Consider the following 54023-nt stretch of genomic DNA (forward strand, 5'->3'; position numbering starts at 1 on the left):
GGACAGCGATCTGATTCTGTATCTGTTCGGTACGCCGGGTCAGCACCGGTTCTGGTTCATGTGGGACGACCTGGTCCGCGGCGCGATCGGCGCGGTGGTGCTGGTCGACACCCGCAGGCTGGCGGACGCGTTCGCTTCCATCGACTTCTTCGAGGACCGCGGGCTCCCGTACATCGTGGCGCTGAACTGCTTCGATCGCGTGCTGCACCACCGCATCGACGACGTCCGGGACGCGCTGACGATCGAGCAGTCGGTGCCGATCGTGACGTGCGACGCCCGCGATCGCGAGTCCACCAAGGAAACGCTGATCACGTTGGTGGAACACGCGATGCGCCAGCGGATGAGCGCACGAGCAGGCTGACCGAGCGGCCCCGGCGCGCTTGCCGGGGCCTCGTTCAGAACGTGGCGATCGGGTTGACCGGACTGCCGGACGTACCGGCGAACCGGACCGGCGCGACCGCGAGCTGGAAGTCCCACTGCCCGAGCTCGGCGGCGGTCGCCGCGCACGCCTCCAGGTCGCAGTTGTCGAGCAGCCACAACCCCATCGCGACGAGGCCCACGGCGTGCACCGGCATCAGCACGTCGTCGTAGCCGGAGGGCTGCACGTCCTGAGGGGTGTCAGCACCGATGAGCGCGACGTCCCGTTCGTGCAACCACGGCAGGCACGCCGCGTGCCAGCCGGACTGCGTGAACCCGGTGGCCGCACCGGTCTCGTGGCGGGCACGGCCGTAGCCGGTCCGCAGGAGCACCGCGTCGCCGGGCCGCACCCGCACACCCTGCCTGCGCTCGGCCGCCTCGAGATCCTCGGGAAACACCCCCTCGCCGGGCTCCAACCACGGCACGTCCCGGACCCCCGCGACGTCCAGCAGAACACCTCGCGTGACGATCCCGTCCGCCGCCGCGGTGACCGCCGCCCACCCCGATCCTGTCGCGGCGTCGACCAACGAGTGCGACCGCCCGTTGTACGTCACGCCGTCCCAGAAGAGGTGGCACGGCGAGTCGAGGTGGGTGACGGTGTTGCCGTGGAACATGATGCCGAGCCGCTCGTTCGAGAAACCCCACCGCCGATCGGCGTGGAACGCGGATGGCATGTTCTCGGCCCCCGGCATCTCGACGGCACGCGGGCACACCGTCGTCGCCCGCTCCATGTCACCCGGTACGGCGACCTCCCACGCACACGACACACTCCTGCCGTGCCGCACGGCCCGCGCCGCCGCCAGCCGGACGTCGTCGGTGACGTGGTTCAGCGTGCCGCGCTCGTCGTCGTCACCCCACCGCCCCCAGTTCGACAACGTGTCGAAGTACCCGAGCACGTCGTCCTGCGTCGGCACCGGCCGCCCTGCCGCCATCCCAGCCTCCGGTCGCCACACAGAGCGGCCCACGGCAGCGTTCACGCTGGTCGTGGGCCTTGTTCACGCAGGTCGAGCATGGTGCCCCCGGTAGGATTCGAACCTACGACACCCGCTTTAGGAGAGCGGTGCTCTATCCCCTGAGCTACGAGGGCGTTGCCCCGACAGCCTAGCGGCAGCCGGGGGCGCTGCGTCACCGCATTGTCTCGAATGCCCCTCGATGGTCGCTCACCCACTGCTCGAACGTGCCGGCCGGCCGCCCGAGTATGCGGCTGACGTGCTCCGTCACGTACTCCGCGCCACCCGCCGCGGCCCAGTTCGCACCGAGGCTGACCTGCGTGATCGCCTCCGACGGCATCCCCGCGGCGGCCAACTGGGCATGAAGGTCGACATCGACTGTCTTCACCGGCCTGCCGAGCACGCGTTCGACGATGGCCGCCTGCTCGTCGAACGTGAGCAGTTCCGGCCCGGTCACGTCGTAGCGCCTGCCGTCGTGCGCGCTGTCGAGCAGCGCTGCCACCGCGACCGCCGCCACGTCGCGGGGGTCCACGATCGGCTGGCGGGCCGCGCCGAACACGTTGGGGATCGGCTCTCCGGCGGCGATCATGGCCTGGTACTGCAGGAAGTTCGACGCGAAGCTCGGCGGCCGCAGCACGGTCCACGCGAGCCCGCTCGCCGCGATGGCCGCCTCCGCTTCGGCGTGCCACCCACCCACCGTGGCGCCGTCGAAGGGCTCGCCGCTGCCGATCGCCGACAGCTTCACGATCTTCCGCACACCCGCCGCCGTGGCCGCGGCCACCATCGCGACGTCGTGTTCGGCGGACGGCAGGGGTGGCACCGTGACCAGGAAGACGGCGTCGACGCCGGCGACCGCGGCGGCGAGCGAGGCCGGGTCGGTGAAGTCGGCGCGGACGGCGTTCGGCAGGTCCACGGGGTTGCGGGACATGGCGCGGAAGGGCACGCCGCGGTCGGCGAGCAGCCGGACGACGTGTCCGCCGATGGTGCCGGTGGCACCGGTGACAAGGATCATGAGCCGACTGTCGCGGTCCGCGCGCCCCGTCCTCTAGGAAGTTTCGGCACAGCTCGTTGTCGGTGGTCGCGGCTACCGTGGCGGCATGGGAACGCTTGTGGTGCCGGACGAGCTCCGGCCGTGGGTGGTGAGCATCGACGTGGCGGCCGCGTCGGGCGCCGACGCGGTCGACTTACCCGACCACGCCACCACGCTCGTCGTGCGCACCACACCCGACGAGCGGCGGGTGATCGTGCTGGGGCCGAGGACGCGCGCGGCGTACCACGTCGCCGATCCCGGACCGTCGTGCGTGCGGGTGCGCCTGCGGCCGGGCCGTGCGAAGGCCCTGCTCGGGCAGCCGGTCCGCGACCTCGCTGACCGGGCCGTCCAAGTCCGCGCGCTGCCGGGCCTGGACGTCGACGGTCTCATCGAGGACCCGCTCGGCGCACTCGCGGCCGCGGTCGCGAAGCGCAGCGTGGCGGACGACCTGGTGGCCGAGGCGGCCGAGCTGCTCGCGGACGAGGGCGTCGCGGCCACGGCGCGGCGGCTGCACGTCAGCGAACGGCGATTACGTGCGCTGTTCGCCGACGGCGTAGGCCTGTCGCCCAAGCACTTCGCGCGGATCAACCGGGTGCGGACGGTGCTGGCGACCGCGTCCGGGGAGCGCTGGGCGGACGTGGCCGCGGCGGCGGGTTACTACGACCAGTCGCACATGACCAGCGAGTTCCGGCACCTCATGGGGGTGCCGCCCGCCGCGTTCGCCGCCGGTCGGCGGCCGGCGGCGCGCCGCTGCGGCTGATCCAGACGGCTATCCACAACTTTGTTCGAAACGCTTGACATGCTTAACGCTCGCGTTAATAGTTGTCAGTGTGCGAACCGAAGTGGACGAGGTGCTCGTCGCCCTCGCCGACCCTGTCCGGCGGCAGGTGGTCGACGAGTTGCGGCGGGGCCCCAGACGGGCCGGTGAACTGGCCGACTCGGCGGGGATGAGCTTCCCGGCGATCAGCCGCCATTTACGGGTGCTGCGCGCCTCCCGGCTGGTGGAGGTCCGCGCACTCGACGAGGACGCGCGGGTGCGCGTCTACCAGCTGCGGGCGGAGCCGTTCGCCGCGCTGCGCGCCTGGCTCGACCAGGTCGAGGCGTTCTGGACCGAACAGCTCGACGCCTTCTCCGACTACGCGAAGAAGAGGAAACAGGAATGACCGAGGCCAACGTGGCGGTCGAGGTGGACGTCGACCCGGCCACCGCGTTCGACCTGTTCACGAGGGACATCGCCGCATGGTGGCGGGCGGACCGCTCGCTGTGGGGCACGGCGGACGGCGAGCTGCGCTTCGAGAACGGCGCGCTCATGCAGGGCGACGTCGAGATCGGACGGGTGTCGGCATGGGAGCCGGGGCCGCGGCTCGCGTTCAGCTATGGCCCACCCGGTGTCGATCCCGCCGAACGGACCGACGTCGAGGTGCGCTTCGAGGCCGTACGTGGTGGCACGCGGGTCGTCGTGCGGCACGGCGGCTGGGAGAAAGCGAACTGGGCGGGGCTTTTAGCGGGCTTCGCCCGGCACTCACTGGAACGGATGCTGCTCGCCAGGCTGGGGGACTTCCTCGACGCGATAGCGGAGGGGAACGTCGAGTTCTTCGAGAGGAACCTGACCGACGAGGCGATGCTGATCTTTCCCGGTGATGGCAACACGTACACCAAGGCGGAGTGCGTCGCCGCGATGGCCGATCACCCCGTTTACCACAAGTACGAACTGACCGATCCGCACATCGTCCACATGGGAGATTCGACGGCGGTGCTCACCCACCGTGCGACCGTCATGCACGAGCAGCACGAGCGGCCGATGTCGGTCGCGGTGTCGTCGGTGCTCGTGCACCGGGACGGCGAGTGGCGCCTGGCGCTCCACCAGTGGACCCAGTGAAGGGAGAACTGTGTACTACGTGATCCGCACGCCGGACCTGGCGCGCGCCAAGGCCTTCTACACGGCCGTGTTCGGCTGGAACTACACCGACGACAACCACATCCAGGGCAGTTCGCCGGCCGGGGGACTGACCGAAGGCGAACCGGGTACCGACCTGTACTTCGAGGTACCGGACGTGAAAGCGGCCGTGGCACGTCTGCGTGAGCTGGGCGGGGAGGCGCCCGACCCGGTGCAGTCGACGTCGGGCTGGAGCTGCGTGGCCGAGGGTGGTCTGCTCGCACTGTGGCAGCCCGCGGAGGGATATGCGCAGACCAGCCCCAAATGCGCGGAAGGCGACCTTTTCTACTACGTCGTTCCGGTCGCGGACGACGCGGTGAAAGAGCGTTATCAGGCGGTGCTCGGCTGGGAGTTATCGACCGGTTCGCACCCGAACGGGTGGAACATCGAGAATTCCGCCCCGCCGGGAGGTGTGTTCGTGGACCACGCCGGTCCGCCTGACCTGTACTTCCGGGTGGCGGACGTCGACGAGACCGCGCGACGCGTCCGTGACGCCGGCGGGACAGCCGGGGAAAAGCAGCCCAATTCGGCAGGCTGGCACGCCGCGTGCCGCGACGATCAGGGGGTGGATTTCAGCATCAGCTCGCTGCGTCAGAACTGACGTCCCGTACTAGGGTTCCTCCGACGGCGGTTTGTGGGGAGGGGTCCGGGTTGGGTGACGGACGGCTGGAGATCGATCGCATCTCCAAACGCTATGGCGACGTGGTCGCCTTGCGCGACACGACGTTCGACGTCCGGGCAGGTGAGCTGTTCGGCTTCGTCGGCAGCAACGGCGCGGGCAAGACGACGACCATGCGCATCGCGCTCGGCGTGCTCGCCGCGGACTCGGGCGAGGTGCGCTGGAACGGCGAGCGGATCACGCTCGAGACGCGACGGCGCATCGGGTACATGCCCGAGGAACGCGGGCTGTACCCGAAGATGAAGGTCGGCGAGCAGCTGGTCTACCTCGCGCGGATGCACGGCCTCTCGGCAGGGGCCGCCCGGCGTTCCGTGGACGAGTGGACCGAGCGGCTCGGCGTCGCGCACCGGCGGGGCGACGACGTCCAGAACCTGAGCCTGGGCAACCAGCAGCGCGTGCAGCTCGCGGCCGCGCTGGTGCACAACCCGGGCATCCTCGTGCTGGACGAACCGTTCTCCGGGCTCGACCCGATCGCGGTCGACGTGATGAGCAACGTCCTGCTGGACAAGGCGGCCGAGGGCATCCCGGTGGTGTTCTCCAGCCACCAGCTGGAACTCGTGGAACGGCTGTGCCACCGCGTCGGCATCATCCGAAGTGGACAGATGGTCGCGATCGGCGAGGTCGACGAGCTGCGGTCCGGTGGTGCGGTCGAACTGGTCGTCGTCGCCCCGAACGCCACGGCGGGCTGGGCGTCCGGTCTGCCGGGGGTCACGGTGCGGGAGCAGGACGGTGCCCGCACCGTGCTGGAACTCGCCGACGGCGCGGACGACCAGGTCGTGCTGCACGCTGCGCTGGCCACCGGTCCGGTGACCGAGTTCAGCAGGCGTCGGCCGTCGCTGACCGAGCTGTACCGGGAAGTGGTGACGCAGGAGACCAGTGAGGACACGGCGCAGGACGCCGCGCGGGCCAAGGCAGGTGTGACGGCATGACCACTCCGGATGTCCGGTTCAGCCCCTGGGAGGCGGTGCGGCTCGTCGCGAGCCGCGAGGTCACCACGAAGATGCGGTCGAAGGCGTTCATCATCACGACCGTCGCGACGCTGGTGCTGCTCGTCGGCTTCGCCGTGGTGATGAAGGTGTCCGGCGGCTCGGACGAGACGGTCGGCGTCACCCAGGAGACGCAGGCGCTGGCCGAGCCGTTGAAGGCGACGGCGGAGCGGATCGGGCAGAGCGTCGACACGGCGGTCGTCAGCGAGGAGGAGGGCCGGAAGCAGGTCGCGGACGGCTCGCTCGACGCGCTGATCGTCGGCGGCGTCGACGGCCCACTGCGGGTCGTGGTCGAGAAGGACCTCGACGGCGACCTCGAGAACGCGCTCAACGTGCTCGCCGGGCAGCTCGCGCTCAACCGGGAGATCACCGAGCTCGGTGGTGATCCGGCGCAGGTGCAGACGTCGGTCGCGGGTGCGTCCGTGGACGTGGAGCCGCTGGAGGAGCCCTACCCCTACCGGCCCGAGCAGCTCGTGCTGGGCATCGTCGCGGGCATCCTGATCTACATGTCGCTGCTGCTGAACGGGCAGATGGTGGCGCAGGGCGTGGTCGAGGAGAAGTCCAGCCGCGTGGTCGAGTTGCTGCTGTCGACCATCCGGCCGTGGCAGCTGATGGCAGGCAAGGTGCTCGGCATCGGGTTCGTCGGGCTGGTGCAGATGGTCGTGGTCGGCGGTGGTGGCATCGCCGCGGCGCTCGCGCTCGACGTGCTGTCGATATCCGTCTCCGCGGCCATCGGCACGGTCGTGTGGCTGATCGTCTGGTACCTGCTCGGGTTCGTCATGTACTCGCTGGCGTTCGCCGCGCTCGGGGCGCTGGTGTCCCGGCAGGAGGACGTCGGCGGGGTGACCACGCCCGCGCTGATGTTCGTCATCGTCGGCTACGTCATCGGCATCTCGGTGCTGCCGTCCGAACCGGACAACACGCTCGCGGAGGTGCTGTCGGTCATCCCGGTGTTCGCGCCGACGCTGATGCCGATGCGGCTCGCGATGGGTGGCGTGCCGGTGTGGGAGGCGGTGGTCTCGGTCGGACTCGTCGTCGTGCTGATCCCGCTGCTGGTGTGGCTGGCAGGGCGGATCTACGCCAACGCCGTGATGCGCAGCGGGGGCAAGGTCAAGCTGCGTGACGCGATGCGACCGGCATAACCGCTGGTCACTTACGGCAACGGGGTACGATCATTACTGTCAAGTAGACCCGCCATGACCGCCCACTGTCGGGGAGGCGTTCGTGATCAAGGTGCTGCTCGCGGATGACGAAGATCTCGTCCGCTCAGGACTACGCACAATTCTGACCAGCGCCGGCGACATCGAGGTGGTCGCCGAGTGTGACGACGGCGTGCACGTCGCCGACCTCGTTCGGCAACACCGGCCGCACGTCGTGCTGCTCGACATCCGAATGCGGTCGGCCGACGGCATCGTCGCGCTGCGTAAGATCCGCGCGCTTCCGGAACCACCGGTCGTCGCCATGCTGACCACCTTCGACGTCGACGAGTACGTCCAGGAGGCGCTGCGCATCGGCGCGAACGGCTTCCTGCTGAAGGACACCGAGCCGGCGGTGCTGATCAAGGCTGTCCGTGATCTGGCCCGCGGCGGCGCGGTGCTGGACCCGAAGGTCGCGGCCCGCGTGCTGTCGGCGGTCGCGGACGGTGAGCGCGCGGCCGAGCCGGCCCGCAGGCTGCTGGCGTCGCTGTCCGACCGGGAACGCGAGGTCGTGGCGCTCATCGGCCAGGGGCTGTCGAACGCCGAGATCGGCAGCGCATTGCACCTGTCCGAGGCGACGGTCAAGGGCTACGTGTCGGCGGTGCTCGGCAAGATCGGCGCGGTCAACAGGGTGCAGGCGGCGCTCGTGGCGTACCGGGGTGGCCTGATCGCTTGACCTCGACCTTGCTGGAGGTCCAAGACTGGGCCGCATGCGAGCAGTAGAGGTGACGAGGCACGGCGGCCCGGAAGTGCTGGCCGTCCGCGAGGTACCGGACCCGGTCCCGGCCGACGACCAGGTCGTGATCGAGGTGGCAGCGGTCGACGTGCTGTTCGTCGACACGCGGATCCGTGCGGGCTGGGGCAAGGAGTGGTTCCGCGTCGAGCCACCGTACGTGCCGGGCAACGGCGTGGCGGGCACGATCCGCGAGATCGGCGCGAACGTGGACGAGTCGTGGCTGGACCGCCGCGTGCTCGCGTACACCGGCGAGAACGGCGGCATGACCCCCACGGGCGGCTACGCAGAACGCGCGGCGGTCCACGTGTCCGACGTGGTGCCGGTCCCGGACCGCCTGGGCCTCCCGGAGGCACTGACGCTGCTACACGACGGCCCAATGGTGACAGGGACACTAAGAACCGCGAACGTACAACCGGGCGAACGAGTGCTGATCACAGGCGCGGGCGGCAGCCTGGGCACACTGCTGATCCCCTTGCTGAAAGCACAGGGCGCGGTAGTGATAGGTGCGGCAAGAGGCCAACGCAAACTGGACTTCATCCGAGAATGGGGCGCCGACGAAGCAGTCGACTACACAAAGCCAGAGTGGCCGGAAGAGACAGGCCCAGTAGACGTGGTGCTGGACGGCGCAGGCGGCGACATCGGCACAACGGCCTACCAACTGGTGAACCGAGGCGGCCGCTTCCTGGCGTACGGTTCCTCAGCAGGCGACTTCGCCACCACCGAACCCGCCCGACCCGACGTGCGAGTGGTATCGATCCTGGACATCGGCAAGGGCGTGGACCGCCCAGCGGCAGTACAGGAAATGCTCACCAAGACGGTGGACGGCACGATCACCCCGCTGGTAGGGCAAACCTTCCCCCTGGACAAGGCGGTAGCAGCCCACGAAGCCATAGAAGCCCGCCAAACAGTGGGAAAGACACTGCTGATCCCGTAAACACAGACGCGCCAGACCGCAACGCCCGCCGCATGCCAGCACGCCCTAGACAACGATCCAGCGGCGAGTCTCCGCGAGACTCCCGCACCACCAAGTGCTTGGCGCCCTACAGGGAGCCCGCGGCTATGGCTCCGCCGTGGTCGCGAGTTTGTCGCCGGCCGTGGCTTCCGCCATCGATCGCCGGTCTGGTCTCTGGCCTCGATCGCCGGTCTTGATCGCCGGTCTGGTCTCCGGTGTTGATCGCCGGTGTTGATCGCCGGTGTTGATCGCCGGTCTGGCCTCCGGCCCTGAACACCGGTCTGGTCTCCGGTCTTGAACACCGGCTTGGTCTCCGGTCTTGAACACCGGCTTGGTCTCCGGTCTTGAACACCGGCCTGGCCTCCGGTCTTGAACACCGGCCTGGCCTCCGGCCCCCGATTTCCAGCGTAGCGCCAAGCACCGACATCGACGGTCGCCGCGCGGCGAGTTGTCCACAGTCGCGCACGTGGGCGGCCTCCGGCCCCCGGAATCCAGCTTAGCGGCGGGCACCGACATTCCCGGTCGGCCGACGGGCGGTTGTCCACAGCGGTCATGGTTGTCCACAGAACCGTTGTGGGCACCCGTTTTTGTCGGTGCCTTGCTGTAGCGTGGTTCGAGGGGGCCGGAGGCCAACCTCAGCGTGCCCGGCCCGGGTATGGCAGCAGCGCCATCTCCCGCGCGTTCTTGATCGCGGTCGCGACCTGGCGTTGTTGTTGCGGAGTCAACCCCGTCACCCGGCGCGCGCGGATCTTGCCCCGGTCCGAGATGAACTTCCGCAGCAGTGCCGCGTCCTTCCAGTCCACACTCGGCACTCCTTCTTGCGCCAGCAGGTTCCGCTTCCTGCGTGGCGCGCCCAGCCGCGGCCTCACCAGCTCGACTTGCTGACGCCGGGCAACTCGCCGCGGTGGGCCATCTCCCGCAGCCGCACGCGGGACAGGCCGAACGCGCGAAAATACCCGCGTGGCCTGCCGTCCACCGTGTCGCGGTTGCGGATCCGGGTCGCGGACGCGTCGCGGGGCTGGCGGCGCAGTTCGCGGGCCGCCGCCTCGCGTTCGGCCTCGCTCGAGGTCGGGGCGGCGATGACCTTCTTCAGTTCCGCGCGCCGCTCGGCGTAGCGGGCGACGATCTCGCGCCTGCGATCGTTCTTGACGATCTTGGACGTCTTCGCCATCAACGCTCCTCGCGGAACTCGACGTGGGCGCGGGCCACCGGGTCGAACTTCCGCAGCACCAGGCGGTCCGGGTCGTTGCGGCGGTTCTTCCTCGTGACGTACGTGTAGCCGGTGCCCGCCGTCGACCGCATCTTGACGATCGGGCGTAGTTCGTTGCGTGCCATCTAGATTCGCTGTCCCTTCGCGCGTAGCTCGGCGACCACCGACTCGATCCCGCGCCGGTCGATCACCTTCATCCCCTTCGTGGACACCCGCAGCCGCACCCACCGCTGCTCACTCGCCAGCCAGTACCTGCGCCGCTGCAGGTTCGGTCGCCACTGCCGCGACGTTCGGCGGTGCGAGTGCGACACCTGTTTGCCGAAGCTGGGCGCCCGGCCCGTGACCTGGCATACCGCCGACATCCACACCTCCACGTACCGATAACGATTTCCATCTTCAGGTATTCCACTGTACGGTAATGACAATGATTGTCGATAGTGGGGAGGTTGGCCGTGCGGGACACCCGGTTGGTGCTGGTCACGGGGTTGGACGGGGGTGCGACAGGCTGGGTCGCAGGCCGGCTCCTCCGCGAGGAACCGGGCACGGTCGTCGTGCGGCACGACCTCAGCGGGCTCGCGGAGGGCATCGTCCGCCGCACGGTGCGCACCGCTGACGAGCCGCCCGCGGAACCGTGCTGGAGCTGGCGCACGGCTGCGTCTCCTGCACGCTGCGCCTGGACACGCTCCCGCTGCTCCGCGCGCTCGCCGCCAAACCGGACGTGCGGCGGATCGTCCTGCACCTCGACCCGGGCGTCGAGCCGGAACCCGTCTGCTGGGCCCTGTACAACGTGCTGGTCGGCGACGTCACGATCGCCGACGTCGCCACCGTCGAAGCCGTCGTCGCGGTCGTCGACGAAGGGCACTGGCTCACCGCCGCGACCGGCGACGAGCCGCTCGGCCTCACCCCGGAGGACGACCGCACGCTCGCCCAGGTCGCCGTCGGCCAGGTCGAGTTCGCCGACGCGATCGTGCTGACCGGGCAGGCCGCCGACGGCTGGGCCGCCGCCCGCACGGCCGCGGTGCTGGACCGGCTCGCGCCCGCGGCGCCGCGGGCGTCGTCGGTGCGCCGCCTGCTCGACGCCGTCCCGGCCGACGCCCGCCGCGGCGAGGTGACCGACGCCCACGCCCCGCTGCTGCGGTGGAGCCCACCGCTCGACCCCGACTGCGGCGTGACGCTGACCGTCTTCGAAGCACGCCGCCCGTTCCACCCGGGCCGGCTGCACGAGGCGATCGACGTGCTGTTGGAGGGCGTGGTCCGCGCCCGCGGCCGGATCTGGGTCGCGACCCAACCGGACGTCGCGCTGTGGTTGGAGTCCGCGGGCGGCGGTCTGCGGGTCGGGCACGCGGGCGCGTGGCTCGCCGCCGTCGACGACGCCGCGTGGCAGCGCGTGAACGAGGACCGTCGCGCGAAGGCGGCCGTGGACTGGCACCCGAGGTGGGGCGACCGGATGCAGGAGATCGCGATCCTCGCACACGACGCGTCCCCGGCCCACCTGGTCGCGACGCTGCGCGAGGCACTGCTGACCGACGACGAACTGGCCGCCGACTGGAACGGCTACGAGGACCCGTTCCACGTGCGGGAACCATTGGAGGACAAGGCATGAAGAAGACCATCCACCCCGACTACCACCCCGTGGTGTTCCGGGACGCGTCGACGGGCAAGCAGTTCCTCAGCCGCTCGACCGCGACGTCCACAGTGGACGTCGAATGGACCGACGGCAACCGCTACCCGCTGATCGTCGTCGACGTCACCGCCGACTCGCACCCGTTCTGGACCGGCGGGCGGCGCATTGTGGACAGCGCGGGCCAGGTCGAGAAGTTCCACCGCCGCTACGGAAAGCGAGGCAACTGATGGCCGTCCCGAAGCGGAAGAAGTCGCGCAGCCGCACCAGGTCCCGCCGTGCGCAGTGGAAGGCCGCGGCGCCTGACCTGGTGGAGGTGATCACGTCGGACGGCCGGAAAGTCATGGTGCCGGGCCGCCTGGTGGCGGCTGCCAGGAGGGGGCTGCTGTAGCGCAACAAGCCGCTGACTTGACCAGTACATGCGGGGCGGTCCCCGGGGGTTCCGTCAAAGTCGGATGGGTCTTGCCTTGCCTGGGTTTTCCCTCCGGGGGGTCCTCGCCGGACGGGCTGGTCTCCGGGATGGCGGGGGTCTTGCACGGGGTTGGGTTGGCAAGGACTGGTGTCCGTGGTGGTGCCTGCCATCCCGTCGACCTCCCGGAGGGCTATCACACCGCGTCAAGGGGCCCGGGAGGCTTGGGCACGGGGTTGCTTCATGCTTCCGGGCCCCTTGACCCGGCGCGATCGGGCTTCGCCAGGTCGACGGGATGGCAGGCACCCCTCACGGGGTGATGGGGCTTCGCCCCGCTTCGCGGGGCCGGGCGCGCAGCGCCCGGCATGCCGGGGTCGGCCCACGCCGCTCGCGCGCGCGATGGCAACCCCCACCCGATCCCGGGGGCCACCCGCCATGCCAGTCTACCGGTACCCACCGACAGACCCCGGGTTGTCGATCTTGGCTGTGGACAACCCGGTGGGCTGTGGACAACTCACTGACGGGTGTCGTCGAGTTGTTTGGTGCCGTCTGGGGAGTCTCGCCATTGGGCGAACGGTTCGTTGAGGTGCCAGCGGGTGCCGTCGTGGTCGAGGAGGCGGATGGCGCAGTGCTCGGGGTTCGAGAGGGACTCGAAGAGGTCGATGCTCCACGAGAACATGCGCCGGCAGAGGAGGCGCATGGTCAGGCCGTGGGAGACCACCAGCACGGTGTCGGGGTGGGCCGGGTCCTTGGCGATGCGCAGCTCGAGCTCGTTGAGGAACGACGCCACGCGGTCATCGACGTCGGCACCTGACTCGCCGTGGGGGAGGCGGTAGAAGAAGTGGCCGAACTCGTGGCGGCGCTGCTTTTCCAGCTCCTGCTCGACCGGGTCCTGCAGGTTGCCCCAGTCCTGTTCGCGGAGTCTCGGCTCGGGGACGACGCGCTCGGCGGTCACGTCCAGCAGGGCGAAGGTGCGCTGGGCGCGCACATAAGGGCTGACGTACGCGGCGACCGGGCCGTGCATGAGCGCTCGGACCGCCGGGCCCGCCGCCCTCGCCTGGACCTCGCCCCGGACGGTCAGTGGCAGGGCGTGGTCCGGGGTTCTGGTGTACGCCAGCTCGTCGACGTTGCCGAGGCTCTCCGCGTGGCGCAGCAGGATGATCCGCACGGCGCTATCGTGCCCCGTCCGGACCTATTACAGTCCAACCGCTGGCCTACGCGAGGAGTGTCACATGATCAAGTATGTCGCCTTGTACAAGCAGCCCGCCGATCCCGAGGCGTTCGAGAAGGCGTACTTCGAGCAGCACAAGCCGTTGATCGACAAGGTGCCCGGCCTGGTCCGGCAGGAGATCGCCAGGGTCACCCGCACCTTCGTGCCCAACTTCCTCGAGGGCTCCGAGCCCTACCTGATCGCCGAGCTGTACTTCGAGTCCAAGGACGCCATGAAGGCCGCCTTCGCCTCGCCTGAGTGGCAGGCCTCCGGCGCGAACCTGACCGAGATCGGGGGCATGGACCTCGTCGCGATGTTCTCCGCCGAGGTGGTTGAGTGACGCGCTCCGCGGCGGTCGTCGGCGGCGGCACGATGGGGGCGGGCATCGCGCACGTCCTGCTCGCCGCCGGGGACCGGGTCACCGTCGCCGAGGCCGGGGACGAGCGGGCAGCCGCGGCCAGGCACGCCGTCGCGAAGTCGCTGCGGAAGGCCGAGGAGCGCGGGAAGCTCGACGGGACCGCCGACGAACTGCTGGCCCGCCTCGACGTGGTGCCGGCGATACGCAGGCTGCCGCGCGACACCCAGCTGGTCATCGAGGCCGTGCCCGAGGACGTGTCGCTCAAGCAGCGCGTGCTCGCCGACATCCGCAACGCCTGCCCGGACGCGCTGCTCGCCTCCAACACCTCGTCGCTGTCGGTGCGGCAGCTGGGGGACGACGTCATCGGCATGCACTTCTTCAACCCGGTGCCCGTGCAGACGCTGCTGGAACTGGTCGTGCACGACGGGTTGAGCACGGACCGGATCAGAGCTGCCCGGGAGTGGGGTGAGTCGCTGGGCAAGACGGTCATCGAGGTCCGGGACTCGCCCGGGTTCGCGACCTCGCGGCTCGGTGTGGTGGTCGGGCTCGAGGCGATCCGCATGCTCGAGGAGGGCGTCGCGTCCGCCGAGGACATCGACACCGGGATGCGGCTGGGCTACGGCTGGCCGATGGGACCGCTGCGGCTCACCGACCTCGTCGGCCTCGACGTGCGGCTCTCCATCGCCGAACACCTTACCCGTGAGCTGGGTCCGCGCTTCACGCCACCGGAGCTGCTCAGAAACAAGGTGGCGCGCGGCGAACTCGGTCGGAAGACTGGGCGGGGATTCTTCGACTGGGACTGACAGGGAGCGCATGTGATCGTCCGGCCACCGCGCGATGACGACGACGACCAGATCCACGAGGTGTCGAGGCTGGCGTTCGGTGGCCCGCGCGAACCGGACGCCCGCCACCGGTGGTCGTCCCAACAGGGCTGGCACGGCCTGGTCGCCGAGATCGACGACCGGATCGTCGGCACCCTGAAGGTCCGCGACTACCGGCAGTACTTCGGTGGCGCCGCGGTGCCGATGGGCGGCGTCGCGAACGTGGCCGTCGCGCCCGGCGCGCGCGGTCACGGCGTCGCGAACGCGCTGATCGACGCGATCCTGCCGGAGATGCGCGACCGCGGGCAGTGCATCTCGGCGCTGTACCCGTCGGTGCCGCCGCTCTACCGCGGCCGCGGCTGGGAGCAGACCGGCAACTACGAACGCGTCACGCTGCGGCCCGAGTACTTCGCGATGCAGCCCAGGCCCACGGAACGGCAGGTCATGCGCCGGGCCGTCAAGGACGACTTCCCCGCGCTCGACGACTGCTACCAGCGGTTCGCGCGGGAGGTCGACGGCATGCTCGACCGGGCCACCGACTCCTTCCAGGTGGACCGGATCTTCGAGCTGGACATCCTGGAGATCGTGCCCGGGCCCGACGGCACGGTCCTCGGCTACCTGACCGGGGAGCGGCCGGAGGGCGAGAAGCTCATCGTGCACGACCTCGTCGCCGACGACGCCGGCACGCTGCGGACGCTCTTCGCGAACCTCGCCCGCTGGGCCGGGATCATCGAGGAGATCTCGCTGCGGATCGACGACCCGGCCTGGTGGCAGCTGGTCCTGCCGCAGCCGGTGCTGCACGACGTGCGCAACCACCCGTGGATGCTGCGGGTCGTCGACCTGCCCGCCGCGGTCGCCGCCCGTGGCTGGCCGGTCGCCGCGCGGCTCGCGGACACCAGCGTCGACATCGAGGTGGTCGACGAGCACGCGCCGTGGCAGGCCGGCAGGCACCGGCTGGTCGTCGAGGGCGGCAAGGTCCGCTGCGAACCCGGTGGTCAGGGCACCGTGCGGCTGCACTCCCGCGCGCTCGGCCCGTGGTTCGCGGGCTCGGCCGACACGGCGATGCTGCGGCGCGCCGGCCTCCTCGAGGGCGACCTGACGGCGGCGCGTGTGCTGGACCTCATGACCGGTGCGCCCCGGTTACCCCGAATGGCCGATTCGTTCTGACCTTCTCAGGCAGGTCTCAGCACGGCGCGTAACACTGACCGCATGCGCATCCTCGTTGTCGACGACGACCGTGCCGTCCGCGAGTCGCTCCGGCGGTCTCTGCAGTTCAACGGCTATCAGGTCGACCTGGCCAGCGACGGTCAGCAGGCGCTGGACTCGGTGCGGAACGCCCGGCCCGACGCCATGGTGCTCGACGTGATGATGCCTCGCCTGGACGGGCTCGAGGTGTGCAGGCGGCTCCGCGGCACCGGCGACGACCTGCCGATCCTGGTGCTGACGGCCCGCGACACCGTGTCGGACCGGGTGTCCGGCCTCGACGCGGGCGCCGACGACTACCTGCCGAAGCCGTTCGCGCTGGAGGAGCTGCTGGCGCGGCTGCGTGCGCTGCTGCGCCGCCGCACGTTCGACACGAGCGGGCCCGCGCCGCAGGTTCTCAGCTTCGCCGGGCTCGAGCTGGACCCGAACACCCGCGACGTCAAGCGCGGCGACCGGCCGATCAGCCTGACCCGCACCGAGTTCGCGCTGCTTGAGCTGCTGCTCGCGCACCCGAAGCAGGTGCTGACACGCAGCCGCATCCTCGAGGAGGTCTGGGGCTACGACTTCCCGACCTCGGGCAACGCGCTCGAGGTGTACATCGGCTACCTGCGCCGCAAGACCGAGGCCGACGGTGAGCCGAGGCTCATCCACACCGTGCGCGGCATCGGCTACGTGCTGCGGGAGACGCCTCCGTGATGTTGCTGTCCGGGCCGCCTGCCGGGAAGAAGCGGGTGTCGCTCCGGTCGCGGGTGACGTTGCTCGCGGCCAGCTGTGTCGCGGGTGCGGTGGCGCTGGTGTCGCTGGGCGCTTACTGGACGGTCCGGGAGAACCTGTACACGCAGCTCGACGAGACGCTGTGGCAGAAGGCGCAGGCCACGGTCCAGAACAAGTGGATCGTGGAGACCCCGTCCGGTGACCAGCTGCCCGTCGGCCTGCTCGGGTTGTCCGGGGTCGAGGTGGCGGTGGTCGACGACAACGGCCACGTGTCCATCGGCACGACCGAGAGCCTGCCGCCGGTCGGCCCCGACGAGATCGCCGTCGCGAAGGGCGGCGCCCCGAGCATCCGCACCGACGCGAAGAGCGACTCGCGGGTGGTGGCCGTGCCGTACCAGGGCGACGCGCTGGTGCTGGCGCAGTCGTGGGGACCGACGAAGAAGCAGCTCGCCGACCTGTCGCTGGTGCTGCTGCTGATCGGCGGCGCGGGCGTGGTCGTCGCGGCGGCCGCCGGCACGGCGGTGGCCCGCACCGGCCTGCGACCCGTGCAGCGGCTGACCCGCGCGACCGAACGCGTTGCCCGTACCGGTGACCTGCGGCCGATCCAGGTCGACGGCGACGACGAGCTGGCCCGGCTGTCGCACAGCTTCAACCTGATGCTGGCCGCCGTGTCGGACGCGCAGAACCGGCAGCGGCAGCTCGTCGCCGACGCAGGGCACGAGCTGCGCACCCCGCTGACGTCGCTGCGGACCAACCTGGAGCTGCTGCTGTCCGCGGAGAAACCGGACACCCCGCAGCTCTCCGAGGACGACCGCGCCGAGATCCACGCCGACCTGCGTGCCCAGCTCGACGAGCTGACCCAGCTGATCGGCGACCTGGTGGAGCTGGCGCGGGAGGACGCACCGCCCATCGCACACGAACGGGTGGACATGGTCGAGGTCGTCGAGCAGGCGCTCGCGCGGGCGCGGCGGCGGGCGGGCGACGTGCACTTCGAGGTGGACCTGCAGCCCTGGTACCTGGTCGGGGAGCCGCACACGCTGGAACGGGCGGTGCTGAACCTGCTGGACAACGCGGTGAAGTTCTCGCCGCCGGACGGGACCGTGCGCGTCGACCTGCGGCCCGCCGCGCACGGCTACGCCTTCCTCCAGGTCGCCGACGCCGGGCCGGGTATCAAGGACGCGGACCTGCCGCACGTGTTCGAACGCTTCTACCGCTCCGACGAGGCACGCACCCTGCCCGGCTCCGGGCTGGGGCTCGCGATCGTGAAGAGCGCGGTCGAACGGCACGGCGGTGCGGTGTTCGCGGGTAGATCGGCCGACGGCGGGGCACTCATCGCGATGAGGCTGCCCGGAAGTTCAGAGCCGATTCTGTAACTCCCCATAGGTTGGTCTCAGGCCGTTCTCAGGACCGAGGCGGAAGGTAGACGCATGAGCGGAGCTTGCGGAGCGAATCATCAGACACAGGGCGACCGCGAGCGTCCACGGAGCCTGCGAGGGGGAGGCATGAGCGAGGAGAACCGGCAGGGGGTCGGCCCAGAGGCCGAGGGGACGCGGAGCGAGTGGGCGGCAAGCCACGATTCGCCCGCCACGCAGGGGAACGCGGGCGTCGAGCAGCAGGACGCGAGTGGGTCGCAGCCTGCCGCCACGACGCCGGGCCAGCCGGTCGCGCAGCCCGGTGAGTGGGCCGCGCCGCAGGCATCGCCGCCGCAGCAGAGCGAGTGGGCGCGGCCTTCTTACCCGCAGGCGCAACAGGGTCAGTGGGCCGCCCCGGCGCAGCAGCCGACGCGGGAACAGGTGCTGTTCGGGACGGCCGTCGGGGGACCGACCCCGCCTGCCGGGAACTACCTGCCCAACCCGAACCCGCCCAGCCGTCCGCAGCGGGACGTGCCTCCGCAGCAACAGCGCCGCGGCAGCGGTGCCCTCGTCGCGGGGATCGCCGTGCTCGCGTTGCTCGTCGGCGGCGGTGCCGGTGCGGTCGGCGGGTACGTCGTCGCCGACAACACCGCGAGCGCGCCGGTTTCGAACGCGCTCGACGAGAAGCCACCGGCCCAGCAGACCTCCTCCGCTCCTGCCGGGTCGGTCGAGGCGGTGGCGGAGAAGGTGCTGCCCAGCGTGGTCCAGTTGCAGGTGCAGGGCCGGTCCTCGGCAGGGGAGGGCTCGGGCTTCATCATCAGCTCCGACGGGCTGATCGTGACGAACAACCACGTGGTCGAGGGCGCCGCCGACGGCGGGCGCATCGAGGCCGTGTTCCAGGACGGCACCACCGCCACCGCCACCATCGTGGGCCGCGACCCGACCTCGGACGTCGCGGTCGTCAAGGCCCAGGGCCGGACCGACCTGCCGGTCGTCGAGCTGGGCAGCTCCGACGCGCTCAAGGTCGGGCAGGGCGTGGTGGCGATCGGGTCGCCGTTCGAGCTGTCCGGCACCGTGACCTCCGGCATCGTCTCGTCGCTGCACCGGCCGACCCGCGCGGGCGGCGAGGACGGTTCGCAGGCGACCGTGCTGGACGCCATCCAGACCGACGCCGCGATCAACCCGGGCAACTCCGGTGGCCCGCTGGTCAACATGCAGGGCCAGATCGTCGGCATCAACTCGGCCATCTACTCGCCGCAGACCGCCAACGGCCAGGCCGGTTCGGTCGGCATCGGGTTCGCCATCCCGATCGACCAGGCCAGGCGCACGGCGAAGGAGATCGCCGAGACCGGCAAGGCGACGCAGACCGTGCTCGGGGTGAGCGTCCGGGACGCCGAGGACGGCGGCGCGCTGATCGCCGACGTCGTCCCCGGTGGCGCCGGGGAGAAGGCGGGCCTCAAGAAGGGCGACGTGGTGACCAAGCTCGACGACCGCCGGATCGACTCGTCCGACGCGCTCGTCGCCGCGGTCCGCTCCCACGCCCCCGGTGACAAGGTTCGGCTCGAGTTGGACAACGGTTCGCGCACAGTTGAGGCGACTCTTGCCGGTCAGACGGTAGAACCACAATGATTGACTCGGGAACCACTCGAGTCCCCTAGAACGCTCGGCCGCAGGACGCGGCCGAGACCAACTCCGGCTCGATGCCCCCGAGCCGGGAAGAGCTCCAAGCGGGGCTCTGCGAACGCCGCACGCGGACGGTTACCCCTCGCTCGCCCGCGTGCGGCGCTCGCGTGTCTGGCACACTCCGGCCCATGCGGCTCGCCGGGCACGTGATCGTCGAACAGCTCGTCGAATGCGGCGCTGACCTCGCGTTCTGTGTCCCGGGCGAGAGTTATCTGCCGGTGCTCGACGGGCTCTACGCGCACCGCGAGCGGGTCCGGCTGATCACCGCCCGGCAGGAGACCGGGGCCGCGATGATGGCCGCCGCGTACGGCAAGCTCACCGGCAGGCCCGGGATCTGTCTCGTCACCAGAGGGCCCGGCGCGACCAACGCGAGCGGCGGTGTGCACGTCGCCAGGCAGGACGCGGCGCCGATGCTGTTGCTCGTCGGGCAGGTGCCGGCCGGCAACCGGGACCGGGTGGCGTTCCAGGAAGTGGACGTCCGCGCGATGTTCGCGCCGCTCGCCAAGGCCGTGTTCCGGGTCGACGACCCGGACCGGGCCGCGGAGTTCGTGGCGCGGGCGATGGTGACCGCGGTGTCGGGGGAGCCCGGGCCGGTCGTGCTGGAACTGCCCGAGGACGTGCTGTCCGCGTCGACGGACGCACCGGTCGTGCCCGCTGTGCCGCCGGTGGTGCCCGCGCCCGCGCCGTCGGACGTCGACGCGTTCGTGTCCGCGCTGACCCGCGCCGCGCGGCCGTTGCTCGTGGTCGGCGGTACGGGGTGGACGGTCGAGGCGACCCGCGCCGTGCGCCGGTTCGCCGAGGGCGCCCGGATCCCGCTCGCCACGGCGGTGCGGCACCAGGACCTCGTCGACCCGGCGTCGCCGGTGTTCGTCGGCACGCTCGGGCTCGGTACCACGCCCGGCTTGTCGGCGGCGGTCGCGGAGGCGGACGTGGTCGCGTTCGTCGGCACCCGGCCCGACGCGCTCACCGTGGACGACTTCGCGTTGCTGGACGTGCCCGTGCCCGCGCAGAAGCTCCTCCACGTGCATCCCGAGTCGGCCGTATTGCACCGCGTGCACCGCGCCGACCTGGCGATCGTGTCGGGGCCCACCCGGTTCGCCGCCGCGCTGCCCTCCGTCGACGGCGCCGGTTCGGCGTGGCTCGAGCGGTTGCGGCAGGACTACCTGCGGGGGCCGGCACCGTCGGTCGCCGCGGAGTTCATGCGGGTGCTGGACGCTGCCGTGCCCGACCCGATCGTCAGCTCCGGCGCCGGCGCGTACACGGCCTGGCCGCAGCGGCACCACCGGTTCACGACGTTCCCGTCGCACCTCGGCACGCAGTCCGGGTCGATGGGGTTCGGGCTGCCCGCCGCGATCGCCGCGCAGCTCGTGCACCCGGACCGGCCCGCGGTCGCGTTCGCCGGCGACGGGTGCTTCCTCATGACCGGGCAGGAGCTGGCCACCGCCGTGCGGTACGGGCTGACGCCGCTCGTGGTCGTGGTGAACAACAACTCCTACGGCACGATCCGCGACCACCAGCGGCGGCGGTTCCCCGGCCGCGAGTACGGCACCGACCTGGTGAACCCGGACTTCGCGGCGTTCGCGCGGTCGTTCGGCGCCGCCGGTGAGCGGGTCCGCACACCCGAGGAGTTCGCGGCCGCGCTGGACCGGGTGGCCGGACGGGCCGCCGTGATCGAGGTCGAGGTCAGCTGACCACCGGGCGGGTGCGGGCGCGCTTCAGCTCGAAGAACCCGGGCGTGCCGGACACCAGCAGCACGCCGTCCCACAGCTTCCCCGCCGCCTCGCCGCGCGGGACCGGGGAGACGACCGGGCCGAAGAACGCGTTGACCTCGCCGTCCGGCATGGTCACGTGGATCGCCGGGGTGCCGAGGTCCTCGCCGACGGGCCCGAGCCCGGTGCGGTTGCCGTCGAGCAGCGCGTCGTCGAGGCCGGAGTCGTCGGCGGCGTCCGCCAGGTCCGCGGGCAGGCCCGCCTCGGCGAGCGCGGCGACGTACAGGTCGCGGCCGAGCGGTTGCCTGTCCAGGTGGATCCGGTTGCCGAGCGCGGTGTAGACCGCGCGCACCTCGTCCGGCCCGTACTTCAGCTCGACGGCCTTCGCGATGCGGGCAGGGCCCCACGCGGTGTCGAGCCACTCGCGGTACCAGGCCTCGACCTCGCGGCCCTCGTTGAGCACGGCGAGGGACAGCACGTGGAAGCGCACCTGCACGTCCCGCACCTGCTCGACCTCGAGGAGCCAGCGCGACGCGATCCACGCCCAGGGGCACTTCGGGTCGAACCACATGTCCACGTTCGTCATGCGGCCAACTCTAGGAATTGGATTGGTCCCGTCCAAGAGCCAATCGGGACCGGTACTGTTGGGCCAATCCCGCGATGACGACCACACCCCACACGATCCCGAGCGCGACGGCGAGGCCCGTGCCGTAGTCGCGGTCGTGCAGGCCGGGGTTGGTGGCACCGCCGAACGGCCGCCACAGCAGGGGCACCGCGAGCAGCGTCAGCACGCCGGTGAGCACGACCCCCACGGTGACGGGGGTGTGCCACGGCCGCGGCAGGACCTTCGCGAGCCCGAGCCCGGCGAGCCCGACCGCGGGGGCGACGAGTCCGTCGTGGACGATCGGCCCGCCGACCAACCAGGCAGCGCCCTGCACGGCGTTGACCGTGCGGGAGGCGGCGAACTCCCAGGCGAGGACGGCGCCGTAGCCGAGCAGGGCCAGGCCGGTCAGGGCGAGGAACCAGCGCATCAGAGCACCTCCAGGCGGTGGACCCACTTCGTTTGCAGGACCCCGGGGCGGCTCGGCGCGATGACGCGGGCCGGGAAGCCGTGGTCGAGCGCGAGGGTCTCGCCGTTCAGCCGGAGCGCGAGCAGCGTTTCCGGGTCACGCGTATGGGTTCCGGGGAGCGTGCTGGTGCGGTAGGCGCCCCGGCGTTCGAGCGAGGTCACGTGCACCTCGCTGCCCGCGGGCGCGCCGACCAGCTCGAGGAGAGCGGAGATGGGCACCCCGGTCCAGGTGGCGGACTGGCTCCACCCCTCGACGCACGCGATCGGCAACACCGCGGTGCGCTGCGGCAGACCGGTCAACTGCGCGAGCGACAACCGCGTGATCCCGGTCCGCGTGACGATCTCGAGCCGCCACCCCGGGTCGACGGTCACCCGCGCCGCCCCGGCCGTCCGGTTGACGGGCAGCCCCTGCGGCCCGCGATCCGACCGCCACGACAGGGGAGAAACGGGACGCAGCAAGGGAACGGTGGCCCCGGCGGTGGCGACGACGGCGACCCCGGAGGCGAGGAAACCCGTCCGCAGGAAGGCCCGCCGGGACGCGTCCACGGGAGTCGAGAGCCCACGCCGGACGACGGGCAACTTGACGGCGACGTGCACGAGAACGGACCCGATCGCGACCCAGGCGACGGCGTAGTGGGCGGCGGGGAAGTAGAAGCCCCAGGGGTAGTTCTGCGCGACGTTGAACAGCCCGGTGGCCAGCTCGAAGAAGGCGGCGCCGGAGAGCACGAGGATCGACAGCCGTTCGAGGGCGTGCGGCAGCGAGCGGACGACCGGGCGGCTGAACAGTTTCGGGTAGACGGACCAGAGCTTCGCGAGGAGCAGCGGAACGGCGGCGATCCCCGAGAGGACGTGCACGCCCTGCGTGACCCGGTACAGCCCGGCGGGCCGCGCGGGCCAGGCGAACCACGATGGCGGGTGCTGGATGAGATGACTGAGCAACCCGGTGACGAAGCAGAGCAGGAACGCGATCCCGAGCCAGAGCCCGAGACGGGCGGTGACCTTCTCGTGGTGGGCGGGGCTGCGGAACTTCGCCTCGTCGGGTTGCACTCGCTGGATGAACCGGCCGAGCCTGCTGTCGGGCGCGGGCATGAAGGAGGGCAGCCTCCGGCCCCCCGACATCCAGCGTACCGGCGACCACCGACAATTCCGCGCGGTCGCGGTGACTTGTCCACAGGCGTCGGGTGGAGCCGCGCCGCTTTCGGCGGTCTCACCGGACAGTGCCGTGCTGGTGGGTCCCGGAAGGTTGGCGGCGGCGCTCGTCCTGTTCGGACTGCCAGAGTTGGCGCGGGCGGGGGTGCCGCCTGACGACCCGCGGGTGCGCAGACGCGATCGCTTCGCACCGGATGGGGCCGGACTGCGGACAACTTCGTCTGAGCGTCCGGGGTTGTCGGTGGTCGAGGCTAGGCTGGTGTTCGGGGGGCCGGAGGCCGCGCCCGTCCCGGTCTCATCGCTCTCGACAGCGGTGCGGTGGACAACCTCGCCCGGTCGCCCATCGCTGTCGGTGCTCGCCGGTACGCTGGATTCCGGGGGGCCGGAGGCCGCCTTCCGCTCCTCCGGCGTCATGACTTCGTCAGCTCCGTGAACCACCGGCCGCCCGCTGCGCGCAGCCACCCGACGGCGAGCCCCGCGCGTTCGGCCGTTTCCGGCACCGCGTCCGCGCCCAGCCACGCCCAGTCGAACCACCTGGCGTCCTCCGCGTCGCTCGTGGACACCCGCACCTGCCCGCGCCGCAGACCCGTGCCCGGCGGGTCCACCTCCACCAGCGCGCTGCCGCCCGCGCACAGCAACTCCCGCACCCGCCCCAGCAACCGCTCCGGGTCGCCGCCGATGCCGATGTTGCCGTCCGCCAGCAGTGCGTGCCGCCACGTGCCCTCGCCCGGCTGCGGGTCGAACACGTCCCGCTGGATCGCCGGCGCGCCCGCCTCGATCGTCAGCCGCACCGCCACCGCCGACACGTCCGTGCCCAGCGCGGGCACCCCGCGCTCGCTCAACGCCGCCGTCAGCCTGCCCGGGCCGCAGCCGATGTCCAGCGTCGGGCCGTGACAACTGCTCAGCAACAACTCGTCGCCCGGATCCGGCGTCGCCCGCCAGCGCTCGGTCGGCAGGCTGATCCGCTCGCCCGTCGCCAGCTCCAGCCAGCACCGCTCGCCGAGCAGCCCCGGCTCGAAATGCGTGTCGATCATCAGACCGCCTCCCGGAACGCGTGCGCGAACCGCGACGCGGGCGCCTGCGCCGCCACCCCCGCCGCGTCCTCCACCGTGTCCACATCGGACAGCACGGGCAGGTGTTCGACGCGCAACCCCAGCTCCCGCAACGCGAACAACGTCAGCTCGCCCGTGTCCGGCCGCGACATCGGGACCCTGCGCAGCACGTGCGCGTCCGCCGGCCGCCGCAAGCCCAGGGCCCACCACCCGCCGTCCGCCGCCGGGCCGAGCACCGCGTCGAACTCCGCCAGCCGGGTCAGCGCACCCGTCAGCAACGCGGGACTCAGCTGGGGCGTGTCCATGCCGACCTGCAGCACGGGCGAGCCCGGGAAACGCTCCCCGACGTCGGCGTGCGCGTTCGCCAGGCGGTCGGCGAACGTCGCGCCGCGCTGTGGGATCACCACGCAGCCGGCGAGCGCCCGCCCGAGTTCCGCCGAGCGCTCCGCCGACCCGAGGTCGCCGGTCAGCGCGCACACCGGCACCGCGTCGGTGACCGCGCGCACGCAGTCCACCGTGTCCAGCAACGCCGCCGCGGCGAGCCGGGCCGCGTGCCGGGCGCCGACCGCGGGCGCCAGCCGCGTCTTCGCGAACCCCGCCACCGGCGCCTTCGCCACGACGAGCAGCACGGCGGTCATCGCAGCACCGCCGTCATGTCCCGCACCGCACGCATCGTGCCGCGCACCGAACCCGACACCTTCGACCGCGTGCCCGCCGCCCTCGGCCGGTACGTGACGTCGCGCTCCACCACCGTCCAGCCCGCGTCCGCCGCGCGCACCAGCAGCTCCAGCGGGTAGCCGAACGCGCGGTCGCGCACCCCGAGCGCCAGCAGGTCCGCGCGCCGGGCCGCCCGCGCCGGCGCGATGTCCGAGACCGGGAGGCCGCGGCGCCGCAAGATCGCCGCCAGCACGCGGTTGCCCATCCGCGCGTGCCACGGCCACACCCCTCGGGAGAGCGCCCTGCGACGACCCACCGCCAGCCGCGCGCCCGCCTCGACCTCGGCGACCAGCGGCACCAGTTCGCCCGGGTCGAGCGAGCCGTCCGCGTCGAGGAAGCACACGATCTCCGCGTCGGCGTGCGTGAGACCCGTGTGCACGGCGGCGCCGTAACCCTTGCGCGGCTCGTGCACGACGGTCGCGCCGTGCGCGGCGGCGACGTCGGGTGAGCCGTCCGTGGAACCGTTGTCCACCACGATCGCCCGGTAGCCCGGCGGCAGCGCCGCGAGCACCCCGGGCAGCGCGGCCGCCTCGTCGAGGCAGGGGAGCACCACGTCGACGGGTGCGTTCGAGGTCGTCATGCCCTCCGACGCTAGGTCCACCCGAGACGGTCGAGAACCCTTGCGGTGCTTACCGAAATGTGACGGCGGGGCAATCATTACGGGGTGCTGACGGATCGCCCGACGAGCGCGCGGAGAGCGCTCGACCGGCCTACGGTCCACCCGTGGTCCTCGCCCCTCCCGCGACGAAGAAGACCGTCCGCGGCGACCTCGTCGCCGGTGCGGCGGCGCTGTGTTTCGTGTTCCTCGCGACCGCCGTCGGCTTCCTCACCGGCGCCCGCAACTACGGCGCCGACCTGCACCCGAAGGCCGCGCCGCGGTTCGGCGAGTACCCGGTGCTGGCCGACCTGTACCCGCGCGTGGCGCCCGCATCGCTGTTCGCGGTGGTGGTCGCGGTCGCGGCCGTCGTGTGGGGGCCGGTGCTGGCCGAACGGCTGCGGTGGGGTGCGCTGCTCGCCGCCGGGTACGCGCTCTCCGTGGCCTGGATCTTCGCGTTGGCGCTGGTCGACGGCTGGCAGCGCGGGGTGGCGCACAAGCTCGCGTCCGGCGGCGAGTACCTCGGCGTCGTGGACAAGATCACCGACATCCCGGTGTTCCTGTCCACGTTCTCCTCCCGCATCCTCGACTTCCAGCCGGACTCGTGGCCGACGCACGTGTCCGGCCACCCACCCGGCGCGACGCTCGTGTTCGTGTGGCTCGACCGGATCGGGCTCTCCGGCGGCGGCGCGGCGGGCGTGGTGTGCGTGCTCGCGGGCGCTGCGGTGGCGGTCGCCGTGCCGGTCACCGCCGCCGCGCTCGGGCGGGTGGACCTGGCGCGGGCGGCGGTGCCGTTCGTCGCGCTCATGCCCGGCGCGATCTGGATGGGCGTGTCCGCCGACGCCATGTTCGCCGGGGTCACGTCGTGCGGGATCGCGCTTTTCGCACTCGGCGCGAGCCGCGGCGGGCGGCTGCTGTGCGTCGCGGGCGGCGTGGTCCTCGGGTTCGGGATCTTCCTGTCCTATGGGCTGCTGCTGATGGGGCCGATCGCGCTGGCCGTGGTGCTGGTGACGCGGAACTGGCGGGCGCTCGCCTACGCCGTGCCCGGTGCGCTGGCCGTGGTCGCGGTGTTCGCGCTCGCCGGGTTCTGGTGGCTCGACGGGTACCACCTGGTCGTCGAGCGCTACTACCAGGGCGTCGCGTCGCACCGGCCGTACTGGTACTGGGTGTGGGCGAACTTCGCGTGCCTTGTCCTCGCCGTCGGGCCCGCCGCGGTCGCCGGCCTGCGCCGCACGGACTTCCTCGCGTTCGGGAAACCGGTCCCCGCGCTGGTCCGCGGCGCCGCGCTCGCGGTGCTGACCGCGACCGTCACGGGGCTCTCGAAGGCGGAGGTCGAACGCATTTGGTTACCGTTCGCGGTGTGGTTGGTGCTGGCGGCCGTGCAGCTGCCGCCCGGGTCGCGGCGCTGGTGGCTCGCGGCGCAGGCGGGCGTGGCGCTGGTGGTCGACCACCTGTTGCTGACGACCTGGTGAGGTGGCGATGACCCAGTCGACCGTGCTCGTCGTGGACGACGACCTGACCGTGCGGGATGTCGTGCGCCGGTACCTGGAGCTGGCCGGGCACCGGGTCGCGCTCGCCGACAACGGCGAGGACGCGCTCGCGTGGATCGCCGCGCAAGAGCCCGACCTGGTGGTGCTCGACCTGATGCTGCCGGGCATCGACGGGCTCGAGGTGTGCCGCAGGCTGCGGCAGACGAGCGCGGTGCCGGTGGTGATGCTGACCGCGCTCGGCGAGGAGGAGAACCGGATCGCCGGGCTGCAGCTGGGCGCGGACGACTACGTGACGAAGCCGTTCAGCCCGCGTGAGCTGGCGCTGCGGGTGTCGTCGGTGCTGCGGCGGTCGGGCGGCTCGGCGCCGTCGACCGACGTCGTCGACGGTGACCTGCGGCTCGACGCCGGGGCCCGCCGCGCCACGCTCGCGGGTGCCGAGCTGCCGCTGACGACCCGCGAGTTCGACCTGCTTGCGTTCCTGATGACGCACCCCGGCGAGGCGTTCACGCGGGAGCAGCTGCTGGAGAAGGTGTGGGGCTGGGACTTCGGTGACCAGTCCACAGTGACCGTCCATGTGCGACGGTTGCGGGAGAAGATCGAGAAGACCCCCGCGAAGCCGGTGCGCATCGCGACGGTCTGGGGAGTGGGATATCGTTATGACCGCGCGTGAACAGCCACCGATGATCGACCCGGGCGAGCCGTTCGGGTCGATGGTCAACCACGCGCTGCACATCCTGCCGTTCGCGCTCGCGTTCGTGCTGCCGGTCGTGGCGGTGGGTGTGGCGTTGCTGTACTGGGTGCGGCGCAGGTCGCTGACCACGACGATGACCGTGCTGGTGCTCGTGCCGGTGGTCGCGACGCTGACCGGGGTGCTCGGCATCAGCGGGTTCATGTTCAACACGACCCTGGCGACGATGTCGCTGGTGTGCCTGCTGGTGCTGCTGGTGACGGTGCCGGTGGCGCTGCTGCTGGGACGGGCGATCGCGCGCCGCAGCGTGTGGGAGCGCGAGGCCAGGGAGCGGGAGCGCGCGGCGGAGGCGTCCCGGCGGGAGCTGGTGGCGTGGATCAGCCACGACCTGCGCACGCCACTCGCCGGCATCCGCGCCATGGCGGAGGCGCTGGCCGACGGGGTGGTGTCGTCGCCGCCGGAGGTCGCGGGGTACGCGAGCCGGATCAGCGGGGAGACCAGCAGGCTGTCGGGGATGGTCGACGACCTCTTCGAGCTGTCCAGGATCACCGCCGGTGCGCTGCAGCTGACGATGTCGCAGGTGGCGCTGCGCGAGGTGGTGTCGGACGTGCTCGCCGCGCAGGTGCCGGTGGCGCAGCGGAAGCGGGTGCGGGTGCTGGCGAACGCGGCGACGGCGCCGGTCGTGCTGGGGTCGGACCCGGAGCTGGCGCGGGTCGTGCGCAACCTGGTGTCGAACGCGATCCGGCACACCCCGCCGGACGGGACGGTCGCAGTGCAGGTCGACGTCGACGGCCGGGACGCGGTGCTGGCCGTCGACGACGGGTGCGGCGGGATCCCGGACGCCGAGTTGTCGCGGGTGTTCGAGGTGGCGTTCCGCGGGAGCGCGGCGCGGACCCCGTCCCGGACGGGGGAGGAGCAGGTCGGCGGCGGGCTGGGGCTGGCCATCGCGAAGGGTTTGGTGGAGGCGCACCGGGGGCGCATCGATGCGCGCAACCTGGGCCCCGGGTGCCGGTTCGAGGTGCGGTTGCCGTTGGCTTCTGTGTGAGGGTGGTGGCCTCCGGCCCCCTCGAACCACGTTACGGCATGGGACCGACGTTTTCGGGCGTGGCGGTCGTGGTTGTCCACAGGGTGGGTTGTGATTTCGGCTGTGGTGGGTCACGGGATTTGTTGCTGCTTGCGGTGGCCGTTGCCGTTGTTGCGGAGGGTGGTCGGCCTGCGGGCCTCGTCCGTGGCGGTGCCGGGTTGTGGCTCCGGGCACTGGGGTATGGCGCTGACGGCGGCATGGGCACTTCGGGCCTTGGCCTCCGGCCCCCACGAACCATGCTACGGCTTGGGACCGACAATTTCGGATGTGGCGGCCGTGGTTGTCCACAGGTTTCGCTTGTGGCGCAAGGGGGGTTGGCCTCCGGCCCCTCGGCCATGCCCCGGCATGGGCCGACATCTTCGGGGGTGGCGGGGGTGGTTGTCCGCAGGTTTCGCTTGCGACGCAACGTGGTTGGCCTTCGGCCCCTTCGAACCATGCTACGGCAGGGGGCCGACATCTTCGGGGGTGGCGGGGGTGGTTGTCCGCAGGTTTCGCTTGCGACGCAACGTGGTTGGCCTTCGGCCCCTTCGAACCATGCTACGGCAGGGGGCCGACAATTTCGGGCGTGGCGAGGGGTGGTTGTCCACAGGGTTCGCTTGCGGCGCAACGCGGTTGGCCTCCGACCCCTCGAACCACGCTACCGGATGGGGGTGACAGAAGGGGGCGTTCCCGCGGGTGGCTGTGGACAGGTGGTGGTGCTGTGGACAACTCGCCGGTTCGGCGTTGTCGCTTCGGGTGGTTGTCGGTGCGGTGGTCTACGCTGGTGATCGGGGGGCCGGCGGCCGCCCTACGGCAGGGTTGCCGGGGAGCGTAGTGCGGCTTGTGCGAATTCGGCTATTCCTTCTTCGAACGTTGTCTTCGCTGTGAAGCCCAGTTTTTCTCGCGCTGCCCTGGGGTCTGCCACCACGTGGCGCACGTCGCCTGGGCGGGTTCCGCCTACTACTTTCGGGGCTGGGCCCTTGCAAGCTTTCGCCAGCTCGGTCGCCAGTTCGCCTACTGTGTGTGGTGTTCCTGAACAGATGTTCACTGGTACGAGTGTGCCTGGAGGGGTTTCGGCTTCCGCTGCCAGCACGTTGGCCCTCGCCACATCCCGTACGTGGACGAAGTCCCTTCTTTGCTTGCCGTCCTCCAGGACAGTCGGGGCTTCGCCTCGTTCCAGTGCTGAGCGGAACAGGGACGCCACACCCGCGTACGGTGTGTCCCTCGGCATTCTTGGCCCATACACGTTGTGGTAGCGCAGCGCCCACACGCTGCCGCCGGTTTGGCGGGCCCACGCCGACGCCAGGAACTCCTGCGCGGCCTTCGTTGCGGCATAAGTGCTTCTCGGGTCGAACGGGGCTTCCTCCGGGACCAAGCCCGGGTTCAGCGACTCGCCGCAGTGCGGGCACGGTGGGTCGTAGCGTCCCTCGTCCACATCGGACTGTCGGCGTGGGGCGGGCTGGACCACACCGTGGGTCTGGCACTCGTAACGGCCTTCGCCGTAGATGACCATTGACGACGCGAGCACCAGCTTGTGTACGCCTGCCTCGTGCATCGCGGCCAGGAGGACCGCTGTGCCGTAGTCGTTGTGGAGCGCGTATTCCGGGGCGTCTGCCGGGGAGACGCCGTGGCCGACCACCGCCGCCTGGTGGCACACGACGTCTACTCCCGTCAGCAGGTCCTGCAACAGTGCCGGGTCTCGCACGTCGCCCACCACGCCCGGGTAGTCCGTGGCGCCGCCGTGTGCCTTGGGGAGCAGGTTGTCCACCAGCACCGGGTCATGGCCGTGCTCGGACAGTGCCTCCGCTATGTGGGACCCGATGAAGCCGGCGCCGCCGGTGACCAGCACTCGCATGGTGGCGACCGTAGGACGCGGTCGCGGCGTGGGGCGAGTTCACCGCGGGACACGTCACCGAACCGTCAGATTTGCGTGGTCGGGGAGCATGCCAGCGCCGCACCGCGGTCGTCTCGTCCGGGGCGTACCCGGCGGTGCAGGTGGTCGACCGCGTCGGACGTCGACCTCGCCTCGACGGGCGGTTCGGGTTCGGGTCGCGACACCTGCTCACCTGCCCGGCCGGGTTGCCGAGGGCGGAGCGGCAGGTCCGGCTACGGTGAGCGCATGGAACGGAGCGCGCAACGGCTCGGCAGAGCCCTCATCGTGATCGTGGACGACCGGGTGGCGCACGGGGAGCACGAGGACACCGTGGGGCCGCTGGTCACCGAGCTGTTGGAGGAGAACGGGTTCATCGTCGACGGGACCGTCGCGGTGGCCGGGGAGACCGTGGACATCCGCAACGCGCTGAACACCGCCGTGATCGGCGGCGTCGACGTGGTCATCACCGTCGGCGGGACGGGGGTGTCGCCGCGCGACGTCACCCCGGACGCCACGCAGGGTGTGCTGGACCGCCCGATCCCGGGCATCGCCGAGGCCATCCGGTCGTCCGGGCTCGCCGCGGGCGCGGTGGACGCGGGCATCTCGCGCGGGCTCGTCGGGATCTCCGGCAGCACCCTGGTGGTCAACCTGGCCGGGTCGCGGTCCGCGGTGCGCGACGGGATGGCGACGCTGTCCTCGCTCGTGCCCGCCGTGATCGACCAGCTGTCGGCGCTGGACTGATGCCCGATCGGCCGCGTCGGGAACCCAAGCCCGACCTCGACGAGATCTTCGGCGACGTACTCCCGTCGACGACCTCCGACGAGCGCGACCCGACGCCGCCGGAGGACCGCGACGACTGGTACGAGCGGGAGCGGCCGCCGCACCACGATCGGGACGACTGACCGCTGACATGCGAGAGAGGCCGGGAGGCGTGCTTCCCGGCCTCTCCCGTGTGCCGGCTCAGTACGGGCGCTGCGGGGGCGGGCCCTGCGGGGGCATGCCGCCCTGAGGAGGCATCCCGCCCTGGGGCGGCCACCCGCCCTGCGGCATGCCGCCCTGCGGGGGCATCTGCTGCTGCGGGCCGCCCATGGTGACGCGCTGCTGCTGGACGAGCAGGTCACGGATCTCGGTGAGCAGCTCGATGTCGGTGGGTTCGGTCGGACCCGGCTCCTCGCCGCGCCTGCGCCGCTCCTGGATCGTCTTCATCGGCAGGACGATCAGGAAGTAGACGACCGCCGCGACGATCAGGAAGTTGATGATCGCGGTGATGATCGCGGCGAAGTCGACCTTGGATTCCGGGTTGCCGTCGACGATGGTCCACGCGAGGCCGGTGACGTTGGCGCCGCCGATGGCCGCGATGAGCGGCTTGATGAAGTTGTTGGCGAGGGCGGTCACGATGGCGGTGAACGCCGTGCCGATGATCACCGCCACGGCCAGGTCCACGACGTTCCCGCGCATCAGGAAGTCCTTGAAACCCTTGAGCATCGGCGGGCTCCTTTCACTGTGGTCTGCCGACGCAGCGTAGTGAGCTACGGAGGGTGCCGTGCGCTGGGCGCGGACGCACGGTTGGGCTCACCCGATCGGGTTGCTGTTGCCGGGTCGGTACACCGCTTCGGGGGAGGTGGTGGTGCCTGAGGCGAGGTGGGCGTGGTTTCGGGTGTCGTCTTGGGGGTGCGGCGGGGAGGTAGCGGGGCGCGGGGTGGGTGGTTCGGGGAGCCGGGTGGTGCGGGGGGCTTGGCGGGTTGGGGCGGGGTGAGGTTCGGGGTGGGCGGCTCGATGGCGGCGGTGTCGGGCCGGTGGTGGTGTGGCCGCGGGGCGGGGAGTGGGTGGTTCGGGGAGTCGGATGGTGCGGGGGGCTTGGCGGGTTGGGGCGGGGTGAGGTTCGGGGTGGGCGGCCCGATGGCGGCGGTGTCCGGCCGGTGGTGGTGCGGTCGTGGGGCGCGGAGTGGGCAGTTCAGAGAGTCGTGGTGGTGGGGGCTGGCGGTTCGGGGTCAGAGTGGGAGGAGCGGGGGTCGGCGGTGCGGTGACGGTGGCGTCGGCTCGGTGGTGGTGCGGCCGCGGGTCGCGGGGTGGGTGGTTCGGGGAGTCGTGGTGGTGTGGGGCTGGGTGGTCCCGGGGTGCGTGTGGTCGGGGCGGGGTTGGGGTGGTCGGTCCGATGGTGGGGCCGTGGGTCGCGAGGTGAGTGGTTCGGGGAGTCGTGTGGTTTGCGGCCTCGGCGGCTGGGGACGGAATCGGTCGGAGCGGGGCGGTGGTGTCGTTGCGGTGGTGGCTCGGCCGTTGCGGGGTGGGTCGCGAGAGGGTGGTTCGGGGAGTCGGGTGGTGGTGCGGGGCTCGGCGGTTTGGGGTGGGGCGGTCGGAGCGAGGTTTCGGGAGCTGGGGCGGGCGGGCCGATGGCGGCGGTGTGGCTCGGTGGTGGCGCGGCTGCGGGATGGTTCGGGGGAGTCGTGGTGGTGTGGGGCTGATCGGTTCGGAGTGGCAGCGGTCGGGGCGAGGTTCGGGGCGGGCTGATGGCGGCGGTGTGGACTCGGTGGTGGCGCGGCCGCGGGTCGCGAGGTGAGTGAGTTCGGGAGTCGTGGTGGTGGCGTGGGGGTTGGCGGTTCTGGGGTGGGCTGGGGCGGCGGCGCTATGACGGCGGTGCCGGTGCGCTGGTCGCGCGGCCGTTATGAGCTGTTGGGGGATCAGGGATGGGTGGGGAGCTGGTTCGGGGCGCGGTGGCCGGAGGGTGAGGGGGCCGCGCTGGTGGGGACCATTCGGCGTGCTCGAGTGGGAGCCGCGCCGGGGTAGGGAGCCCGGGGGATGACGGTCGGGCGTTGGTGCCGTCGGGGTCAGCGGAGTGTCACCGCTACCGGCTGGCCCAGGGACGCGGCTGCCACTCTTGTTGCTTGCGCGCGTGGGAGGGCCAGTACGACCAGGCGGCCGTCCGAGGAGTTGTCTGCCGGACGGACGGTCAGCACCGCCGCGTTTTCGGCCAGGACTTCCGGTTCCGAGGTCTCCGCGACGGTCACCACGTCCACGCGTAAGCCTGGGGTCAGCAGGGCCGCCACCGCGGGGTCGGCCAGGCGGAACGGGACCGCCGCGGCTGAGCGGTCGCCTGCGGTCAGTGCGGTGTTCTCCGCGCCCACGAGGCGGGCCGATGTCAGCGGCTCGCCCGCTGTGGTGGCACCCGCGAGCACCCGGCCCGTGGCCTGGGACGGGGTGGTCAGGGCGGCGGCTGGGCGTAACGACGGGGCCAGGTTGGCCACCGTCACGTCGTCGGCGCGCAGTGTCGTGCCCGGGGGTAGGTCGCGGGTGGCCACCAGCATCGGGACCGTGCCCGTCCTGCTCGACTGCGGACGTAGTGCGAGCACGGCCGCGGCCAGTACCAGCAGCACGGCCACCACGCGGCGGATGGCCAGTCTGCGGGGCCAGCCGCGGAGGGGGAGTTTCATGGGGCCGACGGTACGGCGGGGGGACGACGCGGGTGGGTTGTTACTGGCGGGTTGTGGACAGGTCAGGCGGCTGTGGACAACTCGTCAGGCGACCTTGTCCGCGGAGGACGACGACGTGGTCGAGGCGGCCTTGTCCGAGGACGAGGACGAGGACGTCGACGACTTGTCCGAGGAGGACGAGGACGACGCCGCCGCGGTCGACGACTTGCTCTCCGAGCGGCTGTCGGTGCGGTAGAAACCGCTGCCCTTGAACACCACGCCCACCGAGCCGTACAGCTTGCGCAGCTTGCCCCCGCACTCGGGGCACTCGGTCAGCGACGGGTCGCTGAAGGACTGCACCGCGTCGAAGCGGTGGTCGCACGCCGTGCACGCGTACTGATAAGTGGGCACCGTTGGCTCCCTCTTCACCCAGGTTCGCTGGCACTCGTGACGATGGAGTGCTAACCACAATGATGCGCCAACGCGGGCCCCTAGCGCAAACGGCCTCAAGCGATTCACGCGAAGCGCAGGAGGCCGCGGTTCGGCGTGAGCACCGCCGTCATCCTGATGTCGTGCGGCTCAGTCGGCAGCGCCTCGAAAATCTCCTGGTCACGCACGACGGCCACCAGGTGGGTCCCGGTGGCCGTGTCCGCGAGCGAGCGGTCGTAGTGACCAGCGCCACGTCCGAGACGAACACCGTTCCGGTCCACCGCGAGCGCCGGGACGAGCACCAGGTCGGCGATCCGCAACGCGAACGACCCCAGCAGCTCGCCGATCGGCTCCCGCAACCCGTACGGGCCGGGGCGCAGCGAGTCCTTGCCCTGGTACCAGCCCCAGTCGAGCGGCCCGTTGCCGGTCACCACCGGCAGCAGGACCCGGGCGCCGAAGTCGGCCAGGTCCTCCAGCATCTGCGCGGACCCGGGTTCCGAACCGATCGGCACGTAGGCGCAGACGGTCTGCCCCGGGCGCACGATCCGCCCGCTGGTCAGGTGCGTCGACAGTGAGATGGCCTCGGAAAACCGCACGGCGGCCGGCACGCGTCTGCGTTCGGCGAGCAGCTCCTTGCGCCACCGCCACTTGGTGTGTGCGGCTGACTGACTTGGATCACTCCCAGGCCGGGCCACGACATGAGGTTAGAGTCGCTGTCCATGGCGCAATCCACCGCAGTCACTTCCGGCCACGGGACCGCAGGCATCAGAACCGCCATCGTGCCTGCCGCCGGCCTGGGCACCCGGTTCCTCCCGACCACCAAGTCCGTACCGAAAGAGCTGCTCCCGGTCGTGGACACGCCCGGCATCGAGCACGTCGCCACCGAGGCCGCCGAAGCGGGCTTCGAGCGGCTCGTCATCGTCACCTCGCCGGGCAAGGACGCCGTCGCACAGTATTTCCAGTCGCAACCGGAACTGGAGGAGGAGCTGCGCAGCCGCGGCAAGGAGAAGCTCGTCGCGAAGATCCAGCGCGCCCCCGGTCTGCTGAAGATGGTGGAGACCGCGATCCAGGAGAAGGCACTCGGCCTCGGCCACGCCATCGGCTGCGCCGAGGACAACCTCGACGACGACGAGCAGGCCGTCGCCGTCCTCCTGCCCGACGACCTCGTGCTGCCCCGCGGCGTGCTCGGCCGCATGCTCGACGCCCGCGCCAAGCACGGCGGCACCGTCCTGTGCGCCTTCGACATCCCCAAGGAGCAGATCTCCGCGTACGGGGTGTTCGACGTCGAGGACACCGACGACCCCGACGTCAAGAAGGTCAACGGCATGGTGGAGAAGCCGCCTGCCGAGGAGGCCCCGTCCACCTTCGCCGCCGCGGGCCGCTACCTGCTGGACCGGGCCGTGTTCGACGCCATCAAGCGCATCGAACCGGGCGCGGGCGGCGAGCTCCAGGTGACCGACGCGATCGCGCTGATGATCAGCGAAGGGCACCCCGTGCACGTCGTCGTGCACCGCGGCGGACGTCACGACCTGGGCAATCCTGGAGGTTTCCTGCGTGCCGCCGTGGACTTTGCGCTCTCGGACCCCGAGTATGGGCCTGATCTGCGCGAGTGGCTGCGCGGACGGATCGAGGAGTAGCCAACCACGGTGAGGTCACCGCGATGAGGTCAGTCGACGAGCAGCTCGGGCGGGCGCTCGCCGCCGCAGTGAGGCCCGCACCGGTGCGTGTGGCCATCTCCGAGGCGCAGGGACTGCTGTGCGCAGAGGAGGTCGTGGCCGAGCGGGCCTTACCGGGCTTCGACCAGGCGGCGGTGGACGGCTACGCGGTCCGCAGCGTCGACGTGCAGGCGGCCGGCACCGACCCGGTGCTGCTGCCGGTCGTCGGGGAGATCGCCGCCGGCTCCCGGCAGCCGCGCAGGCTGCAGCCGGGGCAGGCCGTGCGCGTCGACACCGGCGCGCCGCTGCCCACGCTCGCCGACGCGGTCGTGCCGCTGGGCTACACCGACGGCCACCACGCACGCGTGACCGTGAACCAGCCGGTGCCGTCGGCCGCGTTCGTCCGGCGCACCGGCGAGGACGTGCAGACCGGTGACGTCGCCGTGCGCAGGGGCTCGGCGATCGGGGCCGCCCAGGTCGGGCTGCTCGCCGCCGTCGGCAGGTCCAAGGTGCTCGTGTACCCGCGGCCGCGGGTGTCGGTGATCTCGCTCGGCGACGAGCTCGTCGACATCGACCGCACCCCCGGCCAGGGCCAGGTCTACGACGTCAACTCGTACTCGCTCGCCGCCGCCGCCCGCGACGCCGGCGCCGAGGTCAACCGGGTCGGCGTCGTCGCCACCGACTCGCGGCGGCTGCGGGAGACCATCGAGGGCCGCCTGTTGCTGAGCGAGATCGTGGTCATCGCGGGTGGTGTCGGTGGCGAGCTGGCGCAGGAGATCCGCGCCGCGCTGTCCGACCTCGGCGACATCGACATGACCCGCGTCGCCATGCACCCCGGCTCCGTGCAGGGGTTCGGGCGGCTCGGGCCGGACGCCGTGCCCACGTTCTTCCTGCCGAGCAACCCGATGAGCGCGCTCGTCGTGTTCGAGGTGATGGTGCGGCCGCTGATCCGCGCCGCGCAGGGCAAGCGCAACCCGCACCGCCGCCAGATCACCGCGCGGCTGCTGTCCCCGATCGTGTCGGTCAAGGGACGCCGCGGCTTCCTGCGCGCGCAGCTGCTCCGGGACGAGAGCAACGGCGAGTACCTCGCCCAGCCGCTCGGGCAGTCCGGGTCGCACCTGCTCGCCTCGCTCGCCGAGGCCAACTGCCTGATCCTCGTGGACGAGGAGACCACCGAGGTCGTCGTCGGCGAAGAGGTCCAGGTCAGTTTCCTGGCCCAGCGTGGCTGAGAAGTTGAGCCACCGACAGGGCCCCGTCGGCCGCCACCCCGGCTGGCCTGCCCGCCTCGGACCGCTCCGCGTCCGCGCGGGCGTGCTGGAGGTTCGCAAACCCAAGCTGTCCGACGCGTCCGCGTGGAGCCGGATCCGCCGCCGCGACCGGCGCCACCTCGAGGCGTGGGAGCCGACCGCGCCGGGCGACTGGGACGACAACAACGCCACCTTCGCCTGGCCCGGCCAGTGGTCGACGCTCCGCAGCCTCGCGCGGCGCGGCATGTCGTTGCCGTTCGTGATCACCGTCGACGGCGCGTTCGCCGGACAGGTCACTGTCGGTAACGTCGTCCGGGGGTCGCTGTGCTCGGCCTGGATCGGGTACTGGGTGGGCACCCACGCGGTGGGCGGCGGGGTCGCCACGGCCGCCGCCGCGCTCGTCGTCGACCACTGCTTCCGCGAGGGCGGGCTGCACCGGCTCGAGGCCACCGTGCGCCCGGAGAACACGCCCAGCGTCCGCGTCCTGACCAGGCTCGGGTTCCGCGAGGAGGGGCTGTTCCGCCGATATCTCGACGTCGCGGGCGCGTGGCGCGACCACCTCTGCTTCGCGATGACCACAGAGGACGTACCGAGTGGACTCGTGCCCCGGTTGATCGCCCAGGGGCGCGCTGAGCACGTGTGATCACCCGGACGCGCGTCGGCGCGCCTCCGACACGGATGTGACTGTTGTGACTAACGTGGCACGGGAGTCGTCGCACGTAGTCACACATGTCTGCGCGGGGGAGGTGCCGAGGCATGCCGAGCTCACTCGTCGTGGTCGCGCTCGTGGTCGCGTGGCTCGTCGTCCTCGTGCCGATGATCGTGCGCAAGCGTCAGGAGGTCGCCAAGACCGGCGACTCGGAGCTGGGTGCGCGCGTACTGCGCAGCGGGAACGGAGAGGCGGACACGGGGGCCGAGTTCGAGGGGGAACTCGACACATTCGACACGGAGGAGGCCGCCGTGCACGAAGACGACGCTGTCCGGGATGATTTCGAGGAAGAATTGGTGGCGAACATCACCGAAGCCTCGGAGGATGTACCGGATGACGACCCGGGCCAGGCCGACATGAGCTACTACGAGGACTACCCCGCGCGCCGCTACCGGCCGGGCAGAGGTGGCTTCGACCCCGAGGCCGCCGCCGTCATCGCACGCGCCAAGTACGCGTTCCGGCAGCGTGTCGTCCTCGCCATGATCATCGGGGCCGTGCTGACCGCCGTCGGCGCCGCCGTCTTCTACACCCCGCTCTGGTGGGCGCACGGCGCCATCGACCTCGTCCTCGTCACCTACCTCGGCTACCTCCGCAGGCAGGTCCGCATCGAGGACGAGATCCGCGAGCGCCGCCTCGCCCGCATGCAGCGGGTCCGGCGTGCCCAGGCCCTCGCGCGGCCGAGGTACGTCGAGGAACCGAGGACCGTCGAGGAGTACGTCGAAGAGGTCTACCAGGAAGAAGTCGAGCCCGAGACCCGCCGCGAGCGCGTGCTCGACGGGCCCTCCGCGCCCGTCCACCACCACGGGAACGCCGTGGTCGTCGACCTCGACGACGAGGACCCCGCCTTCGAGGACCTCGACGACCCGGGCAACTTGCCCTACCGCCGTGCAGTAGGCGAATAGGGGTCTGATACGCTCTCCGAGCACACAGACCAGGGGCTGTAGCGCAGTTGGTAGCGCGACTCGTTCGCATCGAGTAGGTCCGGGGTTCGATTCCCCGCAGCTCCACGCATCGGAGGCGAGTGCTCGCGTAGAGCGCTCGCCTTTTGCGTTTCGCCATTGTTTTGGGGGGCCGAGCCCCCCATGCCCCCCACGGTGCGTGGTGCTCTGACCCAGCGTGGGTGCCTTGGGTGGCCTCGGGGTGGTGTGTCGTTTGGCCTCGGGTGGTGGCCTCGCGTGGTGTGTCGATTGGCCTCGGGTGGTGGCCTCGGGTGGGGTGGTCGTTTCGCCCGGCTGCTTCTTTACCAGGGGCGGTCGCTGTTGTAGACCGAGTCGACGTAGTTGTCGTCGTCTTCTTCTTGGTGGGCTGCTCTTGGGGGCTTCGGCTGTGGGTTTGCCTGGGTGTCTTGCAGGGTTTCCAGGGATTGCCTTACTCGTGGGTCTTCTCTGAAGGTGTCCAGGGTTGTTTTCAGTGCTTCTTCTGCCTTGGTCTGGGCTTCCCTTTGTGTTGTCAGGATCAGGGTGGCCAGGGCTGTCGGGGACAGCTTCATGGCTGCTGGGGTCAGGTGTAGTGCCGTTTGGTGTTTTGCTGTTGCTTCCGCTCTCACGGTGCCGTCCGGGGACTCGGCGGTGTGGCGGGTCGCCAGGGAGGTCTGGATGTTCGCCAGGCTGGTGTGGATGGGGTCGGGCACCTGGTCAGGATAGGGGCGGGGCCTTCGGGTTTTGTCGTTTTCCCTCGGGTTCGGGGGCCGGTCTTGTAGCGTCGGGCGCGGTCTTGTCGGGTGACTCGCTGGGGCTGGAGGGGCTATGCCGGACGGGTTCGCGGTTGAGTCCGGGTTGTTGCGTCGTGCTGGTGGGTCCGTCGAGGAGTGCTGCTCCTTGATCGAGGCCGGGCGGAAGTCCGGGGCCGCTGCCACCGTTGGCAGCTCCATGGCCGGGTTTGCTGTTGCCGGGGCTTGTGAGGCCGCCGGGAAGGCATCGGTTTCCGCCTTCGCCGCGGTTGCCACGTCGTGGCGGGCCTGGGCTGACGCCGCTGAGCGTGGTGCCGCTGACTACTCGCGCAGCGATCTCGGCAGTGAAGGCCTTCTTCGGGCCGCCGGCGTGGATCTGGTGGTGTGACTGTGGCTATCGGCAAGACGCAGGCCCTTCAGGGTGATGTCGGGGCGCTTCGTGCCCAGGCCGACGAGTTCCGGGCCAACGGGACGCTGCTGCGGGATGGCAATCAGGCCGCTGTGCGCGTTCTCTCCGATCTGCTCGGGTCGTGGTTCGGTGTCGCCGCGGACGCCGCCACGTTGTCGATGGGGCGGGCTGAGCAGCAGGTGCGCAAGCTCTCCGACGCGCACGTGGACGCCGCCGACGCTGCTTCCGCCGGGGCGGACGCCATCGAGGGGTACCAGACCGTTGCCCGTGCCGCGATCCTGCAGGCCGAGGCCGAGGGGTTCACCGTCGCCGAGGACGGGGGTGTCCGTGCTCCTTCGGCGCTGCTCTACGTTGCCGGGGACGCCGACCCCGGGCAGGTGGTGACGGCGCAGCACGCCCTCGACGAGAAGGCGCGTCAGTACGAGACCACCATCAAGCAGAACCTCGCAGGCATGGCGGCCGAGGACGCCACCGCCGCCGCGGCGATCGCCGGTGCCTTCGACAGCCTGTCCGACGAGGACATGAACCCCGAGGGCCCGCCCACCGACCACAACACCGAGGACCGGTCCGGCGACCCGCTCTACCCCAACGGGGACCCGTGCCTCGCCGACATCGACCAGGGGGACTTCGGCGACTGCTGGTTGCTGGCCGCCCTCGGGTCGACGGCGATGACCGACCCGCAGAAGATCAAGGACCTCATCACCGACAACGGTGACGGCACCTACACCGTGCACTTCCAGGACGGGGACGTCACGGTCAGCGACGACGCCCTGCTGGACCAGGGCAACGACCAGGCCAAGTGGGTGGCGATCGTGGAGACCGCGTACGCCGAGCACGAGGGCGGGTCCTACGACGAGATCGAGGGCGGCGACGCCAACGACGCCTACGAGGACCTCTTCGGCGCGAACACCGGCAGCTTCGACCCCGACTCCACCAACGACCTGTTCTTCGGCGACAACAAGTCCCCCGGCGACTCCTACGACGAGATGCGGGCGGCCCTCGACGACGGGCGGCCGGTCACCGCCAGCGTGCGCGACCGGATCGGCATCGACGGCGGGCACGCGCTGATCGTCACCAACGTGTACGAACGCGACGGTGTGCAGTACGTCGAGCTGATGAACCCGTGGGCCTCCAACAGCGACGCGATCATCAACGGCGTCCAGGCGGCGGGCGGCGAGGCCTACCCGGACGGGAGGATCGTCATGAACATGGACGACTTCTCCGAGGAGTTCTACAAGGTTCGCTACGTCGAGGACTGGGATCAGTGAAGCGAGCGGGGGCCGTGCTCGCGATCGTGTCGGCGATGGCGGCCGGTGCCTGCTCGGCAGACCAGAAGGAGCAACCGATGCGGACCGACACCACGCCCGCGCAGCGGCAGGCAGGCGGCGGCGACCAGGCCACCGACCCGGCCGAGCCGATCACGCAGCTGGTCGCGGACGCCGACCTGATCGTCACCGGCACGGTCGTCGAGGTCGCACCGGCCGTCGACGCCACGGACACCCACGCGTTCGGCCCGCAGACCGCGACCGTCGAGGTCCAGACCGTGCTGAAGGGCGACGCCGCGCCGGGGAAGCTCGCGATCGCCAAGCCCGAGTCGTCCTACTTCCTCGCCGACACCGCGTCCGCCGATCGCAGGGCTCGCTCCGGCGGCATCTTCGTCCTGCGTGCCACCGGTGGCACGCCCGCGCTGTTGGGCCACGTCGGCGTCCACGACCACGAGTTCGCGCCGCAGTGGTTCGCCCGCGCGCTCGCCGGCCTGCCCGCCAAGCTCCCGCCGCCCACCGCCGACCAGCTCGCGGAGTGGGTGACCAGGGCGGACGTGATCGTGTTCGCCGCCGCGACCGGCGACGCGGACGACGTCGAGACCCGCACACCGCGGGGTGACTGGGCCGGGACCGGAACGCTGGAGCCGATCGAGGTGCTCAAGGGCGAACTGGCGGGCCCGGTCGCCGTGGCCCGCGGGCCGCAGCCCGCGCAACCCGGTGGCACGTGGGCCTTCCCGGTGGGGAAGGAACGGACCGGGGTGTTCTTCCTCGACACGTCGAGCCACACAGTCATCAACACGGCCGCGCCGTGGGACGTGACCGCCACCCAGGTCCGGCAGCTGCTACGGCACTGACGTCATGAAGGCGGCCACCAGCGCCGCCACCCGGCGGGTCAGCAGTTCCGGGTCGTCGGTGTGGTGCGCCAGGTGGCCGTCCAGCCACAGGCTGGCCAGGCCGTGCACCAGGCTCCACAGGGCGAGGGCCAGCACCTCCTCGTCCACCGGCTTCAGCACGCCGGCCGCCACGCATGCCGCCACCGTCTCGGTCAGCACCGCGAACGCCTCGTCGCCCGCCTCCTCGCCCTTCGGGCTCTTGTGCGACTGCGTCAGCTCCGGGCGGAACATCAGCTGGAAGTGGCCAGGGTTGTCGTGCGCGAAGTGGACGTAGGTCTCGATCATCGCGGGCAGCGCCTCGGCCGGGGCAGGCGTCGCGGCCTGGGTCTCCCGCAGTGCGGTGGCCAGGTTCCGGAAGCCCTCGTCGGCGAGCGCGGTCAGCAGCGCGGCCCGGTCCGGGAAGTGGTGGTAGGGGGCGCCAGGGCTCACACCCGCCGCCCTGGCCACCCGGCGGAGGCTCACCGCGCCGATGCCCTCGGTCCTGATGAGGTCCAGCGTCGCCTGCAGCAGGGCATCCCTCAGCGCGCCGTGGTGGTAGTTCGTCCTTGGCACGTGATCAGCCTAGGTTGCCCTCGCCCCCGCCCTGATATATACAGTGCTTAGATTCATATGAGCGGTGTATAGATTGGGTGGTCGGCATGGGTGGACGGGTGTTGGTGACCGGCGCTTCCGGGTTCATCGCGCGGCATGTGGCCGCCGAGCTGCGGGCGCACGGGTACGCGGTGCGGGGGACCGCGCGGCGGGACGTCGACGGCGTGGACGAGCTGGTCCGCGCGGATCTCGCGGCGGACGCCGGGTGGGCCGAGGCCGTCGACGGGTGCGACTTCGTGCTGCACGTTGCCTCGCCGTTCCCGGTCGGGCGACCGTCGTCGGACGACGAGCTGGTCCGGCCCGCCGTGGACGGGACCCTGCGGGTGCTGCGGGCCGCGGCCGACGCGGGTGTGCGGCGGGTCGTGGTGACGTCGTCGATCGCCGCGATCGTCAGCGGGCACCGGGACGCGGTGGTGCGGGCGGAGGCGGACTGGTCCGATCTGGACCGCAGCCCGGCCTACGCGAAGAGCAAGACGCTGGCCGAACGGGCCGCGTGGGACTTCGCGCGGGAGTCCGGGCTGGAGCTTGTCGCCGTGAACCCGGGGATGGTGCTCGGGCCGCTGCTGTCGCCCGAGGTGAACACCTCCGTGGACGTGATCCGGCGGTTGCTGGTCCGGGACGTGCCGGGGTCGCCGAAGATGGGGTTCTCGCTGGTGGATGTGCGGGACGTGGCGGTCGCGCACCGGCTCGCCATGGAGTCACCGGTCGCGGCGGGCAACCGGTACGTGCTGGCCGGCGACTTCATGTGGATGCGCGAGATCGCCGCCGTGCTCGCCGAGGAGTTCGGCCCGCGCGGGTACCGGGTGCCCACCGGGACCATGCCGACCTGGCTGTTGCGGGCCGTCGCGCTGTTCGACCCGTCGGTCCGGCAGGCGCTGGACTTCGTCGGCCGCACGGAACTGGTGACCGCGGACAAGGCCCGGAGCGAGCTCGGCTGGAGCATGCGGCCGGCGCGGGACACGATCGTCGACACCGCCGACAGCCTCGTCGAGATGGGGCTCGCCCCGAACCCGTCGACGAAGGTGACCGTCTAGTCGAGGCAGAACTCGTTGCCCTCCGGGTCCTTCATGATGATGTGACCGCCGCTCAGCGGGGGCGCGGGCTCGTGCCGTTCATGGCGGGTGGCGCCGCGGGCGACCAGGCGGTCGGCCTCCTTCTCCAGCGCCGCCATGCGTTCGTCGCCCTGGAGGCCGGGGGCCGCGCGCACGTCCAGGTGCACGCGGTTCTTGGCGGTCTTCCCTTCCGGCACCTTCTGGAAGAAGAGGCGCGGGCCCGCACCCGTCGGGTCGATCACGGCGGAGGCGTCGTTGCGGCGTTCCTCCGGGATGCCCATGGCCGCCAGGGCCTCGTCCCACGTGGCGAAGCCCTGGGGCGGGGCCTGGAGTTCGTAGCCCAGCGCGTCGGCCCAGAAGGCCGACAGTGCCGCCGGGTCGGCGCAGTCGAAGGTGATCTGTACGTCGAGTGGCATGTCAGGTCGTCTTCCGCGTGTGGAGGTAGAGGTCGCGCAGCAGGCACACCTCGGACAGGTGGTGGATCATCTCCCGGTTGATGTGCAGGACCAACGCGGCCAGCGGGTACTCGGCGTACGGTCCTTCCGCCTCGCCGCACAGCCGGGACAGGCCGTCCTCGCCCAGCGACGCCACGCCCGCCAGCCACGTCTCGTACTCCTCGTCCAGCTGTGCGAGGGCCTCGTCGGCGGTCGCGGCGTAGGGGTACGTGCCGTAGTCGGTCGGCGCGCGGCCGAAGTGGGACGCGCTGCGGACCGCCAGCACGCCGACGATCACGTGGCCGAGGCGCCAGGCGATCGTGGTGAACGGCGGCGGGACCGGCTGCGGGATCGCGAAGTCGCGCGTCATCTCGCCGGAGCCTGCCTGCACCTGCGCTGTGCTCGTGCCCCGGGGGCGGACGGTCCAGCTGTTCGGCGCCGGCTCCCAGAAGTACTCGTCGTCGGTCAGACCGTCCAGGCGGGGACGCAGCTGGTGCGTCCAGTGCCAGGAGAGTTGCTCGCGCAGCAGTGGGTTCCAGTCCATGCGGGGGACTCTGCCACCGATCGCGGACAGGAGCCTTCCGTGATCCGTGCGACGATGGCGAGCGTGACCGTCGAGGGAACCACCGAGCGGGTGCTGCGGCTGCTGTCGCTCCTGCAGCGGCGGCCGTCGTGGACCGCCGCGGAACTGGCCGCCGAGCTGGGTGTCACCGACCGGTCCGTGCGGCGGGACGTGGAGCGGTTGCGGGCGCTGGGGTATCCCGTGCACGCCACGGCCGGGGTCGGCGGCGGCTACCAGCTCGGGGCAGGGACCCGGTTGCCGCCGCTCCTGCTCGACGACGAGGAGGCCATCGCCACCGCGGTGTCCCTGCGGATGGCGTCCGGCGGGACGGTCGCCGGGGCGGGGGAGGCGGCGCTGCGGGCGCTCGCGAAGCTCGACCAGGTGATGCCGCCGCGGTTGCGTGCCGAGGTGCGGGCGGTGCACGGCGCCACCGAGACGCTCGTCGGGCCCGGTGTCGAGATCGACGCGGAGCTGCTCGTGACGCTGGCGCGGGCGTGCCGCGACGCGGTGCGGGTGCGGTTCACCTACGCCGCGCGCGACGGCGCCCCCGGCGAGCGGACCGTCGAACCGGTGCGCATGGTCGCCACCGGACGGCGCTGGTACCTGATGGCCTGGGACGTCGACCGCGCCGACTGGCGGACGTTCCGGCTCGACCGCATGCGCGAGGTGGCCGCCACCACCTGGCGTTTCCAGCCGAGGGAGCATCCCGACCCGGTCGCGTACGTGCAGCGTGCCGTGACGGAGGCGCCTTATCGACATGTCGCCCGGGTCCGCCTGCGTGTCCCGGTCGAGCGGCTCCGGGAGCTGGTGCCACCGCAGGTCGGGCGGATCGAGGAGGACGGCGACGGGTGGTGCGTGCTCGTCGCGGGCGGGGTGGAGCTGGACTGGATCGCCGTGCACGTGGCCCGGCTCGGGTTCGAGGCGCAGGTGCTGGACCCGCCCGAGCTGCGCGAGGTCGCCGCCCGGCTCGCCGGGAGGATGGCCGAGCTCAGCCGATGAGGTCGGCGGCGTCCATGGCGACGCCCGCGAACTCCACCGGCAGCGCCACGACCACCTGGTCGCACTCGGTCCGGCCGCGCTCCCTGATGGCGAGGCCGATCAGCGCGAGCGTGCCGGCGAGGTGCCGGGTGCGGCGGTCGGCGAGCGGTTCCGGGTCGACCAGCGGCGCGGTGGCTGCAGGTCCGCGCATCCGGGAAGTTCGGGTTGACTTCATGTCGACTTGAGGTCGGAGCATGCGGGGCATGTCCACCTTGCTCTCCTTGCTCGACGCCTTCGACGAGCTGCCGCAGGCCACCGAACTCCGCGCCCGTTCCTACCGCGACCTGGGCGAGGCCGTCGTCGACGTCGGCTGCGGCGGTGGGCGCGCCGTCGCGGAGCTGACCCGGCTCGGCGCGCACGCGATCGGGGTCGACCGGGACCCGGAGATGGTCGCGGCCGCCGCGGCGCGCTGGCCGGACGGCGAGTTCCGCCTCGGCGACGTCACCGCGCTGCCGCTCGCCGACGCGTCGGTCACCGGCTACCGCGCGGACAAGGTCTTCCACGTCGTCGAGGACCCGGTCGCGGCGCTCGCCGAGGCCCGGCGCGTGCTGCGGCCCGGCGGGCGGGCCGTGCTCACCGGCCAGGACTGGGACGCGATCGTCGTCGACTCCGCCGACCCGGACCGCACCCGCGCGCTCGTCCACGCCCGCGCCGACACCATGCCGAACCCGCGTGCCGCTCGCCAGTACCGCAACCTGTTGCTGGACAACGGGTTCACGGACGTCACCCTGGAGGCGCACATGGCGGTGTTCACCGACGCCATCGCGCTGCCCATGCTGGCGGGCATGGACGACGCCCGGTGGCGCGCGGAACAGGCCGACCGGGCCGCCCGCGACCGGCTGCTGGTCGCGGTGCCGGTGTTCCTAGCCGCCGGGACTCGCGGGGATTGAGCGCGGGTCGAGGCGCGTTGCCCCCGCGGATCCCGGTTCCCACCATGGGATGCGGGCGGTGCACCCCCGCAGAGCCGCTGGCCGGCAGCGGCGCTCACGACAGCCACGCCGCCGGCCAGTTCCCAGTTCTTTCCAAACGATGACGAGACACGCGACTCGCTGCGGGCGCCGGTGTTCCGGTGGTCCGATCTCCGCCATGGAAACCACAAGGCGCACAGCCATCGTCCTCGCGTTCCTCGCCGCGGCGGCCGTCGCGAGCCCCGTCGCGCAGGCCGCCGAGGCGGACACGCACACGATCAAGGTCGTCACCTACAACGTGGGCGACGCGGGCGGCCTCAGGGCCGACCTCGTCCAGCTCATCAACGCCGAGCGGCCCGCCGTCCTCGGCTTGCAGGAGGTCGCCGACCGCGAGACCGCCGTGCGGGAGGCCGCCGCGGCGACCGGGTACGTCGCGATCTACGAGACCGACGGCAAGGCGGTCAAGCACAACGCCGTCCTCGTGCGCGGCGACATGACCATCACCGGCCACGGGGCCCGCGAGATCTCGCCCGAGAGCAGGGTGAACCCCGCGACGCCGGGCACCGGACCCGAGACGCCCGACAGCTGCGGCTGCCTCGTGCCCCCGAAGTACGTCAACTGGGTGCGCGTGCGCGGCGGCGGCTTCGAATGGGTGGTCGGCGTCGTGCACCTCACCCCGTCCGCGCAGCGGTACGACCTCAACCGCGAACTGCACAACCGGCAGGTCCGCAACACCGCGGAGTGGTTCGCCTCGCGCGCGGCCGAGCCGATCGTGATGGGTGACTTCAACGCGCAGCCGGGGTCGGGCCTGATGGACGCGCTCCGGCAGGTCGCGCGGCCGTTCAGCGCCCCGAGCCACGGGGACGCGTCCATCGACCACGTGTGGGCCAAGAGGGACGCGGCCGGCTCGGCGGTCGACGCCCTGTCCGGCTACGGCAGCGACCACCGGCCGGTGCGCGTCCGGGTGACGGTGACCCGGTGAGCGGCGGGTTCCGCGCTCTCGTCGTCGCCGTCGCGTGCGGCGCGGGCCTGCTGGCCGCCGTACCGGGTGCCACGGCGGACACCGGGCCGCGTGACGAGTCACTGGACTTCCGGTTCCCGGCCGCCGACCCGATGCGGGTGCCCGGCACGAACACCTACGTCGCGTACGGCGCCAGCATCCCCGGCAAGAAGCTGCCGTACACGGAGTTCGAGTTCGCGGACGGGACCTTCCAGCGCCGTGCCGCCATCGACGGCGACGCCTGGAGCGACGTCCGGTTCCCCGACGGCTACTGGGCCAGACCGGGCTCCACGCTGTGGACGCCCGCCGTGTACCCGCACCGCGAGGACGACCGGATCGTCTACTACGCGTTCTACAGCGCGGCGGTGCCCGGGCCGGAGCCGGTCGGCCAGGCCAAGCACTGCATCGGCTACGCCACCTCGTTGCGCCACACGGGCGGGTTCGTCGCCAACGCGGATCCGCTGTTCTGCCCCGAGCGCGGGTGGGCGATCGACGGTGACGTCAGCAGGCGGCCGGACGGCGCATGGCTGACCCTGCGGAACGGCGCGTGGACCCAGAACCGCGTCACCGCGCTGGGGGCCGCGAAGCTCGAGTTCGACCGGCCCCGCCACGTGCGGCGGCTGGCGGAGAGCGACGTGAAGAAGCTCATCGACAACGCCGACCTCGAGTGGACCCACCACAACAGCCCGCCGGACGACGTGCTCACGATCGAGAACCCGAACGCCGTCCGCATCGGCGGCGAGTGGTACCTCTTCTACTCCGGCAACAACTGGTACGCCAACCGGTACGCCACGGGCGTCGCCCACTGCGGCGCCGCCCTGCTCGACAACCAGTGCACGCCGATGTACGAGCAGCGGGCGTACTTCTCCTACCAACCCGACCCGGACGGTGAGGCGCGGTTCCGGCCGGGCCTGCCGGACCGGTACCGCAAGAAGAACCTGCCGGGCAACAAGCGGGGTCCCGGGGCGTTCAACGCGTTCCAGGCCCCCGACGGCTCCTGGTGGGCCGCGTGGAACTACATCACCGACGCGAGCCCGCTCGACGACCCGGACCGGCGGAGCCGGATCGGGCGGCTGACCGTGACGGGCAGCGGACCCACCGCCGAGTTCAGCGTGACCTGGTAGGCGGGCGGGTGCGGGCACGGCGTCGTGCCCGCACCCGTGCCCGTGACGGACGACGCCTTGCGCGGGCCACCGGCCATCGGCGAAGCTCCGGAGTGGCCATGCGCACGCTGATCATCGACAACTACGACTCGTTCACGTACAACCTGGCACACCAGGTCGGCGCGGTGACGGGCGTGGCGCCGACGGTCGTGCGCAACGACGAGCCGGTCGACCTGGACGCGTTCACCCACGTGATCCTGTCGCCGGGGCCCGGCCGCCCGGAGCGGCCCGCCGACTTCGGTGTCTGCGCGGAGGTCATCCGCACCACGCACCTGCCGCTGCTCGGGGTGTGCCTCGGGCACCAGGGCATCTGCCACGTGCACGGCGGTGCGGTGGGGCCCGCGCCGCGCGTCCGGCACGGCGAGACGTCGGAGATCCACCACGACGGCACCGGGTTGTTCGCCGGGCTGCCGTCGCCGTTCACGGCGGTCCGGTACCACTCGCTGGCCGTCACGCGGCTGCCCGACGTACTCGAACCGGTCGCCACCAGCGACGACGGGGTGCTGATGGCGGTGGCGCACCGGACCCGGCCGCAGTGGGGCGTCCAGTTCCACCCGGAGTCGATCCGCACGGCGCACGGGCACCGGCTCGTCGCGAACTTCCTCGACCAGCCGCGGCGCCGGCCGTCCGTCACGGTGCGCACGCGGCATGCCGCGTGCGCGGTCCGGCACCGGCGCGTGCGGACGGCCGCGAGCGCGGAGACCGTCTTCGACACCCTCTACGCGCGGGCCGACCACGCGTTCTGGCTCGACAGCGCCGACGAGGGCGCGGCGGGCGGCCGGTTCTCGATCCTCGGCGACGCGAGCGGGCCCCGCGCGAAGGTCGTCACGGCCGACGTCACGGCGGGCACGGTCACGGTGCGCCGCGCGGACCGGCCGGACGAGGTGGTCCGGAGCGGGTTCCTCGACTGGCTGGCGGCCGACCTGGCGCGGCAGCCGGTCGCCCCGCCGGACGTGCCGTTCGACTTCGCGCTCGGGTGGGTGGGCTACCTCGGGTACGAGCTGAAGGCCGAATGCGGGGCCGGAGCGGCACACCGCTCACCCCACCCGGACGCGGCCATGATCTTCGCCGACCGCGCGATCGTGTTCGACCACGCGGCGGCCGAGGTCCACCTGCTGTCGCTGACCGAGGACGACTGGCTCGACGAGACCGAGCGACTGCTGGCCGAACTCGAAGATCAACACGACACCCAGGACGGTACCGAAACCCCCACCCAGTCCCGGGGGCGTCCCGCCGTGCCAGTCTACCAGTGTCCCCCGACCGGGGGTGGGTTGTCGATCTTGCCTGTGGACAACTCGGTGGGCTGTGGACAAGTCGCCGAACTGGGGCCGCTGCGGGCCCGTCACGGGCGCGCGCGCTACCTCGAGCTGATCGCCGCCTGCCAGGACGAGATCGTCGCCGGGGAGACCTACGAGGTCTGCCTCACCAACCAGCTCGTCGCCGACGGCAAGCTCGACCCGTGGCCCGCCTACCGCCGCCTCCGCCGCGCCAACCCCGAGCCGTTCAGCGCGTTCCTGCGGTTCGGTGAGCTGAGCGTGCTGTCCGTGTCACCCGAACGGTTCCTGCGCGTGACCCCGGACGGTGTCGCCGTGTCCGAGCCGATCAAGGGCACCCGCCCGCGCGGCGCCACGCGGGCCGAGGACGACGACCTGCGCCACGGCCTGGCCACCGCCGCGAAGGACCGCGCAGAGAACCTGATGATCGTCGACCTCGTGCGCAACGACCTCGGCAGCGTCGCCGCCCTCGACGGGGTGTCCGTCGACCGGTTGTTCGCCGTCGAGACGCATCCGACCGTGCACCAGCTGGTCAGCACCGTCCGGGCCACGCTCGCGCCGGACCGCACGGCCGTCGACGTCGTGCGCGCGGCGTTCCCCGGCGGGTCCATGACCGGTGCGCCGAAGCTGCGCACCATGGCGATCATCGACCGGCTCGAGGGCGGCCCCCGCGGCGTCTACTCCGGCGCGCTCGGCTGGTTCTCGCTGTCCGGCGCCGCCGACCTCGGCATGGTCATCCGCACGCTCGTCGCCTCCGCCGACCAGGTGTCCTACGGTGTCGGCGGCGCGATCATCGCCCTGTCCACTCCGGACGACGAGGTCGCGGAGACCGTCGTGAAGGCCGCGCCGCTGCTGCGCCTGATCGACCAGGAATTCCCAGGGGAAGGGGAACGATGACGATCCTCGACGGACTCGACCACCCGATCGTGCAAGCGCCCATGGCGGGCGGCGGGTCGACACCGGAGCTGGTCGCGGCCGTGTCGAACGCGGGCGGGCTCGGGTTCCTCGCCGCCGGCTACCTCACCGCCGACGCGGTGCGTGCCCAGATCACCCGGACGCGGGAACTGACCGACCAGCCGTTCGGGCTCAACGTGTTCGTCCCCGAACGCACCACAGTGGACGACGGCGCCGTGGCCGCCTATGCGGCCGAACTGGCCGGCGAGGCCGACCGGTACGGCGTCGCGCTCGGCGACCCGGCGGGTGGCGACGACGACTGGGACGCCAAGCTGGCGCTCCTCGCGGAGGCGCACGTGCCGGTCGTCAGCTTCACGTTCGGCTGCCCGGCCGCCGACGTCATCGCCCAGGTGAAGCGGCACGGCTCCGAGGTGTTCGTGACCGTCACGTCCGCCGACGAGGCCCGCGAGGCCGTCGCCGCGGGCGCCGACGGGCTGGTCGTGCAGGGCCAGGAGGCGGGCGCCCACCGCGGCAGCTTCACCAACGCGGGCATCGACCACACCGGGCTGATCCCGTTGCTGCGCAAGGTGGCCGCCGTGGCGGACGTGCCGCTGGTGGCGACGGGCGGGCTCGCGACCGGCGCCGACGTGGCGGCCGTGCTCGTCGCGGGCGCGAGCGCCGCACAGCTGGGCACGATGTTCCTGCCCTGCCCGGAGAGCGGGGCGAACCCGCTCCACCTCGCGGCGCTCGCGGCGGGCGACACCCCCACCGCCGTCACCCGCGCGTTCACCGGCCGGCCCGCGCGGGGGCTGGTGAACCGCTTCCTGTCCGAGCACTCGGCAACGGCGCCCGCCGCGTACCCGCACGTCCACCAGCTGACCAGGGACCTGCGGAAAGCGGGTGACCCACAGGCCATGTCGCTGTGGGCAGGGCAGTCGTACGAGTTCGCCCGGCCGGTGCCGGCCGCGGACCTGGTGCGGGAACTGGCAGGCGGAGCACGCTCGGCGCTGGCCGTCGCCGCACGGCGCTGGGCTTAGCCAGGTAGGCGCGCAGCACGGCCGCGCCGATCCTCGGCAGGTCACCCGTACCGCGGTACGCCAGGTACAGCGGCTCGCGGCGGGGCTGGAACTTCGCCTTGAACGCGTGCAGCGAGCCGAACCCGTACAGGGGCTCCATCAGCTTGCCCATGCCGTCGAGCAGCCGCTGCACCACGGACACCTCGTGGTCGCCGGTGCGGACCAGCGGCGCGCCCGACAGCGACACCAGCCGGGCGCCCTCCGCCTGGAACGTCATGCACGCCTCGGCGATGAGGAACTCGATCACGGGCCGGAAGCCGTCGGCCTTGCGGCGCATCATGTCGAGCGTCCAGCCCCCGGGCTTGCCGTTCTCGTCGAGGACCGGCAGCCAGGACGTGACGCCGTGGACCGTGCCCTCGGCGTCCACGGCGATGCCGACGCGGACGCGGGGGTCCATGGCCTCGGTGACGCCGCCGAGCGTGAACCCCAGCTCAGGGGTGCGCTTGCCGCGCAGCCAGCCCGCCGACACCGCGCGGACCTGGCGGACGATCGCCGGGCTCTCGTCGGCGAGGGTGACCATGCGGAAGGAGATCCCGTCCTTGGCGGCCCGGTTGCGGGCGGTGCGGACGTCCTGCCACTTCTTGCCGCGGAACTCGAGGCCGGGCAGGTCCACAATGGTGTCCTCGGCGACCTGGACGCGCTTGGCGCCGACCGCGTCGGCGGTCGCGGCGGTCACGGAGAACCACGCGGGCACGAGGCCTTCGCGGTCGCAGTACGCGGCGAACTCCCTCGGCGCGGCGTGCCGGAACGACGGTGAGCCGACCGGGTCGCCGATAACGATCGCGACACCGTTGTGTCGCCGGAAGGCAACGTAACCGTCCACTCCGTACAGGTACTCGGTGCCCGGCCAGGTCGTCATCCACGACAGGGTGCCGCCGCCGTGGGTCTCCAGGAGCTCGACGGCCCGGTCGGAGCCGGTGACCCTGGCGGTGCGGCGCACGAACAGCGGGCCCAGCGGCATGGCGACCGCGACGGCGACCAGGTGCACGACGTCCGCGAGGTGCCCGACGACGAACAGTGACCCGACGACGTAGACGACAAGGCCCGTTCGAGTCCACATTCGCCACCTCGGGGTGAGAGTGGCGGTCGCGACCGCGGCCGCGGCCATGGCCCCGCCGGACGGGCCGACGTCGAGCGCCGACATCAGCGCGCTGCCGGTCACGTCGACCAGCGCGATTGCCCCGACAACCCCGGTGACGTGCCCGAACGCCCAGATCAACGCCGCTTTCGCGGTGCCGAGCCGGTGCTCGGTGAACCCCACGAAGGCGGCGAAACTCGCCAGTACCGCCACATAGCAGAGCGGTGTGATGGCGAACGGCGCGCCGGTGAAGATCGACCACCACCGGCCGTCCTGGAAGGCGGGCACACCGTACGCAATGTGATCACCCCATGGGCGGTCAGCTACCTCGGTGACAAATGTGCCGAGGACGACGCCAAGGGTAAGCATGACGACGAGTCCGCCCACGGTGAGGGGATAGCG

Annotated in this window: 61 protein-coding genes, 2 tRNA genes and 1 pseudogene (1 of these 64 running past the window's edge); 39 read left to right on the top strand and 25 right to left on the bottom strand. The window is 71.6% G+C overall.

Features of this window, described 5'->3' with window-relative positions:
- A partial coding sequence (locus ACYQ77_RS36535) for a GTP-binding protein (RefSeq protein ID WP_459720064.1) occupies positions 1-361 on the top strand: 361 nt, incomplete at its 5' end.
- A gap of 34 nt (positions 362-395) precedes the next feature.
- On the opposite strand, the gene ACYQ77_RS36540 is transcribed toward ACYQ77_RS36535, so the two are convergent.
- From ACYQ77_RS36540 to ACYQ77_RS36550, 3 genes are all read right to left on the bottom strand, one after another.
- A complete protein-coding gene (locus ACYQ77_RS36540; protein ID WP_459720067.1) occupies positions 396-1349 on the bottom strand; it encodes a cyclase family protein in 954 nt (317 codons plus the stop codon).
- A gap of 79 nt (positions 1350-1428) precedes the next feature.
- Positions 1429-1504 (bottom strand) — tRNA-Arg (locus ACYQ77_RS36545).
- A 38-nt stretch (positions 1505-1542) separates the two neighbouring features.
- The gene (locus ACYQ77_RS36550) at positions 1543-2379 is read right to left on the bottom strand and encodes an NAD(P)H-binding protein (RefSeq protein WP_459720068.1); all 837 of its coding nucleotides are present in this window, start codon (positions 2377-2379) and stop codon (positions 1543-1545) included.
- A gap of 85 nt (positions 2380-2464) precedes the next feature.
- On the opposite strand from ACYQ77_RS36550, the gene ACYQ77_RS36555 reads away from it, so the two are divergent.
- The 8 genes from ACYQ77_RS36555 (at position 2465) to ACYQ77_RS36590 (ending at position 8864) form a co-directional block, all read left to right on the top strand.
- The gene (locus tag ACYQ77_RS36555; protein WP_459720071.1) at positions 2465-3157 is read left to right on the top strand and encodes an AraC family transcriptional regulator; all 693 of its coding nucleotides are present in this window, start codon (positions 2465-2467) and stop codon (positions 3155-3157) included.
- A 70-nt stretch (positions 3158-3227) separates the two neighbouring features.
- Complete coding sequence (locus ACYQ77_RS36560) at positions 3228-3560, top strand: ArsR/SmtB family transcription factor (protein WP_459720072.1); 333 nt, start codon at positions 3228-3230, stop codon at positions 3558-3560.
- Positions 3557-4276: a DUF4440 domain-containing protein gene (locus tag ACYQ77_RS36565; RefSeq protein ID WP_459720075.1), complete on the top strand. Its 720-nt coding sequence runs from the start codon at positions 3557-3559 to the stop codon at positions 4274-4276. Before ACYQ77_RS36560 ends, ACYQ77_RS36565 begins: the two co-directional genes overlap by 4 nt.
- Positions 4277-4286: 10 nt before the next feature.
- A complete protein-coding gene (locus tag ACYQ77_RS36570; protein ID WP_459720076.1) occupies positions 4287-4934 on the top strand; it encodes a VOC family protein in 648 nt (215 codons plus the stop codon).
- Positions 4935-4984: 50 nt separating this feature from the next.
- Positions 4985-5941 carry an ABC transporter ATP-binding protein gene (locus tag ACYQ77_RS36575; protein WP_459720079.1) on the top strand — a complete coding sequence of 319 codons (957 nt, stop codon included), beginning with the start codon at positions 4985-4987 and terminating at the stop codon, positions 5939-5941.
- Positions 5938-7140 carry an ABC transporter permease gene (locus tag ACYQ77_RS36580; protein WP_459720082.1) on the top strand — a complete coding sequence of 401 codons (1203 nt, stop codon included), beginning with the start codon at positions 5938-5940 and terminating at the stop codon, positions 7138-7140. Before ACYQ77_RS36575 ends, ACYQ77_RS36580 begins: the two co-directional genes overlap by 4 nt.
- An 82-nt stretch (positions 7141-7222) precedes the next feature.
- Complete coding sequence (locus tag ACYQ77_RS36585; RefSeq protein WP_396109327.1) at positions 7223-7870, top strand: response regulator; 648 nt, start codon at positions 7223-7225, stop codon at positions 7868-7870.
- Positions 7871-7904: 34 nt separating this feature from the next.
- Complete coding sequence (locus ACYQ77_RS36590) at positions 7905-8864, top strand: zinc-binding dehydrogenase (protein ID WP_459720085.1); 960 nt, start codon at positions 7905-7907, stop codon at positions 8862-8864.
- Between the two features lie 653 nt (positions 8865-9517).
- Here the strand turns inward: ACYQ77_RS36590 and rpsR are convergent.
- From rpsR to rpmB, 4 genes are read right to left on the bottom strand one after another with little or no spacing between them, the layout of a single operon-like run.
- Positions 9518-9751 (bottom strand): 30S ribosomal protein S18, encoded by a 234-nt coding sequence (rpsR, locus tag ACYQ77_RS36595; RefSeq protein WP_459720087.1) that lies wholly within the window; start codon positions 9749-9751, stop codon positions 9518-9520.
- Positions 9748-10053, bottom strand: coding sequence for a 30S ribosomal protein S14 (gene rpsN, locus ACYQ77_RS36600; protein WP_459720090.1), 306 nt, complete (start codon positions 10051-10053; stop codon positions 9748-9750). The genes rpsR and rpsN overlap by 4 nt, the downstream gene beginning before the upstream one ends.
- On the bottom strand, positions 10053-10217 hold the full coding sequence (gene rpmG / locus ACYQ77_RS36605; protein WP_459720093.1) for a 50S ribosomal protein L33: 165 nt from the start codon (positions 10215-10217) through the stop codon (positions 10053-10055). The genes rpsN and rpmG overlap by 1 nt, the downstream gene beginning before the upstream one ends.
- Complete coding sequence (rpmB, locus tag ACYQ77_RS36610; protein WP_459720095.1) at positions 10218-10454, bottom strand: 50S ribosomal protein L28; 237 nt, start codon at positions 10452-10454, stop codon at positions 10218-10220.
- Between the two features lie 269 nt (positions 10455-10723).
- Here rpmB and mrf point away from each other — a divergent pair, with 269 nt between their 5' ends.
- From mrf to rpmF, 3 genes are read left to right on the top strand one after another with little or no spacing between them, the layout of a single operon-like run.
- A complete protein-coding gene (gene mrf / locus ACYQ77_RS36615; protein WP_459720097.1) occupies positions 10724-11695 on the top strand; it encodes a ribosome hibernation factor-recruiting GTPase MRF in 972 nt (323 codons plus the stop codon).
- On the top strand, positions 11692-11943 hold the full coding sequence (locus ACYQ77_RS36620) for a type B 50S ribosomal protein L31 (protein WP_459720100.1): 252 nt from the start codon (positions 11692-11694) through the stop codon (positions 11941-11943). Before mrf ends, ACYQ77_RS36620 begins: the two co-directional genes overlap by 4 nt.
- Positions 11943-12104 carry a 50S ribosomal protein L32 gene (rpmF, locus tag ACYQ77_RS36625; RefSeq protein WP_459720103.1) on the top strand — a complete coding sequence of 54 codons (162 nt, stop codon included), beginning with the start codon at positions 11943-11945 and terminating at the stop codon, positions 12102-12104. Before ACYQ77_RS36620 ends, rpmF begins: the two co-directional genes overlap by 1 nt.
- Positions 12105-12636: 532 nt before the next feature.
- On the opposite strand, the gene ACYQ77_RS36630 is transcribed toward rpmF, so the two are convergent.
- Complete coding sequence (locus ACYQ77_RS36630; protein WP_459720105.1) at positions 12637-13290, bottom strand: histidine phosphatase family protein; 654 nt, start codon at positions 13288-13290, stop codon at positions 12637-12639.
- A gap of 64 nt (positions 13291-13354) precedes the next feature.
- Between ACYQ77_RS36630 and ACYQ77_RS36635 the strand changes: the two genes are divergently transcribed.
- From ACYQ77_RS36635 to ACYQ77_RS36665, 7 genes are all read left to right on the top strand, one after another.
- The gene (locus ACYQ77_RS36635) at positions 13355-13672 is read left to right on the top strand and encodes an EthD family reductase (RefSeq protein ID WP_459720107.1); all 318 of its coding nucleotides are present in this window, start codon (positions 13355-13357) and stop codon (positions 13670-13672) included.
- On the top strand, positions 13669-14493 hold the full coding sequence (locus ACYQ77_RS36640) for a 3-hydroxyacyl-CoA dehydrogenase family protein (protein WP_459720109.1): 825 nt from the start codon (positions 13669-13671) through the stop codon (positions 14491-14493). Before ACYQ77_RS36635 ends, ACYQ77_RS36640 begins: the two co-directional genes overlap by 4 nt.
- Positions 14494-14505: 12 nt before the next feature.
- A complete protein-coding gene (locus ACYQ77_RS36645; protein ID WP_459720112.1) occupies positions 14506-15678 on the top strand; it encodes a GNAT family N-acetyltransferase in 1173 nt (390 codons plus the stop codon).
- A gap of 42 nt (positions 15679-15720) precedes the next feature.
- Positions 15721-16410, top strand: a complete 690-nt coding sequence (locus ACYQ77_RS36650; protein ID WP_459720115.1) for a response regulator transcription factor — start codon at positions 15721-15723, stop codon at positions 16408-16410.
- Positions 16410-17801 carry a HAMP domain-containing sensor histidine kinase gene (locus ACYQ77_RS36655; RefSeq protein WP_459720599.1) on the top strand — a complete coding sequence of 464 codons (1392 nt, stop codon included), beginning with the start codon at positions 16410-16412 and terminating at the stop codon, positions 17799-17801. The genes ACYQ77_RS36650 and ACYQ77_RS36655 overlap by 1 nt, the downstream gene beginning before the upstream one ends.
- 129 nt (positions 17802-17930) lie before the next feature.
- Positions 17931-19409, top strand: a complete 1479-nt coding sequence (locus ACYQ77_RS36660; RefSeq protein WP_459720117.1) for a S1C family serine protease — start codon at positions 17931-17933, stop codon at positions 19407-19409.
- A 182-nt stretch (positions 19410-19591) separates the two neighbouring features.
- Positions 19592-21154 (top strand): thiamine pyrophosphate-dependent enzyme, encoded by a 1563-nt coding sequence (locus ACYQ77_RS36665; RefSeq protein WP_459720119.1) that lies wholly within the window; start codon positions 19592-19594, stop codon positions 21152-21154.
- On the opposite strand, the gene ACYQ77_RS36670 is transcribed toward ACYQ77_RS36665, so the two are convergent.
- The 6 genes from ACYQ77_RS36670 to ACYQ77_RS36695 all read right to left on the bottom strand — a co-directional run bounded on the left by ACYQ77_RS36670 (position 21147) and on the right by ACYQ77_RS36695 (position 25739).
- Positions 21147-21758 (bottom strand): mycothiol-dependent nitroreductase Rv2466c family protein, encoded by a 612-nt coding sequence (locus ACYQ77_RS36670; protein ID WP_459720122.1) that lies wholly within the window; start codon positions 21756-21758, stop codon positions 21147-21149. The genes ACYQ77_RS36665 and ACYQ77_RS36670 overlap by 8 nt on opposite strands.
- Before the next feature lie 10 nt (positions 21759-21768).
- On the bottom strand, positions 21769-22203 hold the full coding sequence (locus ACYQ77_RS36675; protein ID WP_459720125.1) for a hypothetical protein: 435 nt from the start codon (positions 22201-22203) through the stop codon (positions 21769-21771).
- A complete protein-coding gene (locus ACYQ77_RS36680; protein ID WP_459720127.1) occupies positions 22203-23330 on the bottom strand; it encodes a molybdopterin-dependent oxidoreductase in 1128 nt (375 codons plus the stop codon). Before ACYQ77_RS36680 ends, ACYQ77_RS36675 begins: the two co-directional genes overlap by 1 nt.
- A gap of 470 nt (positions 23331-23800) precedes the next feature.
- Positions 23801-24424 (bottom strand): class I SAM-dependent methyltransferase, encoded by a 624-nt coding sequence (locus ACYQ77_RS36685; RefSeq protein ID WP_459720130.1) that lies wholly within the window; start codon positions 24422-24424, stop codon positions 23801-23803.
- Positions 24424-25080: a TIGR04282 family arsenosugar biosynthesis glycosyltransferase gene (locus ACYQ77_RS36690; RefSeq protein WP_459720133.1), complete on the bottom strand. Its 657-nt coding sequence runs from the start codon at positions 25078-25080 to the stop codon at positions 24424-24426. Before ACYQ77_RS36690 ends, ACYQ77_RS36685 begins: the two co-directional genes overlap by 1 nt.
- Positions 25077-25739, bottom strand: a complete 663-nt coding sequence (locus ACYQ77_RS36695) for a glycosyltransferase family 2 protein (RefSeq protein WP_459720136.1) — start codon at positions 25737-25739, stop codon at positions 25077-25079. The genes ACYQ77_RS36690 and ACYQ77_RS36695 overlap by 4 nt, the downstream gene beginning before the upstream one ends.
- Before the next feature lie 143 nt (positions 25740-25882).
- On the opposite strand from ACYQ77_RS36695, the gene ACYQ77_RS36700 reads away from it, so the two are divergent.
- Genes ACYQ77_RS36700 through ACYQ77_RS36710 form a run of 3 tightly spaced genes read left to right on the top strand, consistent with a single transcriptional unit; the run spans position 25883 to position 28977 of the window.
- On the top strand, positions 25883-27226 hold the full coding sequence (locus tag ACYQ77_RS36700; protein ID WP_459720139.1) for a hypothetical protein: 1344 nt from the start codon (positions 25883-25885) through the stop codon (positions 27224-27226).
- A 7-nt stretch (positions 27227-27233) separates the two neighbouring features.
- Positions 27234-27914: a response regulator transcription factor gene (locus tag ACYQ77_RS36705; protein ID WP_459720141.1), complete on the top strand. Its 681-nt coding sequence runs from the start codon at positions 27234-27236 to the stop codon at positions 27912-27914.
- A gap of 10 nt (positions 27915-27924) precedes the next feature.
- The gene (locus ACYQ77_RS36710; protein ID WP_459720601.1) at positions 27925-28977 is read left to right on the top strand and encodes a sensor histidine kinase; all 1053 of its coding nucleotides are present in this window, start codon (positions 27925-27927) and stop codon (positions 28975-28977) included.
- A gap of 826 nt (positions 28978-29803) precedes the next feature.
- Here ACYQ77_RS36710 and ACYQ77_RS36715 read toward each other — a convergent pair.
- Complete coding sequence (locus ACYQ77_RS36715) at positions 29804-30850, bottom strand: NAD-dependent epimerase/dehydratase family protein (protein WP_459720143.1); 1047 nt, start codon at positions 30848-30850, stop codon at positions 29804-29806.
- 264 nt (positions 30851-31114) lie between these two features.
- On the opposite strand from ACYQ77_RS36715, the gene ACYQ77_RS36720 reads away from it, so the two are divergent.
- Positions 31115-31609, top strand: a complete 495-nt coding sequence (locus tag ACYQ77_RS36720; protein WP_459720146.1) for a MogA/MoaB family molybdenum cofactor biosynthesis protein — start codon at positions 31115-31117, stop codon at positions 31607-31609.
- Positions 31609-31770: a hypothetical protein gene (locus ACYQ77_RS36725; protein WP_459720149.1), complete on the top strand. Its 162-nt coding sequence runs from the start codon at positions 31609-31611 to the stop codon at positions 31768-31770. Before ACYQ77_RS36720 ends, ACYQ77_RS36725 begins: the two co-directional genes overlap by 1 nt.
- A 58-nt stretch (positions 31771-31828) precedes the next feature.
- Here the strand turns inward: ACYQ77_RS36725 and mscL are convergent, their stop codons facing one another.
- The 4 genes from mscL to ACYQ77_RS36745 form a co-directional block, all read right to left on the bottom strand.
- A complete protein-coding gene (mscL, locus tag ACYQ77_RS36730; RefSeq protein ID WP_459720152.1) occupies positions 31829-32353 on the bottom strand; it encodes a large-conductance mechanosensitive channel protein MscL in 525 nt (174 codons plus the stop codon).
- A 1340-nt stretch (positions 32354-33693) separates the two neighbouring features.
- Positions 33694-34296, bottom strand: a complete 603-nt coding sequence (locus ACYQ77_RS36735) for an SAF domain-containing protein (protein ID WP_459720155.1) — start codon at positions 34294-34296, stop codon at positions 33694-33696.
- An 84-nt stretch (positions 34297-34380) separates the two neighbouring features.
- Entirely contained in the window at positions 34381-34686 is a 306-nt protein-coding gene (locus ACYQ77_RS36740; protein ID WP_459720157.1) for an FmdB family zinc ribbon protein, read from the bottom strand.
- A gap of 104 nt (positions 34687-34790) precedes the next feature.
- Complete coding sequence (locus ACYQ77_RS36745) at positions 34791-35399, bottom strand: 5-formyltetrahydrofolate cyclo-ligase (protein WP_459720160.1); 609 nt, start codon at positions 35397-35399, stop codon at positions 34791-34793.
- Positions 35400-35423: 24 nt separating this feature from the next.
- On the opposite strand from ACYQ77_RS36745, the gene ACYQ77_RS36750 reads away from it, so the two are divergent.
- The 5 genes from ACYQ77_RS36750 to ACYQ77_RS36770 all read left to right on the top strand — a co-directional run bounded on the left by ACYQ77_RS36750 (position 35424) and on the right by ACYQ77_RS36770 (position 39322).
- Positions 35424-36341, top strand: a complete 918-nt coding sequence (locus tag ACYQ77_RS36750) for a UTP--glucose-1-phosphate uridylyltransferase (RefSeq protein ID WP_459720163.1) — start codon at positions 35424-35426, stop codon at positions 36339-36341.
- Between the two features lie 23 nt (positions 36342-36364).
- Positions 36365-37588, top strand: coding sequence for a molybdotransferase-like divisome protein Glp (glp, locus tag ACYQ77_RS36755; protein WP_459720165.1), 1224 nt, complete (start codon positions 36365-36367; stop codon positions 37586-37588).
- A complete protein-coding gene (locus tag ACYQ77_RS36760) occupies positions 37581-38249 on the top strand; it encodes a GNAT family N-acetyltransferase (RefSeq protein WP_459720167.1) in 669 nt (222 codons plus the stop codon). Before glp ends, ACYQ77_RS36760 begins: the two co-directional genes overlap by 8 nt.
- A gap of 113 nt (positions 38250-38362) precedes the next feature.
- Complete coding sequence (gene sepX / locus ACYQ77_RS36765) at positions 38363-39217, top strand: divisome protein SepX/GlpR (RefSeq protein ID WP_459720170.1); 855 nt, start codon at positions 38363-38365, stop codon at positions 39215-39217.
- 32 nt (positions 39218-39249) lie between these two features.
- Positions 39250-39322 (top strand) — tRNA-Ala (locus ACYQ77_RS36770).
- Positions 39323-39555: 233 nt separating this feature from the next.
- On the opposite strand, the gene ACYQ77_RS36775 is transcribed toward ACYQ77_RS36770, so the two are convergent.
- Entirely contained in the window at positions 39556-39945 is a 390-nt protein-coding gene (locus tag ACYQ77_RS36775) for a YbaB/EbfC family nucleoid-associated protein (protein WP_459720173.1), read from the bottom strand.
- Between the two features lie 187 nt (positions 39946-40132).
- Between ACYQ77_RS36775 and ACYQ77_RS36780 the strand changes: the two genes are divergently transcribed.
- The 3 genes from ACYQ77_RS36780 to ACYQ77_RS36790 are packed head-to-tail and all read left to right on the top strand — an operon-like array spanning position 40133 to position 42512.
- Positions 40133-40372, top strand: a complete 240-nt coding sequence (locus tag ACYQ77_RS36780) for a hypothetical protein (protein ID WP_459720174.1) — start codon at positions 40133-40135, stop codon at positions 40370-40372.
- On the top strand, positions 40369-41661 hold the full coding sequence (locus ACYQ77_RS36785) for a C2 family cysteine protease (RefSeq protein ID WP_459720177.1): 1293 nt from the start codon (positions 40369-40371) through the stop codon (positions 41659-41661). Before ACYQ77_RS36780 ends, ACYQ77_RS36785 begins: the two co-directional genes overlap by 4 nt.
- Positions 41658-42512 (top strand): hypothetical protein, encoded by an 855-nt coding sequence (locus ACYQ77_RS36790; RefSeq protein ID WP_459720180.1) that lies wholly within the window; start codon positions 41658-41660, stop codon positions 42510-42512. The genes ACYQ77_RS36785 and ACYQ77_RS36790 overlap by 4 nt, the downstream gene beginning before the upstream one ends.
- Here ACYQ77_RS36790 and ACYQ77_RS36795 read toward each other — a convergent pair.
- Positions 42501-43103: a TetR/AcrR family transcriptional regulator gene (locus ACYQ77_RS36795; protein WP_459720183.1), complete on the bottom strand. Its 603-nt coding sequence runs from the start codon at positions 43101-43103 to the stop codon at positions 42501-42503. The two genes, ACYQ77_RS36790 and ACYQ77_RS36795, sit on opposite strands and share 12 nt — an antisense overlap.
- Positions 43104-43189: 86 nt before the next feature.
- Here ACYQ77_RS36795 and ACYQ77_RS36800 point away from each other — a divergent pair, with 86 nt between their 5' ends.
- The gene (locus ACYQ77_RS36800) at positions 43190-44176 is read left to right on the top strand and encodes an NAD-dependent epimerase/dehydratase family protein (RefSeq protein WP_459720186.1); all 987 of its coding nucleotides are present in this window, start codon (positions 43190-43192) and stop codon (positions 44174-44176) included.
- Here ACYQ77_RS36800 and ACYQ77_RS36805 read toward each other — a convergent pair.
- Together ACYQ77_RS36805 and ACYQ77_RS36810 are read right to left on the bottom strand one after the other, a co-directional pair.
- Positions 44173-44610: a VOC family protein gene (locus tag ACYQ77_RS36805; RefSeq protein ID WP_459720189.1), complete on the bottom strand. Its 438-nt coding sequence runs from the start codon at positions 44608-44610 to the stop codon at positions 44173-44175. The genes ACYQ77_RS36800 and ACYQ77_RS36805 overlap by 4 nt on opposite strands.
- Before the next feature lies 1 nt (position 44611).
- Positions 44612-45172: a DinB family protein gene (locus ACYQ77_RS36810; RefSeq protein WP_459720191.1), complete on the bottom strand. Its 561-nt coding sequence runs from the start codon at positions 45170-45172 to the stop codon at positions 44612-44614.
- A gap of 63 nt (positions 45173-45235) precedes the next feature.
- Here ACYQ77_RS36810 and ACYQ77_RS36815 point away from each other — a divergent pair, with 63 nt between their 5' ends.
- Positions 45236-46189, top strand: coding sequence for a helix-turn-helix transcriptional regulator (locus ACYQ77_RS36815; protein ID WP_459720603.1), 954 nt, complete (start codon positions 45236-45238; stop codon positions 46187-46189).
- Here ACYQ77_RS36815 and ACYQ77_RS36820 read toward each other — a convergent pair.
- A complete protein-coding gene (locus tag ACYQ77_RS36820; RefSeq protein WP_459720194.1) occupies positions 46179-46379 on the bottom strand; it encodes a hypothetical protein in 201 nt (66 codons plus the stop codon). The genes ACYQ77_RS36815 and ACYQ77_RS36820 overlap by 11 nt on opposite strands.
- A gap of 52 nt (positions 46380-46431) precedes the next feature.
- Between ACYQ77_RS36820 and ACYQ77_RS36825 the strand changes: the two genes are divergently transcribed.
- The 5 genes from ACYQ77_RS36825 to ACYQ77_RS36845 all read left to right on the top strand — a co-directional run bounded on the left by ACYQ77_RS36825 (position 46432) and on the right by ACYQ77_RS36845 (position 52504).
- Positions 46432-47118 carry a methyltransferase domain-containing protein gene (locus tag ACYQ77_RS36825; RefSeq protein ID WP_459720196.1) on the top strand — a complete coding sequence of 229 codons (687 nt, stop codon included), beginning with the start codon at positions 46432-46434 and terminating at the stop codon, positions 47116-47118.
- A gap of 196 nt (positions 47119-47314) precedes the next feature.
- Positions 47315-48118, top strand: coding sequence for an endonuclease/exonuclease/phosphatase family protein (locus ACYQ77_RS36830; RefSeq protein WP_459720198.1), 804 nt, complete (start codon positions 47315-47317; stop codon positions 48116-48118).
- The gene (locus ACYQ77_RS36835) at positions 48115-49260 is read left to right on the top strand and encodes a family 43 glycosylhydrolase (RefSeq protein ID WP_459720201.1); all 1146 of its coding nucleotides are present in this window, start codon (positions 48115-48117) and stop codon (positions 49258-49260) included. The genes ACYQ77_RS36830 and ACYQ77_RS36835 overlap by 4 nt, the downstream gene beginning before the upstream one ends.
- A 98-nt stretch (positions 49261-49358) precedes the next feature.
- Entirely contained in the window at positions 49359-51470 is a 2112-nt protein-coding gene (gene pabB, locus ACYQ77_RS36840; RefSeq protein ID WP_459720204.1) for an aminodeoxychorismate synthase component I, read from the top strand.
- A 2-nt stretch (positions 51471-51472) separates the two neighbouring features.
- Complete coding sequence (locus ACYQ77_RS36845; protein ID WP_459720606.1) at positions 51473-52504, top strand: NAD(P)H-dependent flavin oxidoreductase; 1032 nt, start codon at positions 51473-51475, stop codon at positions 52502-52504.
- A gap of 67 nt (positions 52505-52571) precedes the next feature.
- Here ACYQ77_RS36845 and ACYQ77_RS36850 read toward each other — a convergent pair.
- A pseudogene (locus ACYQ77_RS36850) lies at positions 52572-54023 on the bottom strand (bifunctional lysylphosphatidylglycerol flippase/synthetase MprF); its annotated part runs 21 nt beyond the window's last position; the annotation flags it as partial.

Source organism: Actinophytocola sp. KF-1, assembly GCF_054661535.1.

Coding starts and splice junctions, on each gene's coding strand:
- rpmF (WP_459720103.1), top strand. CDS start 11,943: ATGGCCGTCCCGAAGCGGAAGAAGTCGCGCAGCCGCACCAGGTCCCGC.
- ACYQ77_RS36825 (WP_459720196.1), top strand. CDS start 46,432: ATGTCCACCTTGCTCTCCTTGCTCGACGCCTTCGACGAGCTGCCGCAG.
- ACYQ77_RS36800 (WP_459720186.1), top strand. CDS start 43,190: ATGGGTGGACGGGTGTTGGTGACCGGCGCTTCCGGGTTCATCGCGCGG.
- ACYQ77_RS36810 (WP_459720191.1), bottom strand. CDS start 45,172: ATGGACTGGAACCCACTGCTGCGCGAGCAACTCTCCTGGCACTGGACG.
- ACYQ77_RS36540 (WP_459720067.1), bottom strand. CDS start 1,349: ATGGCGGCAGGGCGGCCGGTGCCGACGCAGGACGACGTGCTCGGGTAC.
- ACYQ77_RS36590 (WP_459720085.1), top strand. CDS start 7,905: ATGCGAGCAGTAGAGGTGACGAGGCACGGCGGCCCGGAAGTGCTGGCC.
- ACYQ77_RS36695 (WP_459720136.1), bottom strand. CDS start 25,739: ATGACGACCTCGAACGCACCCGTCGACGTGGTGCTCCCCTGCCTCGAC.
- ACYQ77_RS36685 (WP_459720130.1), bottom strand. CDS start 24,424: ATGATCGACACGCATTTCGAGCCGGGGCTGCTCGGCGAGCGGTGCTGG.
- ACYQ77_RS36805 (WP_459720189.1), bottom strand. CDS start 44,610: ATGCCACTCGACGTACAGATCACCTTCGACTGCGCCGACCCGGCGGCA.
- rpmB (WP_459720095.1), bottom strand. CDS start 10,454: ATGTCGGCGGTATGCCAGGTCACGGGCCGGGCGCCCAGCTTCGGCAAA.
- ACYQ77_RS36715 (WP_459720143.1), bottom strand. CDS start 30,850: ATGCGAGTGCTGGTCACCGGCGGCGCCGGCTTCATCGGGTCCCACATA.
- ACYQ77_RS36635 (WP_459720107.1), top strand. CDS start 13,355: ATGATCAAGTATGTCGCCTTGTACAAGCAGCCCGCCGATCCCGAGGCG.
- ACYQ77_RS36620 (WP_459720100.1), top strand. CDS start 11,692: ATGAAGAAGACCATCCACCCCGACTACCACCCCGTGGTGTTCCGGGAC.
- sepX (WP_459720170.1), top strand. CDS start 38,363: ATGCCGAGCTCACTCGTCGTGGTCGCGCTCGTGGTCGCGTGGCTCGTC.
- ACYQ77_RS36555 (WP_459720071.1), top strand. CDS start 2,465: ATGGGAACGCTTGTGGTGCCGGACGAGCTCCGGCCGTGGGTGGTGAGC.
- ACYQ77_RS36660 (WP_459720117.1), top strand. CDS start 17,931: ATGAGCGAGGAGAACCGGCAGGGGGTCGGCCCAGAGGCCGAGGGGACG.
- rpmG (WP_459720093.1), bottom strand. CDS start 10,217: ATGGCACGCAACGAACTACGCCCGATCGTCAAGATGCGGTCGACGGCG.
- ACYQ77_RS36550 (WP_459720068.1), bottom strand. CDS start 2,379: ATGATCCTTGTCACCGGTGCCACCGGCACCATCGGCGGACACGTCGTC.
- ACYQ77_RS36580 (WP_459720082.1), top strand. CDS start 5,938: ATGACCACTCCGGATGTCCGGTTCAGCCCCTGGGAGGCGGTGCGGCTC.
- ACYQ77_RS36665 (WP_459720119.1), top strand. CDS start 19,592: ATGCGGCTCGCCGGGCACGTGATCGTCGAACAGCTCGTCGAATGCGGC.
- rpsN (WP_459720090.1), bottom strand. CDS start 10,053: ATGGCGAAGACGTCCAAGATCGTCAAGAACGATCGCAGGCGCGAGATC.
- ACYQ77_RS36690 (WP_459720133.1), bottom strand. CDS start 25,080: ATGACCGCCGTGCTGCTCGTCGTGGCGAAGGCGCCGGTGGCGGGGTTC.
- ACYQ77_RS36675 (WP_459720125.1), bottom strand. CDS start 22,203: ATGCGCTGGTTCCTCGCCCTGACCGGCCTGGCCCTGCTCGGCTACGGC.
- pabB (WP_459720204.1), top strand. CDS start 49,359: ATGCGCACGCTGATCATCGACAACTACGACTCGTTCACGTACAACCTG.
- ACYQ77_RS36830 (WP_459720198.1), top strand. CDS start 47,315: ATGGAAACCACAAGGCGCACAGCCATCGTCCTCGCGTTCCTCGCCGCG.
- ACYQ77_RS36650 (WP_459720115.1), top strand. CDS start 15,721: ATGCGCATCCTCGTTGTCGACGACGACCGTGCCGTCCGCGAGTCGCTC.
- glp (WP_459720165.1), top strand. CDS start 36,365: ATGAGGTCAGTCGACGAGCAGCTCGGGCGGGCGCTCGCCGCCGCAGTG.
- ACYQ77_RS36820 (WP_459720194.1), bottom strand. CDS start 46,379: ATGCGCGGACCTGCAGCCACCGCGCCGCTGGTCGACCCGGAACCGCTC.
- ACYQ77_RS36565 (WP_459720075.1), top strand. CDS start 3,557: ATGACCGAGGCCAACGTGGCGGTCGAGGTGGACGTCGACCCGGCCACC.
- ACYQ77_RS36750 (WP_459720163.1), top strand. CDS start 35,424: ATGGCGCAATCCACCGCAGTCACTTCCGGCCACGGGACCGCAGGCATC.
- ACYQ77_RS36725 (WP_459720149.1), top strand. CDS start 31,609: ATGCCCGATCGGCCGCGTCGGGAACCCAAGCCCGACCTCGACGAGATC.
- ACYQ77_RS36735 (WP_459720155.1), bottom strand. CDS start 34,296: ATGAAACTCCCCCTCCGCGGCTGGCCCCGCAGACTGGCCATCCGCCGC.
- ACYQ77_RS36670 (WP_459720122.1), bottom strand. CDS start 21,758: ATGACGAACGTGGACATGTGGTTCGACCCGAAGTGCCCCTGGGCGTGG.
- mscL (WP_459720152.1), bottom strand. CDS start 32,353: ATGCTCAAGGGTTTCAAGGACTTCCTGATGCGCGGGAACGTCGTGGAC.
- ACYQ77_RS36720 (WP_459720146.1), top strand. CDS start 31,115: ATGGAACGGAGCGCGCAACGGCTCGGCAGAGCCCTCATCGTGATCGTG.
- ACYQ77_RS36655 (WP_459720599.1), top strand. CDS start 16,410: ATGTTGCTGTCCGGGCCGCCTGCCGGGAAGAAGCGGGTGTCGCTCCGG.
- ACYQ77_RS36680 (WP_459720127.1), bottom strand. CDS start 23,330: ATGCCCGCGCCCGACAGCAGGCTCGGCCGGTTCATCCAGCGAGTGCAA.
- ACYQ77_RS36710 (WP_459720601.1), top strand. CDS start 27,925: ATGATCGACCCGGGCGAGCCGTTCGGGTCGATGGTCAACCACGCGCTG.
- ACYQ77_RS36705 (WP_459720141.1), top strand. CDS start 27,234: ATGACCCAGTCGACCGTGCTCGTCGTGGACGACGACCTGACCGTGCGG.